The following is a 57671-nucleotide window of genomic DNA, read 5'->3' as shown; positions in this document are numbered from 1 at the left end:
CAGCGGGCCCTGGCGCATACCCCTGGCCGCAGCGGGCCTGCGCGCCATTGTCCGACACCGGACCGCTGGGGCGCGCTGGCCCGCAGCGATCCGCTATGCTTGGCGCCATGCTCGATCTCTCCCGAATCCGTGCCATCAGCCTTGATCTGGATGACACCCTCTGGCCGGTGCTGCCGACCCTGAAGGCGGCCGAAGCCGCGCAGCACGCATTTTTGCTGGCCCATGCGCCGGCGACCGCTGCCTTGCTGCAGGACGCGGCCGAGGCCCAGCGCATCCGCCAGTCGGTGCGCGATGACTTTGTGCACCTGTCGCATGACATGACGCATTTCCGCCAGCAGTTCATCCGCCGCGCGCTGCAGCAAAGCGGAGGCGATGAAGCGCTGGTCGAGGCCGTATTTGCCCAGTTCTTTGCCGCCCGCAACCGGGTGACCTGGTTTGCCGAGGTCGAAGACGCGCTGGCCTGGCTGTCCTCGCGCTACCCGCTGGTCGCCGTCTCCAACGGCAATGCCCAGCTGGACCTGGTGGGCCTGTCGCCCTGGTTTGTGGCCAGCACCAGCGCGCGTGAGGTGGGCGTGGCCAAGCCCGACCCGCGCATTTTTACAGCCGCTTCCGAGCGCGCCGGTATCGATCTGCCCGCCTTCTTGCATGTGGGCGATGACGCCGAGCTGGATGTGCAAGGCGCCTTGGCCTGCGGCATGCAGGCCGCCTGGGTGCAGCGCCAGGAGCTGGACCACCACCAGCGCACCGAGGCAGGCCTGGCCTTGCGCTGGCCGTTGAGCAGCCCCCCGCCCCAGGCGCTGGTGCGCAATCTGACCGAGTTGTGTGAGCTGCTGGGGCGGCCCACTGACTGACAGACCGGCATCGCCATGGGCGCTGATTGCTGCACCCACTGCAGCTATCAACTGTATGGCGCACTATTTATCTGTTTCCATGCAGGCTCTAAGCTGGCGCCATCGACAAAACCGCAAGGAGTGATGCATGGCGCAAGTGATTCGTTTGGCAGCGGCCGGTGGCCCGGAATGCATGCAAATGCAGCAGTGGGAAGTGGCCGCACCCGGCCCGGGTGAGGTCTTGCTGGCGCAGCAGGCAGTCGGTGTGAACCCGCTCGATGTGCTGCAGCGCAAAGGTATTGCGCCCATCCCGCTGCCCTCGGGCCTGGGACTGGAAGGCGCAGGCACCGTGCTGGCGCTCGGCGCTGGGGTGAGCCAGTTTGCCGTCGGCGACCGGGTGGCCTATGCCACCGGCCCTCTGGGCGCCTATGCCAATGAACGCCTCTACCCGGCCGAGCGCCTGGTCAAGCTGCCCGATGGTATCAGCGCCGAGCAGGCCGCCGCCGTGCTGTTCAAAGGCATTACCGCGCAGTACCTGCTGACGAGCACCTATGCCGTCGGCCCCGGCACCATCGTGCTGCTCTATGGCGCTTCCGGCGGAGTGGGCCAGCTGATGGCCTCCTGGGCCAAGCACCTGGGCGCTACCGTCATCGGTGTGGTCTCCAAACCGCAAAGCCAGGCACGGGCGCTGGCCGCCGGTTGCGACCAAGCGCTGGTGTTCGATCCCCAGACCCTGGCCGCGCAGCTGCGCGACGCCACCGGCGGCCGCATGGCCGATGTGGTCTATGACGGCCTGGGCAAGCTGTCGTTTGCCGCATCGCTGGACTGCCTGCGTCCCCGGGGCCTGATGGTGTCCTTTGGCGCGACCACCGGTGCACCGCCCGCCATCGACATGGCCACGCTCAACGCCAAGGGCTCGCTCTACATCACCCGCCCCTCGCTGGCCGCGCATACCGCGACCGCGGCCGAGTACCAGCAGCGCGCCAGCGCCGTGCTGCAGGCGGTAGAGCAGGGCATCATCCAACCCGCCATTGGGCGCCGCTATGCACTGGAGGAAGTGGCTGCCGCGCATGCCGATCTGGAGGCGGGGAAGACCCAGGGGGCGGTGGTGCTGCTGCCTTGATGCCAAGCGCTGCGGCGGCGGCATCGCCGCATCGTCCACCGTGTCTTGGCCTATAGTGCGGACACCAGCCACTCCGCCCCACCACCATGCCCCTGCTCGACAGCCAACACGCCGATGAACTCAGCGCCTTGCTGGCGGTGTTCGATGCCGGGTCCTTTGTCGCGGCGGCCGCGCAGCTGCAGCGCCACCCAACGGTGCTGTCGCGCCGACTGAGTGCGCTGGAGGCACGGTTGGGGATTCGCTTGCTGGAGCGGTCCACGCGCCAGCTGCGGTTTACCAGCGCAGGCCAGCATTTTGTGGCCCAGGTGCGCGAGGCCATGGCCTTGCTGGACCAGGCGCAGCGCCAGGCCAGCGAGGCAGCGGCCGTCGTGCGCGGGTCGCTGCGGCTGTCGTTGCCGGCCAGCATGGGGCGGCGCTGGCTCAGCCCCATGGTGGCGGGGTTTGCCAAGGCCCATCCGCAGGTGGTAATGGATGTGGAGTATGCCGAGCGCTTTGTCGACATCATCGGTGAGCATTTTGATGCCGCGATCCGCATCGGTTCGCTGGCCGACAGCAGCCTGGTGGCGACCCGGCTGTGCGACCACCGGCGCCTGGTCTGTGCCGCACCCAGCTACCTGGCCGAGCAGGGCTGGCCGCATACGCCGCAGGATCTGGCCCAGCACCGCTGCCTGGGATTTACCGGGCTGCGCAGCTATCCGCAGTGGCAGTTTTCGCGCGGGGCCGAATCCTGCCTGGTCAGCATCCGCGCCAGCATGGTCAGCAATGACAACGAGGCCCTGCTGGTGGCCGCACGCCATGGCCTGGGCATCATCGCGGGCGGCGACTGGCTGTTGGGCCCCGAGGTGGCAGCCGGCCATTTGCAGGAGGTGTTGCCGCAGTGGCAGCTGCAGGCCGATGCCGGCATCTACCTGGTGCGACCGTCCAGCCAGTGGAGCAGTGCCGCATCCAGCGCCTGGCGTGACTGGGTGATTGCGCATTTTGCGCAGGGTGCGCCTTGGCGCCAGGCGGCGGGCGCTGTTTGATGGGGCTTTAGGCCAGCGCGTGGGCGGCGGCGATGCCGCTGCGCACGGCGCCTTCCAACGTAGCGGGGTAGGGCCCGTCGATGTAGTCGCCGCAGGCCAGCAGGCCGGGCGCAATCACCATGCCGGGGCGCTGCATGCCGGGCGTGCAGGCAAAGGTGGCGCGCTTTTCCACCACGGTTTTGAGGGGCTGCAAGGCCAGGCCCAGTTGGGCTTGTGCCTGGGCGATGACCTGCTGCTCGACCTCGGCGCGGTCGCCTTCGCTGGTGCTGATGACAAAGGCCAAGAGGCCGGCAGGGCCGCCCAGCTGGGCACGGTCAAACACAAACTGTGCGGGCTGGCTGGGGCTGCTGTGCAGCGCCAGCCAGGGCGCATGCAGGCTATGGCCCTGGGCGTCGGGGGCCGGGTTCCAGCCGTAGACGGTGGCAATGGCGGTATGCGTCAGGCGCCCGGCGTCGTCGGCCCAGGCCAGGGCCTCGGCATAGTCGTTGGCTGGATGGGCAAAGGCGGCTTGCACCAGGCGCGCGGCCTCCCAGGCCGGGCAGGCCAGCAGGACCTGGTCATAGTGCTGGCCCTGGAGCTGCCAGCCAGCACCGGCTTGCGCGAGCTGAGCCACCCGGCTGCCCAGATGGCAGTCATGGCCCCGGGCCTGCAGCCAGCTGGCGGCGGCAACGGGAAACAGCTGGCCCAGGTCCACCAGCGGCAGCCAGAAGTGCGAGCCTTTGTCGACCGCGAACAGGCTGTCTTGCAGCACGCGCAGAAAGACCTGGCCGCTGGCCTGGTGCAGGGGGGTGTTCAGCGCGGAGATGCACAGCGGCTCAAAGAACTCGGCCAGCAGGCGGGGGGGCAGACCGGCACAGAGATCGGCCACGCTGGCCTGTGGCGCGCAGCGAAAGCCCTGGCGTTGCCAGGCAGCGGCCCGGCGCAGCAGATGCAGCCGCTCCAGCAAGGACCAACCCTTGGCGGTGGCAATGCCGATCAGCGCGTCCCAGGGCGGTGCGCTGTCGGGAAAACGGATGCCCCGGCCATCGGGGTAGCGCATGGCCAGCGGCCGTTGGATGAACGACGCATCGGTGCTGACGCCTACCCGCTCCATCAGTGCGCGGCAGGCGGTGTAGGCGCCAATCAGAATATGCTGGCCGTTGTCGACGGTGATCTCCTCGCCGCTGGGCAAGGCCAAGGCCAGGCCGCGAGCGCGGCCGCCCCAGTGCGCTGAGGATTCCCAGACGGTCACTTGGTGGGCGCTGACCGAGGCGAGCTCGACGGCGGCGGCCATGCCGGCCCAGCCGCCCCCGACCACGGCGATGCGTTGGCTGCGGGCCACTTACATGCGGCCCAGGGCTTGCATGCGCCAGGCCAGCCAGAACTTGCGCAGCGGCGTCAGACTCACGCGCTGGTGCAGCACCTGGAACTTGTCCTGCTCGATCTCGCGCAGCAGGGTGCGGTAGATGCTGGCCATCATCAAACCGGGCTTTTGCGCACGGTAGTCGGCCTGCGGCAGCAAGGCCAGTGCCTCGTCATAGAGCTGGTGGGCGCGCTGGGCCTGGAAACGCATCAGCGCCTCGAAGCGGTCCGAGTACTTGCGGTTGAGAATCTCGTGCGCCTTTACATCGAACTGCTGCAGCTCGTTGACGGGCAGGTAGATGCGGCCGCGCATCGCGTCCTCGCCCACATCGCGGATGATGTTGGTGAGCTGGAACGCCAGCCCCAGCTTGTGGGCGTACTGCGTGGTTTGCGGGCTGGTCTGGCCAAAGATGCGGGCTGCCACTTCGCCGACGACGCCTGCCACCAGGTGGCAGTAACGCTGCAGACCGGGAAAATCCAGATAACGGGTCTGCTCCAGGTCCATCTGGCAGCCCTCGATCACTGCCAGCAGGTGTTCGGCCTGGATCGAGAAGGCGCTGGCATGCGGCATCAGCGCCTGCATCACGGGGTGGCTGGGCTGGCCGGCAAAGCTCTTGCGGACCTCGCTCTGCCACCAGGCCAGCTTGGTCGCTGCCACGCCCGGGTCGCTCACCTCGTCGACAACATCGTCGACCTCTCTGCAAAAGGCGTAAAAGGCGGTGATCGCTGCACGCCTGTCCTTGGGCAGAAAGAGGAAGGCATAGTAAAAGCTGCTGCCGGAGGCTGCGGCCTTGTTTTGAACATACTGCTGGGGCGTGGTCATAAGCGCCGTATTGTCCCATGGGCCAGAGGCCCGGGAAGCGATTACCCCGGCGACAGCGCTCCAGCCGTTGCCGCGCCTTGCCGGGCGGGTACCTCGGGCGGGGCGCTGCAGCCTGAACTGCCTGCAGCAACGGGGTGAGCGCTTGCACAGCTTTGTTGACATTGCCCGCGGACTGCACTGGCGGATACCAAGGCATGCAGGTTTCTTCAACGAATTCATCGTGGTAGGGCGGTGCGGGAACCAGAAGACCTGGCGTTGCCGAGGGGTCGGAAGTCTTTTGTTGCAATAGTGCCTGGTTATTGACATGTGCCCGTCCATATAATCGCGGTCGCCATGGAGCACTAGGGGGTTCATCCCGCCAGGACGCGAGGACCAAAGCCAACTACAAGTCCGGACGTTCACCGATAAGGCGGTATGCGCGAAGGCAGGTTGCGCACAATGCGATTGACGCAGTGTGTGCCGCTTATTTCTCTGCCAACCATCATGCGGGTCGCGGGCTGATCGCCATTGAGGGGGTCAGCCCGTGTTCCTTCTGGGCCTGCTTCCCATCACGTTATTGGGCGCTTGCATAATGCTGCCATGCGCATACTCCTGGTAGAAGATGATCAGATGATTGGCGAAGTGGTGCTCGATGCACTGCGTGCCGAATCCTGGGCGGTGGATTGGGTCAAGGACGGGGCGATGGCGCAGACGGCGCTGGCGACGGCCGGCTATGACCTGGTGCTGCTGGACCTGGGCCTGCCCAAGGTGGACGGGCTGCAGGTGCTGCGCGAGATGCGTGCGCGCCAGGTCCGCATCCCCGTACTCGTGGCGACGGCGCGTGATGCCATTGCCGAGCGGGTGGCGGGGCTCGATGCCGGCGCTGATGACTACATCATCAAACCCTATGACCTCGACGAGCTGCTGGCGCGCATCCGTGCGCTGCTGCGCCGTGCCAGCGGCCGGGCCGAGCCCGAGTACTGCTGGGGCCAGGTGCGGCTGGTGCCCGCCTCGCGCGAGGCCTTTGTGGCCGGGCAGCCGGTGCAGCTGTCGGCCCGTGAATGGGCGGTGCTCGAGCCCCTGATTGCAAGACCTGGCCGCGTGCTTTCCCGCGCGCAGCTGGAGGAAAAGCTCTACTCCTGGCGCGATGACATCAGCAGCAATGCGGTCGAGGTCTATATCCACGGGGTGCGCAAAAAACTGGGCGCCGAGCTGATCCAGAATGTGCGCGGTCTGGGTTATCTGGTGCCGGTCGAGTCTCCTCCAAATGGGGAGGCCGCTTGAGCGCAGCGCTGTGGGCCGGCCGGCCTTTTTCGCTGCGTGCGCGGCTGATCTGGGCGCTGCTGGCCGTCGTGGTGGTGGCCGCCGGGCTGCAGGCCGTCAGCATTTACCGCACAGCGCGGGCGGAGACCGAGGCGCTGTTCGATGTGCAGATGCAGCGCATTGCGCTGGCGCTGTCGGCCGGGCTGGCCTCCGAGGTGGCCTCGGACGCGCTGGCCGATCCGCAGGCCAAGGCGCAGGACATGATCGTGCAGATCTGGCGCTCCGACGGCATCATGCTCTACCGCTCCAGCAACTCGCGCCTGCTGCCCCAGGTTGCCGTGCTGGGCTTCAGCGATGCGCGCGCCCATGGCGTGGCCTTTCGCATCTATGCGCTGCAGACGCCGACCCAGGTCATCCAGGTGGCGCAGGAGGCGGCATCGCGCGGCCAGATGGCTGGCCAGGTGGCCTTGCGCTCCATCGTGCCGGTGCTGCTGCTGGCCCCGCTGATCATGCTGGTGGTGTGGTGGGTGGTGGCCCATACCTTGGCGCCGCTGGCGCGCACGCGCGAGCAGCTGGCGGCGCGCCAGGCCGATGACTTGTCACCGCTGGCCGACGCCGATCTGCCGCTGGAAGTGCAGCCGCTGGTGCAGGAGATGAACCTGCTGCTGGCGCGCTTGCAGGCCGCGTTTGATGCGCTGCAGCGCTTTGTCGGCGATGCCGCCCACGAGCTGCGCACACCGCTGGCGGCCCTGCGCCTGCAGGTGCAGGGCCTTGCCCGCGCGCCCGATGAAGCTGCGCGGCGTGTGGCCAGCGAGCGGGTGATGGCGGGCATCGACCGGGCCACGCGCATGGTCGAACAATTGCTGCATCTGGCCCGCCAGGAGGCCGGGCAGATGCAGGCAGCGCCTGCGCAGCCGGTCGCCGTGGCCGCGCTGTGCGAGATGGCGGTGGATGAGCTGCAACCGCTGGCCCAGCAGGCGGGCTTGGCGTTGCAGCACCAGCTGGATGACACCCTCGAGCCCGTGCAGGGCCAGGCCGATGCGCTGGGCCTGCTGCTGCGCAATCTGCTGGAAAACGCACTGCGCTACACCCCCACCGGTGGCCAGGTGCTGTGCCGTTGGTACCGCGATGCGCAAGGGCAGCGCGTGCTCAGCGTCGAAGACAGCGGGCCCGGCATCGTCCCCGAGGAGCGCGAGCGGGTGCTGGACCGCTTCTACCGCGTGCCCGGCACCAGCGCGCATGGCAGCGGGCTGGGGCTGGCGATTGTCAGTGCAGTGGCACGCCAGCACGGCGCGCAGCTGCTGCTGGATGCGTCGGAGGAGCTAGGCGGTCTGCGCGTGCGGGTCATCTTCTGAGCGCAAATGGCGCAAACTGATTCGTTGTAAATATCAGCTTATTCAATCTGCGAACTTCTAGGGTTAGCAGGGGGAGGGGGCCGTCGGTACCTAAGGGATAAAGGAGCGCACAAGAACCTCAGGAGACCGGCATGAACCCGTGGAGCATCGCGCTCAGTGCAGCGCTGTTGGGGGTGTGGGGCGCTGCAGCGCAGGCCCAGCCCAAGGCTTTTCCGCAGCAGCCCATCAAGCTGGTGGTGGGTTACTCACCGGGTGGCTCGGTCGATATCGTGGCGCGGCAGTACGGGCAGAAGCTCTCCGAGCTGCTGGGCCAGAGCGTGATTGTCGAGAACAAGGCTGGCGCCAGCGGCACCCTGGCGGCCAATGCAGTGAAGAACGCCACGCCCAATGGCTACACGCTGTACTTTGTCGCCAGCCCCACGATCAGCATCACCCCGGCGGTGACGAACACCAGCTTTGACCCGGTGGCAGACTTCTCTCCCATCGGCTCGGTGGTCAAGTACACCAATGTGCTGCTGGTGGGCGCGCAGTCGCCGTTCAAGTCGCTGCAGGAGCTGCTGGCCTTTGGCAAGGACCATCCTGGCCAGCTGACCTATGCCTCGGCAGGCAATGGCTCGTCCAACCACCTCTCGGGCGTGCTGCTGGCCAAGTACGCGGGCATCACGATGACGCATGTGCCCTTCAAGGGCAATGCACCGGCCATGGCCGAGCTGATGGCCAACCGCGTGTCGATGTTGTTTGACCTGAACACGACGGCGGTCACCCAGGTGCAGGGCGGCAGCGTGCGCGCGCTGGCGCTGACATCGCCGCTGCGCAACCCGCAGCTGCCCCAGACGCCGACGATGGCCGAGTCCGGCTACCCGGACTTCAATTTCGAAGGCTGGATCGGCCTGCTGGCGCCAGCCAAAACGGCACCCGAGGTGGTCGATGCGCTGGCCCAGGCCAACCAGAAAATCCTGGCCGATGCCCGCTTTGTTGCCGACATGGAGCGCTCGGGCTATGCCATCGACCCGGTCAGTACCCGCGATCTGAAAAAACGCATTGCCAGCGACTACCACTTCTTCAAGCAATTGGCTCCGGACGTTCAGGCCAGCGAGTAAACCCACCATGTCACACACCTTCAATATCGGCGACCTGGTCGCCCAGTTCCTGCATGCCATCGATACCGAGCTGGTCTTCGGCATCATCTCGGTGCACAACATCCCGATCATGGATGGCATTGCCCGCCAGGGCGGCATCCGCGTGGTGATGACGCGCGGCGAGATGGGCGCAGCGCACATGGCCGATGGCTATGCCCGGCGCAGCGGCAAGCTGGGTGTGCTGGTCTCCAGCACCGGGCCGGGCGCGGCCAATACAGTGTCGGGCTTGCTGGAGGCATCGTTTGCCTCCACGCCGCTGCTGCATATCACCGGCCAGGTGCCGCGCAAGTTTCTGGGGCGCGATACCGGCGCCACCCACAATGTGCGCGACCAGCTCGGCATGCTGCAATCGGTCTGCAAGGCCAGCTACCGCATTGAGCGGGCCGAAGACGCACTGCGCATCTTGCAGCAGGCGGCCACCGAGGCGCTGGCGGCGCCGATGGGGCCGGTCAGCATCGAGATTCCGATCGATGTACAAAAGCAGCCCATCCCGCAAAGCGACGCGGGCGCAAGCCTGGTGCTGCCGCCCATGCCCGCGCGCTACCGGGCCAGCGATGCCGACATCGCGCAGCTGGCCGAACGCGTGCGTGCGGCGCGGCGGCCCATGCTTTGGGTGGGGCGCGGTGCCATCGATTGCGGCGCGCCCTTGCAGCAACTGCTGGGCATGGGCTTTGGCATGGCATCGAGCTGGGCCGGGCGCGGCATTGTGCCCGAGGACCATGCCTGCAACCTGGGCGGCCTCAACGGCACTGGCGCGCCCGAAGTCATCGACTTTTACAAGACGGTGGATCTGATGATCGTGGTCGGCTCGCGGCTGCGGGGCCAGGAGACCGTGGACCAAAGCCTGGCCTTGCCCGGCCAGCGGGTGCAGATCGACCTGGACCCCGCCGCCGAAGGCCGCAGCTATGACTGCGCGCAGTTTGTCTGTGGCGATGCCCGCGATGTGCTCGAACGCCTGGTGGCGGCGCTGGGCAGCTACCAGGCCGAGCCCGGCTACCGCGAGCAGTTTGCCAATATGAAGCAGCGCGCCCGCCAGGCGTTTGCCGGCACCCTGGGCCCCTATGCCGGTTTTGCCGAGCAGCTCAGAAGCCAGCTGCCGCGCAATGCGGTATGGGCGCGCGATATCACCGTCGCCAACTCCACCTGGGGCAACCGCCTGTTTGAGGTCTATGGCCCCCGCGACGCCATGCACCCGGTGGGCGCTGGCATTGGACAGGGCCTGCCGCTGGGCATAGGTGCAGCCTTTGCGGCCAGGGGCGCCAAGACCGTGGTGCTGAGCGGCGATGCCGGCTTCATGATGAATGTCTGCGAGCTCTGGACCGCCATGCAGGAGCAGCTGGACATGCTGCTCATCGTCATGAACGACGCGGGCTACGGCGTGATCAAGCACATGCAGGATGCCAACTTTGGCGGCCGGCGCGTCTATGGTGATCTGGCGCCGCCGGACTTTGCGCTGCTCGCCCAATCGGCCGGCATGGCCTACCGCAAGCTCGGCCGGGCCGATGGCCTGGCAGAGGCGGTGGCGCAGCTGGCGGGCGCGCCCGGGCTGGCGATTCTGGAAGTGGACATGCTGGCCATCGGTGAGGCGCCGCCTTATTTTCCGTACCAAAAATCCTGAGGCCCTTGCGTCTAAGTTTCTTCTAAGTCTGGGCAGGCACATTAGCCCCATCGACACCATGCAAGTGGTATTTGGGAGTACAAAAATGTCTGTTCCTTCTTTTCAACTCGGTTCGCGCAAACTGGTAGCTGCCTTGCTGACGGCAGGTGTGTTGGGCGGCGTGGGTGCTTCGGCACTGCAGCATGTGCAGTGGAGCGCCCATGCACAAGGCGCGCCTGCGGTGGTGGCGCAAGCGGCCCCGGCTGCGGCGCCGATGGTCAGCCTGCCCAATTTCAGCACCATCACCCAGCAGGCCGGGCCTGCGGTGGTCAACATCAGTGTGCGCGGCACGCGCAAGGTCTCGGACGATGAGGATGACGGCGACGATGCCGACGCCGCGCCCTCGGCCAACCGGGGCCAGCAGATCGACCCCAATGACCCGATGCTGCAGTTCTTCCGCCAGTTCGGCTTTGGCGTGCCGCAGCAAGGCATGCCGCGCGGGTTTGGCCGCCAGGTGCCGCAAGAGGTGCCGATGGCCGGGGAGGGCTCGGGCTTCATCATCAGCCCCGATGGCACGATCCTGACCAATGCCCACGTGGTCAAGGGCGCCAAGACGGTGACGGTCAAGCTGACCGACCGGCGCGAGTTCAAGGCCAAGGTACTGGGCTCGGACCCCAAGACCGATATCGCGGTGATCAAGATCGATGCCAAGGATTTGCCCGTTGCCAAGATTGGTGACTCCAAGGCCATCCAGCAAGGTGAATGGGTGCTGGCCATTGGCTCGCCCTTTGGCTTCGAGAACTCGGTGACTGCCGGTGTGGTCAGCGCCAAGGGCCGTGCGCTGCCCGATGACAGCTCGGTGCCGTTCATCCAGACCGATGTGGCGATCAACCCCGGCAATTCCGGTGGCCCGCTGATCAATGCCCGCGGCGAAGTGGTGGGCATCAACTCGCAGATCTACAGCAAGAGCGGCGGCTACCAAGGCCTGTCCTTTGCGATCCCGATCGACCTGGCGGTCAACATCAAGGACCAGATCGTCTCGCACGGCAAGGTCGACCATGCCCGCCTCGGCGTCGTGATCCAGGAGGTCAACCAGGCCTTTGCCGATTCCTTCAAGCTGCCCAAGCCCGAAGGCGCGTTGGTGGCCAGTGTGGAAAAAGGCGGCCCCGCCGACAAGGCCGGCCTGCAGCCTGGCGATGTGATCACCGGCTACAACGGCCAGGCGATTGTCTCGTCCAACGACCTGCCTGCGGCCATTGCCACGGCGCGGCCGGGCACCCAGGCCGAGCTGCAGGTGTGGCGCGGCGGCAAGGCCACCAGCTTGCAAGCCACGTTGGGCGGCAATGTCAGCAAGGGCGAGCAGGTGGCAGGCAATGAGAAGGTCGGCAAGGGCAAGCTGGGCCTGGCGCTGCGCGAGCTGACGCCGCAGGAAAAGCAGGCCAGCGGCAGCCAGCAGGGCTTGATCGTCGAGCAGGCGGCCGGACCTGCAGCGCTGGCCGGTGTGCAGCCTGGTGATGTGGTGCTGTCGGTCAATGGCGCGGCGGTGAAAGGCATTGAGGATCTGCGCAAGCAGGTGGCGCAGTCCGACAAGTCGGTGGCGCTGCTGATCGAGCGCAATGGCCAGAAGATTTTTGTTCCGGTGCAACTGGGCTGAGCGCCAGTTCAACGGTCCTGAGAAAGGCGAGACCATGACAAGCGTATTCCCCAGCTGGGCAAGGGATGGCTGAGCCCTGAGCCGCCTGGCCGCAAGGCCCGTAAACACTCTCCTCGGGGGTTCCCATAACCCCTTTAGGCCGGATCGCAGGATTCGGCCTTTTTTTTGCGGGTAGATAGCGGCTTACATGCGCCAGGCGCGCCACAGCATCAGCGGCACATCGCCCTTGCCAATGGTGCGGCGCTGCCACAGGCTCTGGCCTTGCAGCGCCTCGACCTTGTCCAGAATGCGCAAGCCCCCTTGCACCACCAGGCGCAGCTCCCAGCCGGCGCGGCCCGGCACGCGGTGCACCAGCGGCGCGCCTTCTTCCATCAGGCGGCGGGCCCAGGCGGCCTGGTCCATCACCAGCTGGCGCAGCGCCGGGCTGTCCTGGCGCTGCTGCATCGCGGCGGCGGTGATGCCGGCGGCCTGGCAGTCGGCATCATTGAGGTAGTAGCGGCCACGCGGAATATCGACCCCCAGGTCCTGCCAGAAGTTGATCAGCTGCAGCGCGCTGCAGATGGCATCGCTCTGGGCCAGCGACGCGGCGTCGTTTACGCCATACAGATGCAGCAGCAAGCGGCCCACCGGGTTGGCCGAGCGGCGGCAGTAGTCAAGCAGCTCGCTGCGGTCGGCATAGCGCGCGCTTCGGGCGGTCTTGTCGATGTCCTGCATGAAGGCGCTGATCAAATCATCCAGCAAGGCGACCGGCAACTGCCACTGCACGATGGCGGCCTGGAGCGGCGCAAACACGGCCTGCCAGCGCGCCTGTGGCGGCTTTCCATCAGCAATATGGGCCAGCGCATCGCGGTAGGCCTGCAGCTCGGCCAGGCGGGCGGGGGCATCGGCGTCGCCCTCGTCGGCAATGTCATCGGCTGTGCGCGCAAAGTGGTAGATCGCGGCGATCGGAGGGCGCAGTGCCGGCGGACACAGCCAGGAGGCCACCGGAAAATTCTCGTAGTGGGTGACGGGCGTGGCGGCAGCCGCGGAAGAGGAGGGCGTGGAATCTTTCACAGCGCCGATGCTAGCGCATCCCGCACGGTGTGGCTGCCAAGCATTGACAGGCGGGAGCGAACTGTCTAAATTAGTGACCGTTTGGTCATTAAGGGCCCTCTGCACAGCGCGCGTCCGGGTGTTGGGCAGCGGGTCCTTGGTGCATTTCCCTCTTTTTCTTCTGCCGGGCCAGGGTCTTCTTGGCCTCTCACCGCCCGCATGCACACCATGTTTCTACCTCTTCGAGCGCCCAGCGCGCGTGCCGCAGTGCTGCTGCTGTCAATGGCGGCATTGGCCAGCTTGACGGCCTGTTCACGCCAGGAGTCCCCGCCCGAGCCGATTCGTGCGGTCAAGCTGCAAACCGTGGGCGCCGCGCCGCTGCAGGCGCAGTCGGCGTTCGCCGGCGATATCCGTGCCCGTACCGAGGCGCAACTGGGTTTCCGGGTGGCGGGCAAGGTGCTCAGCCGCAACGTGGAGCTGGGCCAGGCCATCAAGCCTGGGCAGCTGCTGGCCCAGCTCGATGGTGCTGACTACGCGCTGGCGGCCCAGGGGGCGCAGGCGCAAGTGCAGGCCGCCACCACGCAGCGTGACCTGGAAGCGGCGAACTACCGCCGCTTCAAGGAGCTGCGCGACAAGAATTTCATCAGTGCGGCCGAGATGGAGCGCCATGCGGCGGCGCTGAAATCGGCCCAGGCACAGTTGGACCAGGCCAAGGCCAACGCGGCCAGCCAAAGCAACCAGACGGCCTATACCCGCCTGGTGTCCGAGGTGGCCGGTGTGGTGACTGCGGTGAATGTGGAGCCTGGCCAGGTGGTGTCTGCCGGCACGCCGGTGCTGCGTGTGGCCAAGGATGGTGCGCGTGATGCGGTGTTTGCGGTACCCGAAGACCGCATTGCGCAGCTCAAGCCCGGCCAGCCGGTGCAGGTCAAGGTCTGGCCTGAGGAGCAGTTGCTGGGCGCGCATATCCGCGAAGTGGCAGCCAGCGCCGATGCCGCCACCCGCACCTACCAGGTCAAGGCCTCGCTGGATGCGGCGCCCAATGAGGTGCTGCCCAAGCTGGGCGCCACGGTGACCGTGCTGCCGCCCGAGCGCGCCGCTGGCGCTGACAAGGCGGCCGAGGCGATCAAGCTGCCTTTGTCGGCGCTCTGGGACAAGGCCGGCAGCACCCAGGTCTGGGTGTTTGACCCTGCCAGTTCTACCGTCAACCCCCAGGCGGTGGCGGTGGCGCGCATGGATGGCAATGACGCTGTGATCCAAAGCGGTCTGCAGGCCGGGCAGCAGGTGGTGGTGGCCGGCGTGCATGTGCTCAATGCCGGCCAGAAGGTGACGGTGTTCCAGTCCAAGTACGCAGCCTCCGCGCCTGCGCAGACCCAGGCCGATGCACCGGTGGTGAATGCGCCTGCTGCGGCAGGTGCGGCCGCAGCTGCGCCCAAGCAATAAGAGGTGGCCATGCAAACACCTCAGAACACGCCGCAAGGCGCTGGTCCGTCCTCGCCGGCCCCCGGTCCCGATGGCGAGAAGCACAGCAGCAGCAAGGGCTTCAACCTCTCGCGCTGGGCGTTGCAGCATGTGCCGCTCACACGCTATCTGCTCATCATGCTGCTGGTGCTGGGCATTGGCGCGTATTTTCAGCTGGGCCAGGATGAGGACCCGCCGTTCACCTTCCGTGCGATGGTGGTCTCGGCCGCATGGCCAGGCGCCACGGCCCAGCAGATGGCCGAGCAGGTCACCGACAAGGTCGAGCGCACGTTGCAGGACGTGCCCAATGCCGACAAGATCGTCAGCTACTCCAAGCCCGGCGAGATGCTGGTCATCCTGAATCTGCGCGAAGACACGCGCCCGCAGGATGTGCCGCAGACCTGGCTGGCGGTGCGCAAGAAGGTGGGCGATATGCGCGCCAGCTTGCCCCAGGGCGTGCTGGGGCCCTTCTACAACGATGACTTCGGCGATGTCTATGGCGTCATCTATGCGCTGCAGGGCGAGGGCTACAGCTACGCCGAGCTCAAGGAATATGCCGACAGCGTGCGCCAGAGCCTGCTGCGGGTCAAGGATGTCGCCAAGGTCGAACTCTTTGGTGTGCAGGACGAGAAGCTCTATATCGAGATCTCGCGCAGCAAGCTGGCCCAGTTGGGGCTGGACATGAACCAGGTCATTGCCCAGCTTGGCCAGCAAAACGCCGTGCAAAGCGGGGGCGAGGTCCAGGCCGGTGCCGACCGGGTGCAGGTCGAGGTCACAGGCGAGTTCCGCCAGCTCGACGACGTCAAGGCCATGCCGATCCGTGGGCCCAATGGCAACCAGCTCAAGCTGGGCGATATCGCTGACATCTACCGCAGCTACCTGGACCCGGCCAAGACCAAGGTGCATTACCAGGGCCAGCCGACCGTGGCGCTGGGTATCTCGATGCGCAAGGGCGGCGATGTGATTGCACTGGGCAAGCACCTGCATGAGGCGGTGGACAAGATTGTGCCCACTCTGCCCGCCGGCTTGAGCCTGGAGAACGTGCAGGACCAGCCCAAGGCCGTGTCCACGTCGGTCAACGAGTTTGTGCGCGTGCTGATCGAGGCGGTGGTGATTGTGCTGGCCGTGAGCTTTTTGAGCCTGGGCATGCACATCCGCAAAGGCAAGGATCCGTTGTGGCGCCGCATCACCTTGGACCCGCGCCCGGGGCTGGTGGTGGGCATCACCATTCCGCTGGTGCTGTGCGCCACGTTCCTGGCGATGTGGTACTGGGGCATTGGCCTGCACAAGGTATCGCTGGGCTCGCTGATCATTGCGCTGGGCCTCTTGGTGGACGACGCCATCATCGCCGTCGAGATGATGGTGCGCAAGATGGAAGAGGGCTATGACAAGCTGAGCGCGGCCACCGCCGCCTATGACATCACTGCCAAGCCGATGCTGACGGGCACCCTGATCACGGCGGCAGGCTTCATGCCGATCGGCATTGCCAAGTCCACGACCGGTGAGTACACCTTTGCGATCTTTGCGGTGACCGTGATTGCGCTGGTCATCAGCTGGGTGGCCTCGGTTTATTTTGTGCCTTACCTAGGCACGGTGTTCCTGAAGAAGCCCAAGCATGCGCCGCACGAGAGCGAAGGCGGCGAGCATGCGATGTTCGACACCCCCTTCTACAACCGCTTCCGCCGCACCGTCTCCTGGTGCGTGGAGCACCGCTGGCTGACGATTGGCGCCACGGTGCTGGTGTTTGCGCTGGGCCTGTTTGGCATGGGCAAGGTGCAGCAGCAGTTCTTCCCCGATTCCAACCGCACCGAGATCCTGATGGATGTCTGGCTGCCCGAGGGATCGAGCATGGCTGCCAATGAGGAGGTGACGCGGCGTATCGAGCAGCGCATGCAGGCGCAGGACGGCATCGAGTCCGTCACGTCCTGGATCGGCTCGGGCGTGCCGCGCTTCTACCTGCCGCTGGACCAGATCTTCCCGCAGTCCAATGTGTCGCAGCTGATCCTGCTGCCCCACAGCCTGGCCGACCGCGACAGCCTGATGAAGCGCCTGCCGACCTTGCTGGCGCAGGAGTTTCCGGAAGTGCGGGCCCGCGTCAAGCTGCTGCCCAGCGGCCCGCCGGTGCCGTACCCGGTGCAGTTCCGCGTGATGGGCCAGGACCCCCAGCTGCTGCGTGCGCTGGCCAGCGAGGTGCGTGCCAAGCTGGAGGCCTCGTCCGATATGCGGGGCGTCAATGACAACTGGAACGAGTCCATCAAGGTGCTGCGCCTGGAAGTGGACCAGAGCAAGGCCCGCGCGCTGGGCGTGAGCAACCAGAGCATTGCCCAGGCCACGCGCACCCAGCTGTCGGGCAACACCATTGGCCAGTACCGCGAAGGCGACAAGCTGATCGACATGGTGCTGCGCCAGCCGGTGGATGAGCGCCAGGCCGTCACCGACGTGGGCAATGCCTATGTGGCATCGAGCAGCGGCCAGGCCATCCTGCTGTCGCAGATTGCCAAGCCCAGCTTTGTCTGGGAGCCGGGCATTCTGTGGCGCCAGGGGCGGGAGTATGCGATTACCGTGCAAGGCGATGTGGCCGCCGGCCTGCAAGGCCCGACGGTGACACAAAAGCTCTGGCCTGATCTGCAAAAGCTGCAGCAGGGCTGGGCCGACAAGGGCCTGAACCAGTACCGCATCGAGATTGCCGGTGCGGTGGAGGAAAGCGCCAAGGGCTCGGACTCCATCATGGCGGGCATGCCGATCATGGTGTTCATCGTGTTCACCTTGCTGATGCTGCAGCTGCACAGCTTCAGCCGCTCGGTGCTGGTCTATATCACCGGCTTCCTGGGCATTGCAGGCGTGACTGCGGCCCTGCTGCTGCTGAACCGGCCCTTTGGCTTTGTCGCCTTGCTGGGCGTCATCGCACTGATGGGCATGATCCAGCGCAACTCGGTGATCCTGATCGACCAGATCGAGGCCAACCATGCCGCCGGCCTGTCGACCTGGGATGCGATTGTCGAGGCCGCCACCCACCGGCTGCGCCCGATTGCGCTGACCGCCGCTGCTGCCGTGCTGGCGATGATTCCGCTGTCGCGCAGCATCTTCTGGGGGCCGATGGCCGTCGCCATCATGGGCGGCCTGGTCGTTGCCACGGTGCTGACCTTGCTGGCGCTGCCGGCGATGTATGCGGCCTGGTTCCGCGTGAAAAAGGAGCACAGCGACGTGCCACTGTCGGCTGCCGTTTGAGTGGCTTGCCAGGGACCCTCGGCATAACCCTCGCCAAGCGGGATGGGCGCAGATCGGGATGAGATGCAAGGCGTCTTTTGCAGTCAATAGCGAGCTATTGACAAGGAAGACAACACAGCAGATCGCCCGAGACCGCGTTCAGACCACGGCAGGGAGTTATGCAGAGGGTCCCTTAGCGAGTTTTTGCCGAGGTTTGCCCAAGGCAGCAATGGCTTGCATTAGAATCGTGGATTGACCTAAAAGCAGACAGTTGGCTGGCAAGCCGGCTGCAGCTGTAATCGCGCGGGTGGCGAAATTGGTAGACGCACCAGGTTTAGGTCCTGACGCCAGCAATGGTGTGCGGGTTCGAGTCCCGCCCCGCGCACCAAAATTTAATAGCAGAAGGTACAAGCACCATCTGCTATTGCAATGCATATGAGCCGAATTTCCAACAGGAGATTCGGCTTTTTTCTTGGCGTTTTGCGCCAGCGGCTGCCGCCATCAGGGTCTGACCCTGCGCCATGGCGGTATTGGCATCCAGGAAAAGAGCTGGCTTTATATATAATGTTCGGTTTCGGTCGATGGCGCCTTGCGCTGCACCGCTTTCGTGACAACGGTGGTTTTTGCCGGGTCACGCCAGGTGTTGCTTGCTACTGAATGCGCTGTCATCGTTTGATTTTTGGGTGTGCTGGGCTTAGGGCCAGTCGCCTATCTACTGGGACCCCAGGTTGTAAAACGGTGCCAATCCCCGTTGATGCCATCCCCGATGTGACACGGACAGTCCTCGCATCGGACGCAAGCTTTGCCGCTTGCAGGCTGGCTTGAATGGCGTTTGCACACCGTGGCCGGAAGGGTTCGTGCCTAACTAGGATTAACCATGGCAGTGAATGTTGAAACCCTTGAAAAGCTCGAGCGCAAAATTTCGCTGAGCTTGCCTCTCGCATCCGTGCAAACCGAAGTGGACAGCCGCCTGAAGCGCCTGGCCCGCACCGTGAAGATGGACGGCTTCCGTCCCGGCAAGGTGCCGATGAACGTGGTGGCACAGCGCTATGGCTATTCCGTTCAGTACGAAGTGCTCAACGAGAAGGTCGGCGAGGCGTTTGCCAAGGCCGCCAACGAAGCCGAACTGCGCGTGGCCGGTCAGCCCAAGATCACTGAAAAAGAAGGCGCACCTGAGGGTGAGCTGGCATTTGATGCCGTGTTCGAAGTGTTCCCCGAAGTCAAGATCGGTGACCTGGCTTCCGCGGAAGTCGAGAAGCTGGCTGCCGACGTGGACGACGCTGCCATCGAGAAGACCATCGACATCCTGCGCAAGCAGCGTCGCACCTTCGCCCAGCGCCCAGCCGACACGGCTGCCGTTGATGGCGACCGCGTGACCGTGGACTTCGAAGGCAAGATCGACGGCGAACCCTTCGCTGGCGGCAAGGCTGAAGCATTCCAGTTCCTGATCGGCGAAGGCCAGATGCTCAAGGAATTCGAAGACGCAGTGCGCGGCATGAAGACCGGCGAATCCAAGACTTTCCCGCTGGCATTCCCTGAGGACTACCACGGCAAGGAAGTGGCTGGCAAGACCGCCGACTTCCTGGTGACCGTCAAGAAGGTGGAAGCCGCCAACCTGCCCGAAGTGAACGAAGCACTGGCCAAGTCCCTGGGCATTGCTGACGGTTCCGTCGAAGGCCTGCGCGCCGACATCAAGAAGAACCTGGAGCGTGAAGTCAAGTTCCGCGTTCAGTCGCGCAACAAGCAAGCCGTGATGGAAGCCCTGGTGTCCAAGGCTGAGCTGGACCTGCCCAAGGCCAGCATCGATGCCGAAGTCGGCCGTCTGCTCGAAGGTGCCCGTGAAGAGCTGAAGCAACGCGGCATCAAGGACGCTGAAAAGGCGGAAATCCCTGCTGACGTGTTCCTGCCCCAAGCCGAACGCCGCGTGCGTCTGGGCCTGGTGGTGGCCGAACTGGTCAAGGCCAACAAGCTGGAAGCCACGCCTGAGCAAATCAAGGCCCACATCGACGAGCTGGCATCGAGCTACGAGAAGCCAGAAGACGTCGTGCGTTGGTACTTTGGTGACCGCCAACGTCTGGCCGAAGTCGAAGCCGTTGTGATCGAAAACAACGTGACCGAATTCGTGCTGGGCAAGGCCAAGGTCAGCAACAAGACCGTGTCCTTCGACGAACTGATGGGCCAGCAAGGCTGATAAGCGCGCGGGCGGCCATGGCCGCCAGCGCGGCGGCCAGCTGAAAACAGGGGCTTGTGCTTTTGGGCGCAGGCCCCATTTTATTGGGGTACAGTTAGCGCAGTCACAGTGCATTGACGCTAGCTTCCACCTATCCTGAACGGAGATGTAATGAGCGCACAAGATATTCAGAACTTGGGTTTGATCCCGATGGTGATCGAGCAATCGGGCCGTGGTGAGCGCTCGTTTGACATTTACTCGCGCCTGCTCAAGGACCGCGTGATTTTCCTGGTCGGTGAAGTCAACGACCAGACTGCCAACCTGGTGGTCGCCCAGATGCTGTTCCTGGAAAGTGAAAACCCCGACAAGGAGATTTCGCTCTACATCAACTCGCCTGGCGGCAGCGTGACGGCCGGCATGGCCATTTACGACACCATGCAGTTCATCAAGCCACAGGTCTCGACGATGTGCCTGGGCTTTGCCGCGAGCATGGGTGCTTTCCTGCTGGCCGCTGGCGAGAAGGGCAAGCGCTACTCGCTGCCCAACTCCAAGATCATGATCCACCAAGTGCTCGGCGGCGCCCGTGGCCAGGCGACGGACATCGAAATCCATGCCCGCGACATCATCCGCACCAAGGAGCAGATGAACCGCATCCTGGCAGACCGCACTGGCCAGCCTTATGACAAGGTCAAGGCCGACACCGAGCGCGACTACTTCATGACGGCGCCAGAAGCCCAGGAGTACGGTTTGGTCGATACTGTGGTAGAAAAGCGCCCATAAGTAGGCTTTTCCGGTGAAGCGGCCCCAACCCTACCGGTTGAGGCCGCTTTGTAGTTGGTTATCATTGTTTCCACATAGATTCGATTGAAGGCATTGCCCCCATGGCCGAGAAAAAAGGCTCATCCAGCGAAAAAACCCTGTACTGCTCCTTCTGCGGCAAGAGTCAGCACGAGGTGAAGAAACTCATTGCCGGACCGTCCGTGTTCATCTGCGATGAGTGCATCAACCTCTGCAACGACATCGTGCGCGACGAGGTGGCGGCAGAAGGCAAGGAGGGCGAGAAGGCCAAGGGCAATGATCTGCCGACACCGGCCGAGATCAAGGCGGCCCTGGACAACTATGTCATCGGCCAGGATCCGGCCAAGCGCACATTGGCGGTAGCGGTGTACAACCACTACAAGCGCCTGGCGCACAAGGACAAGGCGGGCAAGGACGATGTGGAGCTGGCCAAGAGCAATATCTTGCTGATCGGCCCCACCGGCTCGGGCAAGACCTTGCTGGCCCAGACGCTGGCCCGCCAGCTGAACGTGCCCTTTGTGATGGCGGACGCCACCACGTTGACGGAAGCGGGCTATGTTGGCGAGGACGTCGAGAACATCGTGCAAAAGCTGCTGCAAAGCTGCAACTACGATGTCGAGCGGGCCCAGCGCGGCATCGTCTACATCGACGAAATCGACAAGATCACGCGCAAGGCGGACAACCCCTCGATCACCCGCGATGTGTCGGGCGAAGGCGTGCAGCAGGCGCTGCTCAAGCTGATCGAAGGCACGATGGCCTCGATCCCGCCCCAAGGCGGGCGCAAGCACCCGAACCAGGATTTCCTGCAGGTGGACACGACCAACATCCTGTTCATTTGCGGCGGCGCGTTTGCCGGGCTCGAGAAAGTCATCGAGAACCGTTCCGAAGCATCGGGCATCGGTTTCAGTGCCACCGTCAAGAGCAAGCAGCAGCGCTCCATCTCCGAGGCGTTCCGCGACATCGAGCCGGAAGACCTGATCAAGTTCGGCATCATCCCCGAGCTGGTAGGCCGTCTGCCGGTGGTCACTGCGCTGGCCGAGCTGTCGGAAGACGCGCTGGTCCAGATCCTGACCCAGCCCAAGAACGCGCTGGTCAAGCAGTACAACAAGCTGCTGGGCATGGAAGGCGTGGAGCTGGAAGTGCGCCCCGATGCGTTGACCGCGATTGCGAAGAAGGCGCTGGCCCGCAAGACCGGTGCCCGGGGACTGCGCTCGATTCTGGAGCAGTCGCTGATGACAACCATGTTCGATCTGCCGACGACCGACAATGTGGCCAAGGTCGTGGTCGAAGAGGCGACGATCAACGAAGGCAAGCCGCCCCTCCTGGTCTACCGGGAAGCGGCAAAGAAGGCCTGATGGGCCTGATGGCAGAGCGCCCCGCGGGGGGACTCTGCCATCTGTGTTTTACGAGGGTCGCCTGGCGCTGCCGGGCTGTATCCAAAGGGCTTGAGGGTGTATTTGCCGGCCTGCACCCGCCCCGGCCCCTGGTTTTTGATGGCCAAGGGTTGAAAAATCACTTTTACGAATCATCTTCGTACAAGTTTCAAAAGGATTTTCATGTCCGACAACCACACCCCTTCCTCCCATTCCCTGGAATTGCCCATGCTCCCGCTGCGGGACGTGGTCGTTTTTCCGCACATGGTGATCCCGCTGTTCGTTGGCCGTCCCAAGAGCATCAAGGCCTTGGAGACCGCGATGGAGGGCGACCGCAAGATCATGCTGGTGGCCCAGAAGACGGCCGCCAAGGACGATCCCACCGTCAACGACATGTTCAACGTTGGTTGCGTCTCGACCATCCTGCAGATGCTCAAACTCCCCGATGGCACCGTCAAGGTGCTGGTCGAGGGCGTGCAGCGCGCGCTGGTGCAGGAGATTGCGGAAGGCGAGGACTACTTCACCGCCCAGATTGAACCGGTAGAGGCCGGCGACAGCGCCGACAAGGCCAGCGAGATCGAGGCCCTGCGCCGCGCCGTGATGCAGCAGTTTGACCAGTACGTCAAATTGAACAAGAAGATCCCGTCCGAGATCCTGACCTCCATCTCCGGCATCGATGATGCCGGCCGTCTGGCCGACACCATTGCCGCCCACCTGCCGCTGAAGCTGGAGAACAAGCAGGCCGTGCTGGAGCTGCAAAAGGTGCAGGACCGCCTGGAAAACCTGTACGACCAGCTCGAACGCGAAGTCGACATCCTCAATGTCGACAAGAAGATCCGTGGCCGCGTCAAAAAGCAGATGGAAAAGAGCCAGCGCGACTTCTACCTGAACGAGCAGGTCAAGGCGATCCAGAAGGAGCTGGGCGAGGGCGAGGACGGCGCTGATTTGGAAGACCTTGAGAAAAAGATCAAGCTCGCCAAGATGACGCAGGATGCGCGCAAGAAGGCCGAAGGCGAGCTCAAGAAGCTCAAGCTGATGTCGCCGATGTCCGCCGAAGCCTCGGTGGTCCGCAACTACATCGAAACCCTGGTGAACCTGCCCTGGGGCAAGAAAACCAAGGTCAAGAAGGACCTGGTGGTGGCCGAGGACGTGCTCAACGAAGACCACTATGGCCTCGACAAGGTCAAGGACCGCATCCTCGAATACCTCGCGGTGCAGCAGCGCGTCGACAAGGTCAAGGCACCGATCCTGTGCCTGGTCGGCCCACCTGGCGTCGGCAAGACCTCGCTGGGCCAGTCGATTGCCAAGGCCACCGGGCGCAAGTATGTGCGCATGGCGCTAGGCGGCATGCGCGACGAGGCCGAGATCCGGGGTCACCGCCGCACCTACATCGGCGCGATGCCAGGCAAGGTGCTGCAGAACCTGTCCAAGGTCGGCACGCGCAATCCGCTGTTCCTGCTCGATGAAATCGACAAGCTGGGCATGGATTTCCGGGGCGACCCGTCCAGTGCCTTGCTGGAGGTGCTCGACCCCGAGCAGAACAGCAAGTTCGGCGACCACTATGTGGAAGTCGACTTCGACCTCAGCGATGTGATGTTTGTCGCCACCTCGAACTCGATGAACATCCCGCCGGCGTTGCTGGACCGGATGGAAGTGATCCGCCTGGCCGGTTACACCGAAGACGAGAAGACCAATATCGCGATGCGCTACCTGCTGCCCAAGCAGATCGAGAACAACGGCGTCAAGGCCGGTGAACTCGAGTTGCGTGAGGACGCCGTGCGCGACATCGTGCGCTACTACACCCGTGAAGCCGGTGTGCGTTCGCTCGAGCGTGAACTGTCCAAGATCTGCCGCAAGGTGGTCAAGAACATCCAGCTGGGCAAGGCGCAGGCACCGGTGCAGGTGACGGCCGACAATCTGCCCGACTACCTGGGCGTGCGCAAGTTCACGTATGGCCATGCAGAGCAGAAGAACCAGGTGGGCCAGGTCGTGGGTCTGGCCTGGACCGAGGTGGGCGGCGATCTGCTGACCATCGAAGCAGCAGCCATGCCCGGCAAGGGCGTCATCAACCGCACTGGCTCGCTGGGCGATGTGATGAAGGAGTCGGTCGAGGCGGCCCGCACCGTGGTGCGCAGCCGTGCGCGCTCGCTCGGTATCCGCGATGACGTGTTCGAAAAGCGCGACATCCACATCCACGTGCCCGATGGCGCCACTCCCAAGGATGGCCCCAGCGCCGGTGCCGCGATGACGACCGCGCTGGTGTCGGTGCTGACCGGGATCCCGGTGCGCGCCGATGTGGCGATGACCGGCGAGATCACCTTGCGTGGTGAAGTGACGGCCATCGGTGGCTTGAAGGAAAAGCTGCTGGCTGCGCTGCGTGGCGGCATCAAGACCGTGATGATCCCGGAAGAGAACGTCAAGGACCTGGCCGAGATCCCCGACAACGTCAAGAGCGGTCTGGAGATCGTGCCGGTGCGCTGGATCGACAAGGTGCTGGAAGTGGCGCTCGAAACCACGCCTGCGCCGCTGAGCGACAGCGATGCGCCGGCTGCAGAACCCGTGCCGGTGGTGCCAGCCGCTGCGGTCGCTGCCACTGCCGCCAAGGCCGCGCCAGCGCGCCGCTCGCGTGCCGTCAAGCACTGACGGGCTGCGGTCCTGACCGGAAAACCGGCCCGTCATCAAAAACGGGCTGGTTTGCCAAAAAGACCAAAAAATATGCGTTACAATGCATACCATCGCGGAGCCCGGTATATAATAGCGGACTTCCGGTAAAGCGGATATGCGGGAATAGCTCAGTTGGTAGAGCGATACCTTGCCAAGGTATAGGTCGACGGTTCGAACCCGTTTTCCCGCTCCAAATTGGCTGTGTTGATGGTTTCAGCATGGCAACAATCCATGGCGCGATAGCAAAGCGGTTATGCCCCGGATTGCAAATCCGGTTAGACCAGTTCGACTCTGGTTCGCGCCTCCAAAAATTCATTGCAGACACAGTGTTCAAAAGGCCCCTCGGGGCCTTTTTCTTTTTCTGCATCACGGATCGTTGTTGGTCCTTGGTGCCATGTCTCCGCAGCGGCCTCGATTTGGCTGGCGCATCTTTTTCTCTTCCGATTCAGTGCCATGGCGGTGCTTCACGCTCTGTGCATCGACAGCATGGCTGCATGCCTGTTTTGGTCATTCATTGCTGATTTGGTGAATTTAATTGTTTCCATTTGTTTTGAATGAGCAGTCGTCATTGAAATTTGACATTGCTTATCCATTGAGAAATTGCAAGAAATTGCAAATGGGTTGTCATTGCCGGTAGATTGAATTGGGGGGTCGTGGATATGATGCGCGCTTCATTTATCGGGAGGGATTATGAAGATCAAGTTATTGACGGCGATTGTTGCCAGCGGCGTGGTGCTGGCGGGCTGTAAAACCATGGAGTCTGCCGATGTGGGCGGGTTGCTGGATTCGGGCTCCACGGCCATGAAGGCCATGACGCTCACGGATGACGACGTGGTCACGCTGTCCAATGATTCCTGCGCAGCCATGGATGCCCAGAACAAGGTGGCAGATGCAAAGAGCAAGTACACGCTGCGGCTGAACAAGGTGATTGCCGGCATGCCGCAGGCTGTCAATGGGAAGAAGGCTGTCTACAAGGTCTATATGACGCAGGACGTGAATGCCTGGGCCATGGCCAATGGCTGTATCCGTGTCTACAGCGGCCTGATGGATCTGATGAACGATGACGAGCTGCGTGGCGTGATTGGCCATGAAATCGGGCACGTGGCACTGGGTCACAGCAAGAAGCGCATGCAGACGGCCTATGCGGCTTCGGCTGCACGCTCTATTGCGGCCAATAGCGGCAATTCGGCGCTGGCCTCGCTGTCGCGTTCGCAGGCGGGTGATCTGGGTGAGAAGTTCATCAATGCCCAGTTCTCGCAGTCGCAGGAGTCGGCGGCTGATGACTACTCCTTCGATCTGCTCACGGAAAAGAAGATGAGCCGCCAGGGGCTGGTCACATCGTTCCAGAAGCTGGCCAAGCTCAGCGCCGGCAGCGGCGGCAGCTCCATCCTGAGCTCCCATCCGCCGTCCGAACAGCGGGCCAAGCGCATGCAGGATCGCATCGACGGCAAGTAGGCGTCGACGGTGAAGCAGCCTGCCGCCGCAAGGTGCAAGGCGGGCTGCGATCTGCCTTGGTGCAGATTTTTTCCGGGCTTCTTCCGAAGCACCAAAAATCTGCGCTAGAATTCAAGTCTGCTCTGTGAAGCGCACAGCTTTATAGATACGCGGGAATAGCTCAGTTGGTAGAGCGCAACCTTGCCAAGGTTGAGGTCGACGGTTCGAACCCGTTTTCCCGCTCCAATTCAGAAAAAAGGGAAGCGGTAACGCTTCCCTTTTTCGTTGGTGCTGCAGTTGCAGGCGTGAGCAGTTCGCGCTGACCTGTGACGCTGCGGTGCAGGGCCCCGATGGTGAAATTGGTAGACACTGCGGACTTAAAATCCGCCGCTTCCGAACAGGGGCGTGCCGGTTCGATCCCGGCTCGGGGCACCACAACCCAATACGTACTAGGCATTGTTGCTATCTATACGGTAGCGGATTGAAGCAGCTAAGGCGCCTGCTGTTCCGCAAATTCAGGCGTCGTGCCGCAACGTGCATCGACGGGCCTGCCCGCTTGCTGCGCTGCACGGTGTCCATGCGTTGCCAAGACCTTGCCCGTTGGCATAACGTGCGAGAATCCATTCATCAGGCCCCGGGCTGCTTGCCTGGATGGCGCGGCTCGGGCAGACAGTGATGGCGATGCCTGCATGCGTTCCGTTGACGTTGATCGTGGCACATGGTGCGGCGTGACAGGTGTGGCCAAACTCATCCCAGACGAGAACATGTCGAATTACAACGCTCCATTTGAAATCCACGTGCACGGCCAAGTGCTGCTGCGCCCCGACACGACCTACGAGCAGTTGCAGGAAGCGCTGGGTCCGCTGTGGAAGTATGCGGGGGCCCGTTCCCTGGCCGATGGCGCTGGCAGCGTCTATGAGGAAGAGCCAGGCATCCAGTTCGATACCAAGGAGCGCCTGCTCCAGGTGTGCTGGACCGTGCGTGGTGACGAGGATTTCCGCCAGTCGCTGGACGACATGTGCATGGGCATCAACGAGCTGGCCGAGCAGGGCGCGGCCATCGAGGTGACCTTCTACGACACCGAGTTCGACGAGGAAGAGGAGTCCGAAGAGGCCGAGTCGCGCGACGACTTCGTCATGCTCTTCGTTGGCCCGACGCCCGCGGCCATCATGCAGGTGCAGCGCGATCTGCTGGTGCAGGACGTGGTCAACCTGATGGAGCGCCATTTCGACGGCTCCGAGCTGGGTGGTGTGGTGCAGGAGATCGACAAGCTGTTCTCCCAGCGCTTCGACGCCCTGGTCAGTTCGCTGGAGATCGGCAAGCCGCCGCGTGGCATGGGTGGATCGGGTTCGGGCCACGGCGGCAACCGCCGCCCTCGCCACCTGCATTGAGCGCAAGGCGCTGCCCCGCGCAGCGTACAGCCATGGCGGCACAGGCCAGCACGCCCAAGTATTCCGGAGCAGTCACCGAGACCGTGCGCCGCCAGCGCGAGCAGCGGCGCGAGGTGGCCGGTGGCGCGCTGCCGCTTCCCTACCTGTCCGCCTACCCGGCCGCGCTGCAGTCACAGGTGCGTGGCTGGCTGGCCGATGACAAGGCCGAGGCCTGGCTGCTGCGCAAGCATCCCGAGGCGCATGCCGTGCGCACGGACAAGAGCCTCTATGACTACGTGGATGCCCTCAAGGGCCGGCACATGCGCAATGCCGGCACGCTGAACAAGGTGGCCTACGACGGCCGCATCCATGTGGTCCACAACGCCCTGGGCCTGCACACGCGCCGCACCGTGGTGCAGGGAAGCCGCCTCAATGCACGGCATGAGATCCGCATCGGCGCACTGTTCAAGCAGGCGCCCGAGGCTTTCTTGCGCATGATCGTCGTCCACGAGCTGGCCCATCTGCGCGAGCCCGACCACGACAAGGCCTTCTACCAGCTGTGCACGCACATGGAACCCGACTACCACCAGCTGGAGTTCGAGCTGCGGCTGTACCTGAGCTGGATGGACCACTCGGGCCGGCGCCTGTGGCAAGCGCAGCCCTGATTCAAGCGGCAGTGGGGACGGCGCTGGATTCGCCGACCTGAACGGACGAGCAGCATTGCGCGGGCAGCTCCAGCCAGCGCGATGCGGCGGACTGCAGGGCCTGCAGCGATCCCGTGGTCATCAGCTGGACCTGGCCCTCTGCCGCGGGCAAGGGGCCTGATTCGCTGGCCAGGGTGCCCAGGCGGTCCAGCACGCGCCGCGTCTGGCGGGCCACCGGAGCGCCGGTGTCGATGAACTGGATGTCCGGCCCCAGCAGCGTGCGCAACTGCTCGCGGGCGAATATGTAGTGGGTGCAGCCCAGCACCAGGGAATCCATCTCGCCCGTCTTCTGTCCGAAGCTGCCTAGGGCATTCACATACTTGGCGCACAGTTGCGCCACCTCGGTGGCCATGGGGTCGGCGGGAACGGGTTGCTCCGTGCTTTCCTCGATGGCCTTGGCCAGTCCGTCGCAGGGCTGGACATGGAATTGAACGCGCTGGCCATGGTCGGCCACCAGGCGTGCAAAGCGTGCGCTGCTCACCGTGCCGCGTGTGGCCATCACGCCCACGTGGCCGGTCTGGCTCGACAGCGAAGCGGGCTTGATGGCGGGCTCCACGCCGATCAGGGGCAGTTCGGGCATTTCGGCGCGCAGCATGTCCACGGCCGCTGCCGTGGCTGTGTTGCAGGCGATCACCAGCACCTTGATCTGGTGCTGCTCGCGCAGATGGCGCGCAATGGTGCGCGTGCGCTGCTGCACGAAGGCATCGCCACGCGCATCGCCATAGGGTGCATTGCCGCTGTCGGCCAGGTAGACGAAGCGCTCATGCGGCAGTTCATGGCGCAGCGCCTGCAGCACGCTGAGGCCGCCGATGCCGCTGTCGAAGACGCCGATGGGAGAGGCCGGGGAGGTCATGTGGAGATGCGGATAAAGGCTTTTGGAGGCGGCGCCCAGTATGCCCGCTCGGGCGCGTTCATGCTGTGGCCATGGCTTGCTGCTGCAGCCATTGGGCATGCGTCAGGCGGTACAGGCAATGCCTGCGCAGTGCATGGCCTGCCGGCACCTCCGGATGGTCGAAGTCATGGGCGTCGCGCTCCATGCCCAGGCGCTGCATCACGGCCTGCGAGCGCAGGTTGGACAGCGCGGTGAACGAGACGATGGACTCCAGATGCAACGTGCTGAAGCCGTGCTCCAGCGCCGCCCGTGCGCCTTCGCTGGCCAGGCCCTGGCCCCAGAAAGGCCGGGCGAGCCGCCAGCCGATTTCCACACAGGGCGAGAACGGCAAAGACGCTGCGGGAGTATGCAGCCCGATGAAGCCCACGAACTCGCCGCTGGCAAGGTGCTCTGCCGCCCAGAAGCCCCAGCCGCGTTCCTCGATCAGTGCCTGGATCCTGTCTGCCATGGCATCGCTTTGTTCACGGCTGAGCAGTGCCGGAAAGTGCTCCATGACCTGTGGGTCGGCATTCAGCGCGGCAAAGGGCTGCCGGTCGCTGGCCTGCCACTGGCGCAGTATCAGGCGCGGTGTCCGCAGGGTCGCTACAGGGGAATGTGTGGTGGTCATGGTTGGAGAGGGCGCTGCAGTACCAGCAGATAGGCGGCTGCATGGCCGTGGAAGGAGTGGGGGATGAAGCCTGCCTCGCGTGCCAGCTTTTCCACGCTGGTGCGGCGCTGGAAATGCGGGTCGAAGACCAGCTCGGCCACGGCCAGCAGGCCGCCGGGGCGCAGGCTCTGGAAGATATCGGCCAGCGCGGCCTGGCGGTCCGGGATCTCTCCCAGCACGGCGGCCATCACGGCGCGGTCGTGCTGCTCGGCTGCGAGCTGCCCCTGGCCCAGCGCAGCCGCCTGGGTGCGCACATTCTCCAGCCCCTGGGCGCGCGCCTTGGCAGCCACCTGTTCGAGCATGGCCGGCTGCAGGTCCACGGCCAGCACCTGTCCCTGCGCGCCGACGGCACGTGCCAATGGCAGGGTGACGCGGCCCGGGCCGCAGCCTGCGTCCAGCACCTTCATGCCCGGCTGGATCTGCAGTTGCCCGACGATGAAGGCGGCCTTGTTGCTGGCCGCGAAGGGGTTGTCAAGCTCGACCATCCAGCGCAGCCAGGACGGGCAGGGCAGGACATGGCGGCGGGAGGACAGGCGCCAGGCCAGGCTGGTCACGGCCAGCAGGGCGATGAGGGCAAGCACGAGGGGCATTGTTGGGTATCCGGGGCAGGTTTGAAGGGGCGCAGTTTTGCACACATTGATGGTGCCGGTGAAGAGTCTTGCCGGTAGACGCTATATACGAATGCGGACAGAGGGTGTTTCCCCATCCATGCATTGGGCGGCAGATATCTTGTCTCTATCCATGATTTTTTTCGGAGATGCGGCTGAAGAATGTGGCGCACACTAAATGATGCAAGAGTTGTGCTGTGCACAAGCACATCGAAAACCGGGTCAATTGTTCTGCCTATTGCGTGATGATGTACCTGCCATCACATGGTGGTTGTTGGAAATCTGCAAAAGGTGAACAAAATGGCAAAGAAAATTGCAATCCTCGGCGATAGCATCAGTGCTCAGCAAGGCATGTATGACGCGCCCTGGCCAGTATTGCTGCAAAGCTCCATGCAATCCGGTGGAGAATCCGTTGAAGTGACGGATCTGAGCAAGAATGGCTATACGTTCAGAAATGCCATGGACCAGCCCACTTATGGATCCATGACTCCCGCACAACGCTGTGTACAGGATAGTCCCGACATGGTGATCGTCGCGTTGGGTATTAACGACTTCTTCCAAAGCGGCGAGAGCGTTGATGTGGTCAAGGCGAATGCCAAGAGGCTATTTGATTTCCTGCGAGCCCAGCTTCCCTCGGTCGTGATTTTATATGCCAGTGAAACTCCCTATGACAGGGTGCACGGCGCGCCGGCATCCTTGTTGAACCGGCATTTTCTGCCTGTATTTTTCAATAACGACAATGCCGGTCTCTTGAACCAGTTGTATTGCGCGGAAAATCTTGCCAATCCTGTGGCCGTCAGCCATCGATCTGCCATGGCGTCCTGGCTGGCACTGGATGAATATATCAAGGGTCTGGCCGTGGTCAACGGGAGTTTCGAGTTGCCCGTGTGGCCGTGCTGCCGCCTTGGCCTGGTAGGAACGGACGGGCTCCATCCTACCAATGTGGGGCACAAGCTTCTGCATTCAGCGGCGCGCAGGGCCATGGAGGATCTGGGTCCCGCCAAAACCCTGTTTCCCAAGCTGAGCACACAGGGTGACAATAGCTGGAATTCCTGGAAAAAGCTCTTCGACGGCGTATTGCAGGACAACGGCACAGAATATGTGGCCAAGCAGCCCGTGGCTGCAGATTTGCATGCAATGCAGTACTTTGGTCCATGGATTGCCGAAGTGTCTGACATGTGGTTTTTGCCAACCCATGGAACACTCAATACCAGTACGACGAATTACATCCGCGGAAGCGCCCAGGTGTGGAGCGTGACGGGCGCGACACCAAAGGCACCGGTGTATTCCTCTATCAATGATGCACCCTGGGTTTTGCATTCCCGCTCCACGGATTCCCGTGGAAACTATCTGGATGCGGGATCTCTGGACGGCTTGCCGGATGGCAGCTACACCATCCGTTACCGTGTGGCCAATGAGGTGTTTCCGGCTGTGGTCGTCAAAATCAGTGGAGTGGCCGATGCAAAAGCCGATGGCTCCAATGCAACGGGCGCCTGGCCCATAAAGATCGCGGGTCCGGCTGCCATGGTGCGCCAAGGGTTTTATTCGGGCCGCAGCATGCCCAATGGACGGGTTATTCCCGCTTCTGCAAGGTTTCCATTGGATTTGGGTAGCGCTTGGGCCCAAGGTTGGCTGGAATCCGCAACTATTTCTACGGAAGGTCGGGTGTTCAATGGATGCCGCCTGAATCCTTCGGCGGGCTCCAGTTGCTGGATCAGGGTGAACGCACGGGCGACCGTCAGCGCCACCAGTGCAAACAAGCTGATATGGCTGGGCCTGTTTGTGGCCGACGCAGGCGGCACGCTCAAGAACACCATGGTCATCGGCGGCAGCTATTCCTCACCGCGGCCGGCCGAACTTGCCAGTGTTTGCGGTGAGGCCGTCGTGCCGTTGTTGCCCGGCGATCGCGTGGCTCCCTGGATCTATGTGGTGGATGGAGGGTCTTCGGTGTCGGATGGGGGAGATGGGAATTTCTGGGAGTTCAGTGCAAACCTTGTCTACTGAGCAGGGAATGCCTGGAGATTCCCGGCCCCGATGAACGCAAATGAAAAACCGCCCGAAGGCGGTTTTTCTGCGCTTGCCGGAAGCTTCAGGCCGAGGCGATCTCAATGGTCTTGAACTCGCCGGACGCGATGCGCTTTTGCCATTCGGCAGGGCCGGTGATGTGGGCGCTGGTGCCGCCGGCATCCACGGCCACGGTCACGGGCATGTCCACCACGTCGAATTCGTAGATGGCTTCCATGCCCAGGTCCTCGAAGCCCACGACCTTGGCGTTCTTGATGGCCTTGGACACCAGGTAGGCGGCGCCGCCCACGGCCATCAGGTAGGCCGACTTGTGGTTCTTGATGGACTCGATGGCCACCGGGCCGCGCTCGGCCTTGCCGATCATGGCGATCAGGCCGGTCTGCTCCAGCATCATGTCGGTGAACTTGTCCATGCGGGTGGCCGTGGTCGGGCCTGCGGGGCCCACGGCTTCGTCCTTGACCGGGTCCACGGGGCCGACGTAGTAGATCACGCGGTTGGTGAAGTCCACGGGCAGCTTTTCGCCCTTGGCCAGCATGTCCTGGATGCGCTTGTGGGCGGCATCGCGGCCCGTGAGCATCTTGCCGTTGAGCAGCAGGGTGTCGCCGGGCTTCCAGCTGGCCACTTCTTCCTTGGTCAGTGCGTTGAGGTCCACGCGGCGCGACTTGTTGTAGTCAGGCTCCCAGTCGATCTTGGGCCACAGGTCCAGCGAGGGCGCGTCCATGTAGACCGCGCCGGAGCCGTCCATCACGAAGTGCGCGTGGCGCGTGGCCGCGCAGTTGGGGATCATGGCCACGGGCTTGGAGGCCGCGTGCGTGGGGTACATCTTGATCTTGATGTCCAGCACGGTGGCCAGGCCGCCCAGGCCTTGCGCGCCGATGCCCAGGGCGTTGACCTTCTCGTACAGCTCCAGGCGCAGTTCCTCGACCTGGTCGAGCTTTTCTCCGCGCGCGGCCTTGGCCTGCAGCTCGTACATGTCCAGGTCTTCCATCAGGCTTTCCTTGGCCAGCAGCACGGCCTTCTCGGCGGTGCCGCCGATGCCGATGCCCAGCATGCCCGGCGGGCACCAGCCCGCGCCCATGGTCGGAACGGTCTTGAGAACCCAGTCCACCAGGTTGTCGCTGGGGTTCATCATGATCATCTTGGACTTGTTCTCCGAGCCGCCGCCCTTGGCCGCCACGGTCACGTCCAGCTTGTCGCCGGGCACGATCTGCACGTTGATGACGGCAGGCGTGTTGTCCTTGGTGTTCTTGCGCGCGAACAGCGGATCGGCCACAACCGAGGCACGCAGCGTGTTCTCGGGGTGGTTGTAGCCGCGGCGTACGCCTTCGTTGATGGCGTCTTCCAGGCCGCCCGTGAAGCCTTCCCAGCGCACGTCCATGCCCACCTTCAGGAACACGTTGACGATGCCGGTGTCCTGGCAGATCGGGCGGTGGCCGGTGGCCGACATCTTGGAGTTGGTCAGGATCTGGGCCATCGCGTCCTTGGCCGCCGGGCTCTGCTCGCGTTCGTAGGCGCGGGCCAGGTGGGCGATGTAGTCGGCGGGGTGGTAGTAGCTGATGTACTGCAGGGCGCCTGCGATCGAATCGATCAGGTCCTGCTGGCGGATCGTGGTGGTCATCGGTGGGGTGTCTTTTTGATCGGGGGAACAGGGGAGGGGAATCCCGGGGGCGATTATCGGCGCTGCAGGGGGAAAAGTGCACGCAATGGGCGCAGTCTTGTACAAGAGTCGAGGGGTTTGCCTGGACAAGCCCGCCTCGGCGACACCTCAGTGGGGGACGGATGCGAGAGGTTCCCATTTACGGAGTTACCATGAGCGGGTTTTTGCCATTGCGGCCCTGCCAGCCAGATATCCCCGAGCCACGTCCTGCGCGGCCCGCCGACCTGCCTCCAGCCAACTGCGCCGCGTTGTTTTCACCAAGGAGTCCATACCAATGACCGCGACCCGCCAGGAAAAAGACACTTTCGGACCCATAGCCGTCCCCGCAGACAAGCTCTGGGGTGCGCAGACGCAGCGTTCGCTGCAGAACTTCGACATCAGCGGAGAGCAGCAGCCGCGCGAGATCATCCACGCGCTGGCCCAGGTCAAGAAGGCCTCGGCCACCGTCAACCACAAGCTGGGCCTGCTCGACGAGAAGAAGACCCAGGCCATCCTGGCCGCCGCCGACGAGGTGATCGCCGGCAAGCACCCGGACGAGTTCCCGCTGGTGGTCTGGCAGACCGGCTCGGGCACGCAGACCAACATGAACGTCAACGAGGTGCTGGCCAACCGCGCCAGCGAAATCCTCGGTGGCGAGCGCGGCGAGTCGCGCCTGGTCCACCCCAATGACGACGTGAACAAGAGCCAGTCGAGCAACGACGTGTTCCCGACCGCCATGCACGTGGCTGCCGTCACGGCCATCGAGCAAAAGCTGCTGCCCGCCATTGCCCTGCTGCGCAACACGCTGCAGGCCAAGAGCGAGGCCTATGCCGACATCGTCAAGATCGGCCGCACCCATCTGCAGGACGCCACGCCGCTGACGCTGGGCCAGGAAATCTCGGGCTGGGTGGCCCAGCTGGCCCATGGCGAAAAGCATGTGCGCGCCGCGCTGCCGCACCTGTACGAGCTGGCGCTGGGCGGCACGGCCGTGGGCACGGGCCTGAATGCGCCCAAGGGCTATGCCGAGGGCGTGGCGGCCGAGCTGTCCAAGCTCACCGGCTACCCGTTCGTGACGGCGCCCAGCAAGTTCGAGGCCCTGGCCTCGTGCGACGGCCTGGTCCACGCCCACGGCGCGCTCAAGACGCTGGCCGCCAGCATGATGAAGATCGCCAACGACGTGCGCTGGCTGGCCTCGGGCCCGCGCAGCGGCCTGGGCGAGATCTCCATCCCCGAGAACGAGCCCGGCTCGTCCATCATGCCCGGCAAGGTCAACCCCACGCAGAGCGAAGCCGTGACCATGCTGGCGGCCCAGGTCTTCGGCAACGACGTGGCCATCAACTTCGGCGGCGCCTCAGGCAACTTCGAGCTGAACGTGTTCCGCCCCATGGTCTCGCACAACTTCCTGCAGAGCGTGCGCCTGCTGGCTGATGGCATGAAGAGCTTCAACGACCACTGCGCCGTGGGCATCGAGCCCAACCGCGAGCGCATCACCGAACTGGTGCAGCGCTCGCTGATGCTGGTGACGGCGCTGAACCCGCACATTGGCTACGACAAGGCGGCCTACATCGCCAAGAAGGCGCACAAGGAAGGCTCCAGCCTGCGTGAAGCGGCTGTGGCATCGGGCCACCTGACTGGTGAACAGTTCGACGCCTGGGTGATTCCTGCCAAGATGGTCGGCAATCTGTAAGACCTGCTGATGCAATCAAAAAGGGGAGCCGGCCGGCTCCCCTTTTTTTTGCTTCATGGCCTGGCTCAGTTGTCCGCCTGCGGGCGGCGCACGGTGCGGAACACGTACTTGAGCGCATCGCCGATGGTGCTTTCCCAGACCGGCCATTCATGCTTGCCGTTGACGATGCGCAGCTCGGCAGGCTGCTTGTTCCTGCGCAGCTGGGCGTAGAGCTGGGCGGCGTCGGACTCGATCATGAATTCATCGTCGTCGCCCGAGTTGATGTACATGGGCACGCTGATCTTGCGGGCGAGAAAGCTGTCCCACAGCACAGGGTAGTTGTAGCTCTTCCAGACCGTGGTGCTGTACTGGCCGCCGGTGTTGGGTTCGGCAAAGACCTTGACCGAGCGTGCCGAGGAATCGGCGGGCGGCTCGGGGTTGTAGATGGCGGGGCTCAGCAGGGCGGCGGCCTGGAATTTCTCGGGGTACTTGAGCACGTAGCGCAGCGCGCCGTAGCCGCCCATGGACAGGCCGCCGATCACGCGGCCATCGCGGCTGGTGAGGGTGCGGTACTTCTTCTCGACATGGGGGACTAGGTCCTGGAAGAAGGCCGTCTCCATGGGCTCCTTGAGGTCCACGTACCAGGTCGTTCCCGCGTCGGGCATGACGATGATGGCGGGCGGGATCTCTCCGTTCTGGATCAGCTGGTCCACCGTGCGCAGCAGATTGCCCTTGACGGGCCAGTCGTTGCGCTGGCCGTCGTTGCCGTGCAGCAGGTACATGACGGGGTAGCGCAGCCTGGACTGGGCGTCGTAGCCCGTGGGCAGGTAGACGTTGTAGGTCCAGCTGCGCTGCAGCGTGGCGCTCTTGAACTCGGCGGCCTCGATGGAGCCGGCCTGGGCGGCTGTGCCGGCCAGCAGCGCGGCGGCTGCCAGCGTGCCGGTGGCAGCCTGGCGCAGGACGATGGAAAAGGAAAGTTGGCGCATGGTTTTTTGTCTCCTGTGGGCCGTGGCGGCTGGCCACGGCTGCGCCAATGTAATCGAGGGCCTGTGCGCCTCGCGCCCGCGTGTGGCCGGACCGTCGCCTGGGGGACTGTGGCCCTCAGCCGGGGCGGCCCTTGCCGGGGCGGCCCTCAGCCGGGCGCCCGCTGCGCGTGGCGCAGCGCGCCGCGAAAGCCCAGTTGCCCCAGCACGCAAGCCACCACCAGGGCCAGCGCCGCCGACAGCGCCGGGTTGCTGCCCAGGCTGGCGCCCAGCGTGCACAGGCCGCCCACGGCCATCTGGGTGCTGCCGTAGACACCGGCGGCCGAGCCCGTGAGGCGCGGATGCACGCTCAGCGCGCTGGCCAGCGCCGCAGGGCTGGTCAGGCCCGAGCCCAGCGCGAACAGCACCATGAGCCCCACCACGATGGCCGGCGTGAGCTGGTTGAGCAGGGCCAGCAACAGCAGCATGGCCGCGCTGGCCAGGCTCAGCAGATTGCCGTTGAGCATCAGCCGCTCCAGGGGCCAGTGGCGTATCAGCTGGCGGGCCAGCGCATTGCCCACGGCCATGCCGCCCATGAGCAGGCCCAGGTAGATGGCCACCTCATGCTTGGTGGAATGCAGCTGCTCGATGAAGACGAAGGGCGCCGCCGCCAGGAAGGCATAGATGGACGTGGTGGCGCAGCCGCCGCCCACGGCAAAGCCCACGAAGGCAGGGGAGCGCAGCAGGCTGAGGTAGTCGTCGCGGATGGTGCCCAGGTGCAGGCGGCCCGTGGGCTGGCCGGTTTCGGGCAGCAGCTTCCAGATGGCGAAGGCCGTCACGCCGCCGACCACGGCCAGCGTGCCGAAGATGGCGCGCCAGCCCAGGGCGTCGTCGATGGCCGAGCCGATGGCCGGCGCGATGCCGGGGCCGATCATCATCATCAGGTTGAGCAGCGCCAGGCTGCCCACGGCGTTCTCGGGCGTGCTTGAATCGCGCGCAATGGCGCGGCCCAGGGCCAGGCCCGCGCAGCCGCCCAGCGCCTGGAGCAGCCGCGCGCCGATCAGCCAGGGGGCGGACGGGGCAAGAAAGGCCGCCAGGCTGGCCAGCGCATAGAGGATGAGCCCGGCCAGCAGCATGGGGCGGCGCCCCAGGCTGTCCGACAGCGGGCCATAGATCAGCTGGCCCACGCCCAGGCCCAGGATGTAGACCGTGATGGTCAGCTGCATCTGGCTGGCGCCGGCCTGGAGCTGCCGTGCCGCATCGGGCAGGGCGGGCAGGAACATGTGCATGGCCAGCGTGCCGACGATGGTCACGATCACCAGCAGCCACAGCGGCGCCTTGCGGCTGGCCGCTGCATGGTCCTGGGCGGGTGGCAGCGAAGAGTGCTCTGCCACCATCTCAGGCAGCCTGCTCGTCGGGCAGGTCCGTGTCGGAGGTGGGCTCGGCGGCCATGGCCTCCAGCAGGCGCTGCAGCGTGGCATAGGCCGCGCCCAGTTCCTCGGGCGGCACGGCGCCCAGCACCTGGGCGCGCGCCTGCTGCAGCAGGCCCTGCACGGCTTCTACCTGGGCATGGCCGGCTGGCGTGAGCTGGATTTTTCTGACGCGGCGGTCGCTGTCGTCCACGCGTTCTATCCAGCCCTGGGCGGCCAGGCCGTCCACCAGCCGCACGACGGAGGAGCTGTCCAGCGCCAGGGAGTGGGCCAGATCCTTCTGGCGCATGGCCTCGGGCGAGCGCGCCAGGTGCATCAGCGGCATCCACAGTGCCTGGGTCAGTCCCATGGGTGCCAGCAGCCGGTCCAGCGTGCGGCGCCACTGTTTGTTCACCTGCCCCAGCGTGAACATGAAATGCCTTTGCACGGCGGCGGGGTCGGCCTGCGTGGGCGGGAAGGGGGCGGAAGGGGACGACATCGGGTGATATTCAAATAGTTGGCATCCCAATTATCTGCATATCAACGATGTCGTTTGCGGGGCCGCCCTGATACATCCGCATGCATCAGGGTCTTGCCAGCAGTGCCGGGGCTGTGTGCCTGGGTTGTAAGCCGGGGCGTGTGCGGGCAGTTACATGCCCAGCGACTTGAGCAGTTCGTCGGTGTCGGTGCTGGCGGCCGGCGCGGGCGCTGCGGCCGGGGCGCTGGCGGCGGTCTGGGCCATGAGCGCATCGGGATCGGGGCGCTCTTGGGGCTCGAAGTCCACGACCTTGATGAACTCGGTGCGGTCCATGGCCAGTTCGAGATAGAAGATGTTGTTGTTGCCCGTGTAGAAGGTCACGCGGCGCGCCTCGGGGGAGTCGAGGTTGGCGTCCACGCTGAGGTTGACCTGCTTGTTCAGGCGGATCATCTTGGGCTGGCTCTGGGTGATGTAGGTCTGAAGCTCGCGCTGGACCTTGCTGGTGAAGTCGCCCACCACCTGGTTCATCAGCTCGCCCATGACGTTGCTGACATCGTCCGAGGTATAGGAGGTGGCCAGGTCGTCTTCGCCCATGCCCATGCTCAGCATGTAGCTGCGGTACAGCTCCATGGCGGCGGCGGCCGAGAAGTTGATGATCACCAGGCCCGAGAAGCCGCCGTCCACCAGGACAAAGCAGCCGATGTCGGGCTTGAGGCTGGTCTTGGTGATGCGTTGCACCATGCCCGAATACTGGATCTGGCACTGCGTGGCCACCTGGAGCACGCGCGAGACGGAGTTGCAGAGGCTGATCAGCACGTCTTCCGTGCCATGGACGATGGGATGTTGGGGCTGGTTCATGAGGTCAACGGGACAAAATTGTGAGCGATTATGGGTGCAAGTCCGTTGTTGCGACCATTTGTAACTCCGAAGGCGTATTCTGGATGTCGGACCGGGCAGCCCGCCGGGTCCGCACCTTTGATGCAACGGAGGTTGGACGATGAGAGCACAGCAGCATCTGACCCGGGTTCCGCTGGACGCACTGCGTCCCACGCAGATGACCATAGGCGCCGCCGAAGTGCAGACCAAGCGCGACCAGTGGAGCCGCCTCAGGCGCAAGGAGCGCGAAGGCCTTCTGGCCTCGCACTGGTTTCCGGCCGTGCTGGGGCCGCGTGGCCTGCACTACATCGTTGACCACCACCACCTGGGGCTGGCGCTGACGCAAGAGTCCGTGGAGCAGGTCTGGGTCATGCAGCTGGCCGATTTCAGCGAGGCCGATCCGCTGATGTTCTGGCGCCTGATGGAGTTCCACCAATGGGCCCATCCGTATGACGAGCGCGGCCGCCGATGCGACTGGGCCAAGCTGCCCGAGCAGCTGGACCGCCTGCGCGACGACCCCTACCGCAGCCTGGCCGGCGCCGTGCGCAAGGCCGGTGGCTATGCCAAGGACACGGCGCCTTTCGTCGAATTCCTCTGGGCCGATTTTTTCCGCACGCCCTTTGCACCCAAGGACCTGCGCAGTGGCAAGGGCGATGTCGCCTTGCCCGATCAGGCCTTGCATGAGGCCCTGGGCCTGGCGCACGGCGCCGAGGCGCGCTACCTGCCGGGCTGGTCCGGCGTCGTTGCTCCGCAATCCTGATGCGTGCGCCTGGCCTGCCTGCCTTGGCCGATTGGGGCGCCGGCCTGTCCATCGCCGGCCTGCTGCTGCCCGAGGCCGTGGCCTATTCCGGCATCGCCGGCCTGCCGCCGCAGGCCGGGGTGATTGCGCTGTTCGCCGGGCTGCTGGCCTATGGCCTGCTGGGGACCAGCCGCTTCGCCATCGTCTCGGCCACATCCTCCTCTGCCGCCGTGCTGCTGGCGGCCACGGCGTCCATGGCCGGCACCTCGCCGCAGCAGCGCATGCTGCTGGGCGTGGGCATCGTGTTGCTGACGGGCCTGTTCTTCGTGGCGGCGGCGCTGGCGCGGCTGGGCGCGGTCTCCAATTTCATTGCCAAGCCCGTGCTGCGCGGCTTTGCGCTGGGGCTGGCGCTGACCATCGTGGTCAAGCAGATCCCGCATGCCGTCGCCTTCCAGCCCGTGCATGGCGATCTGCCGCGCTTTGTCTGGGAGCTGCTGGCCGGCTGGCGGCACTGGAATGGAGCGGGCCTGGCCATGGCCGTTGCGGCGTTGCTGCTGATGCGTGCGCTGGCCCGCTGGCGTGGCCTGCCTGCGGCCTTGCTGGTGATTGCGGCCGGCATTGCGCTGGATGCGGGCGGCTGGTGCGCGCGCTGGGGCATTACGGCCGTGGGGCCGATACGGCTGGATTTCTCCAACCCCGGCATTCCCTCGCTGTCGCGCGCCGAATGGCTGCGCCTGGGCGAGCTGGCCTTTGCGATGGCGCTCATCCTCTATGCCGAGTCCTATGGCTCCATCCGTACTTTTGCGCTGCGCCACGGCGACCGCGTCGATGCCAACCGCGACCTGATGGCGCTGGGCGCGGCCAACCTGCTGTCGGGCGTGTTCCATGGCATGCCCGTGGGCGCGGGCTACTCGGCCACCTCGGCCAACGAGGTGGCGGGCGCGCAAAGCCGCGCTGCAGGCCTGGTGGCCTGCGCCGTGGTGGGCCTGGCCGTCTGGCTGCTGCTGCCCTGGATAGAGCGCACGCCGCAGCCGCTGCTGGCCGCCATCGTCATCCACGCCGTCGGCCATACGCTGAACCCTGCCGCGCTGCGCCCTTACTTCGCCTGGCGGCGAGACCGGCTGATCGTGGTGCTGGCCTTCTTTGCCGTGCTGGCGCTGGGCGTGCTCGACGGGTTGCTGCTGGCCATTGCGGCCAGCCTGCTCATGCTGCTGCAAACGCTGTCGCGCTCGCATGTGAGCTGGCTGGGCAGGCTGGGGGACACGCATGACTTTGTCGATGCCGCACGCCACCCCGACGCGGTGGTGCCGGCCGGCCTGCTGATCGCGCGGCCCGAGGCGCCGCTATTCTTCGGCAATGCCGACCCGGTGTTCGCGGCCATCCGGGAGCGGCTGCAATCCCTGCCTTCGCCCCGCGGCGTGGTGCTGAGCCTGGAAGATTCGGCCGATCTGGATGCCACCAGTGTCGAGGCGCTGTGCGACTTCGCGGCCCAGTTGCGGCAACTGGGCGTGCCGCTGGCCCTGGCCCGCGTCAAGGACCCCGTGCGCGACCTGCTGGCGCGCGTGGGCAATCCGGCGTTGCCGCACGCCAGCTATGCGGGCTGGAGCGTGGACGACGCCGTGCGCCAGTTGCAGATCCCTGCGTGATCCCCGCCCCGGCGCAGCGCCTCAGCCCGCCGCCTGGGTGGACTCGCGCACGATGCAGCGCCCCTGCATGATCACCTTGCGCAGCGGCAGGTCGGGCGTGTGCAGCCGCTCCATGAGCAGGCCGAATGCGGCGCGGCCCATGGCCTCCACCGGCTGCTCGATCACGGTGATGGCAGGGGCCACCAGTTCTGTCCAGCGCTCGTTGTCGAAACCGGCGAGCGCCACATCGCCCGGGATGCGCAGGCCTGCGGCGCGTATCGCGCGCAGGCAGCCTTCCAGCAGCAGGCTGTTGCTGGCCACGAAGGCATCGGGCCGCTGCGGCTGGCGCAGCCATTGCGCGACCTCGGCCTCGGCGGCATCGCTGGTCGGGGGCAACTGGCGCAAGTCGGGCTCCAGGCCCGCATCGCGCATGGCGGCCAGATAGCCGTCGCAGCGCTCGCGTGCCGTGCTGCTGGTACTGCCGAAGACGCCTGCAATGCGGCGGCGGCCCTGGTCCACCAGATGCCTGACCAGGGTGGCGCAGGCCTGGGCGTTGTCCAGCACCACGCTGTCATGGAAGGCCGGGGCGCCCGCCCGGTCCACCAGGACGACGGGGAACTCCAGCTGCATGCGCTCGAGCTTGTGCAGGCTGGCCTGGGTGGGCGCAAAGATCAGCCCCGCGATGCGCTCTTCCTGCATGAGCTGCAGGTACATGGCTTCGCGCTGCGGGTCTTCGTCGGTATTGCACAACAGCACGCGCCGGCCCTGGCGATAGGCCTCGGCCTCGACCGCGCGAATCAGGGCCGTGAAAAACGGGTTGCGTATGTCGGCCACCAGCACGCCCATGGGGCCGGCGTCGCGCGCGCGCAGCCGGCGCGCCATCAGATTGGGCCGGTAGCCCGTGGCCTGCACGGCGGCCGCGACCCGCGCACGGACCTCCTCGCTGACCGAGCCGCCCGCCAGCGCGCGCGACACTGTCGATTTGGAAACCCCGGCCGCACGGGCCACATCGTTGATGCTGATGCTCAATGCAATCGTTCCCGTTGGTTGTGGTGTGCTGCAGAGGATAACTCCAAAGAAATGCCGAGTTATGGCCGGATTATGGCCGGGTTATGTTGCAGTGCAGATTGACTGATGGTTGGGAACGTTCCCACAATCCGCGCCATGATCAATGCCCATTCATCCCTCCCGGCGGTTGCACCCACCGCTCCTGCGGGCCTGCAGATCGCCGTGCGCCTGGACGCCAGGGTGCGCGACAAGGCCGACGCCATTGCCCAGGCGGCCCGGCTGCTCCAGGACCTTGGCTGCGTGGCCCCTGGCTATGCCACCGGCATGCAGGCGCGCGAGGCCCAGGCCGAAACCTTTCTGGGCCACGGCGTGGCCATTCCCCACGGCCGCGCCGAAGACCGGGCCCTGGTGCTGCGCGACGCGGTGGCCGTGCTCCAGGTGCGCGAAGGCCTGGATTGGAATGCCGGCCAGAACGTGCATCTGGTCGTGGCGGTGGCGGCACGCTCCGATGCCCATATCACCTTGCTGCGCCGCCTGGCCGGCCTGCTGCAGACACCCCGGCTGCAGGCGCTGTTCACCACGGGCGATGCGCAGCAGGTCATCGATGTGCTCCAGGGGCAAGCGGACCCGGCGCCGCCTGCCGCCCGCCCGGCGGCAGTGGATCTGGCCGAGGCGTGCGAATGGACCATTGCCTATCCCAACGGCCTGCATGCGCGGCCTGCCACGCGCTGGGCGGAGGCGGCGCGCGGCTTTGCCTCGCGCATCCAGGTGCGCCATGGCGGCGAGGTGGCCGATGCGCGGCAGATGGCCAGCCTGCTGCAGCTGGGGCTGCGCGAAGGCGACAAGGTCACCGTCTCGGCAGAGGGCCCCGACGCCAGGGCCGCGGTCCAGCGCCTGTGTGCCGTGGCCCAGGCCCTGGTGGCCCAGGAACGTGCCGATGCCGACGCCGCTGCGCGCAAGGCGGCCGAATCGCCCGCCACGGGCTGGCTGCCGCCGCTGGCGCGGCCTGCCTTTGTGGGCCTGGGCGCCAGCCCGGGGCTGGCCGTGGCCCGCATCCACCAGTGGCGTGTGGAGGCCGCCGAGATCCCCGACCTGCCCGAGCCACTCAGCGTGGGCGGCGCGCGGCTGCATGCGGCGCTGGCCGAGACACAGGGCCAGCTGCGCGCCCTGCATGACGACACTCGCCGCCGCCTGGGCGAAGGCGATGCGGCCATCTTCAGCGCGCAGGCCGAGTGGCTGGGCGACACCGGACTCATCACGCGCGCCTGCCAGTTCATGGTCCAGGGCCACGGCGTGGCCTGGGCCTGGGACCAGGCCGTGCAGGAGGGCGCTGCCCGTCTCCAGGCGCTGGACAACCCTGCGCTGGCCGCGCGTGCCGCCGATCTGCGCGACGTGGGCCGGCGCGTGCTGTTGCAACTGCAGCCCTCGCTGGCAGCGGCGGGACCGGATGGCCTGCCGGAAGGCGGCTGCATCCTGATCGCGGCCGATCTTTCGCCCTCGGAAACCGCCCAGCTGGACACGGCGCGCGTGGCCGCGCTGGTCACGGCGCAGGGCAGCCCCACCTCGCACACGGCCATACTCGCGCGCACGCTGGGGCTGCCGGCCGCCGTGGCGGCAGGCGGCGGCGTGCTGGGCATGGCCGATGGGGCCCTGGCCATCGTCGATGGCGCCAATGGCCGCATCTACCTTGATCCCTCGGAGCAGGACCTGGCTTCGGCGCGTGCCCACATGGCCGAGCAGCGGGCGCTGCAGGAACGCGTGTCCGCGCAGCGCAGCCTGCCTGCCATCACCACCGATGGCGTGCGCATCGAAGTCTGCACCAACGTCAACCTGCCCGAGCAGGTGCCGCTGGCCCTGTCCCAGGGTGCCGAGGGCGTGGGCCTGATGCGCACGGAATTCCTTTTCCTGGAGCGCGGCAGCACGCCCGGCGAGGACGAGCAGTACGAAACCTACCGCGCCATGGCGCAGGCGCTGGAGGGCCGGCCGCTGATCGTTCGCGCGCTGGACATCGGCGGCGACAAGCAGGTCGCCCACCTGGAGCTGCCGCGCGAGGACAACCCCTTCCTGGGCGTGCGCGGCGCGCGGCTGCTGCTGCGCCGCCCCGACCTGCTGGAGCCCCAGATGCGCGCCCTGTACCGGGCGGCCCGCGATGGCGCAAGGCTGTCCGTGATGTTTCCCATGGTCACCAGCGTGCAGGAGCTGCTGGCGCTGCGGGCGGCCTGCGAACGGCTGCGTGCCGAACTGGACGCCCCTGTCCTGCCGCTGGGCATCATGATCGAGGTGCCCGCCGCCGCCGTGCAGGCCGACGCACTGGCCCGCCATGCGGACTTCTTCTCCATAGGCACCAACGACCTGACCCAGTACGTGCTGGCCATGGACCGCCAGAACCCGCAACTGGCGGCCGAGGCCGACAGCCTGCATCCGGCCGTGCTGCGGATGGTGCGCGCCACCGTGCAGGGCGCTGCCACCCGTGCGCGCCCCGTGGGCGTCTGCGGCGGACTGGCTGGCGACCCGTTCGGTGCGCTGCTGCTGGCCGGGCTGGGGGTGGGCGAGCTGTCCATGACCCCCAACGACATCGCCGGTGTCAAGGCCGGCCTGCGCGCGGCCAGCCTGCGGCAGTTGCAGGCGCTCGCAGACAGGGCGCTCGGCTGCGAGGATGCCGCGCAGGTGCGGGCACTGGCCAAGGAGGTGACGGCATGAACGCCCCGCAAGCCATCACCGTGACCCTGAACCCGGCCATAGACCAGCTTGTGACCCTGGATGCGCTGCTGCCCGGCCAGGTGCAGCGCGCATTGGGCAGCGTGCAGGCGCCGGGCGGCAAGGGCATCAATGTCGCCGCCGCCTTGGCGGGCCTGGGCGTTTCCACGGCCGCGCTGGGCGTGCTGGGCAGTGACAACGCCGGCATGTTCGAGGCCTTGTTCGCCCAGCGCGGCATTGCCGACGCCTGCCTGCGCGTGCCGGGCCAGACGCGCACCAACATCAAGCTGGTGGCCGATGGCGGACGCCAGACCACGGACATCAACCTGCCGGGCCTGGTGTTGGCCGAAGCGCATCTGGACGCCGTCATGGCCGCGCTGGCCCGCTATCTGCGGCCCGGCCTGGCCGTGGTGCTGTCGGGCAGCCTGCCGGCCGGCCTGCCTGCGGACAGCTGGGCCCGGCTCCAGGCCCAGGCCGTGGCCGCCGGTGCCGATGTGCTGCTGGACACCAGCGAGGCCCCCCTGGCCGCCGCCCTGGCCACGGCCCCCCATGCGGCCATGCCTTGGGCCATCAAGCCCAACCGGGAGGAGTTGCAGGCCGCCACCGGCCTGCGCCTGGACGGCCGCGACGCGCTGCTGGCCGCCGCGCGCAGTCTGCTGGACAGGGGGCTGGGGCTGGCCGTGGTGTCCATGGGCGAGGAGGGCGCGCTGTTTGCCAGCGCGCAAGGCGCGGTGATTGCGCGGCCGCCGCAGCGCGCGCGCGGCAGCTCCGTGGGCGCGGGCGATGCCATGGTCGCGGGCATGGTGGCCGCGCGGCTGCGCGGACTGGATCTGGCGGACGCCGCACGCCTGTCCACGGCCAGCGCGCTGGCCTGGCTGCAGGCCGCGCCCGCGCGCGAAGTCGATGCCAACCGCGTCCAGGCACTGGCTGCCAGCGTGCTGCTGGAGCCATGCCAGTGGCCGTGATCCCCCATTCTTCAGGAGCTTTCATGAACCCTCTTTTTGTGGTGATCGCAGCTGCCGGGCACGACGCCGAAGCGCTGCTGGCCGCCGAAGCCCTGCGCCATGCGGCCGGACAGCGTCCCTTGGCCGTGGAAGTGCGCGCCAGCGGCGGTGTGATCGGGCTGCATGCGGCCGATGCCGCCGCGCAGGCCGGGCAATTGCTGATCGTGGGGGATGCCGGCACCGATGACGATGCAGATACCGCCGCCGATGCCTCCCGCTTCGTGCAGGCCGCCGTCGAGCGCTGCAGCCTGCGCGAGGCGCTCGACGATCCGGCCGGCGTGCTTGCACGCTGCGCTGCCGCCAGTCCCGCAGCACAGCGCACGGGCAAGCGGATCGTGGCCGTCACCTCCTGCCCCACGGGCATCGCCCATACCTTCATGGCGGCCGAGGGACTGCAGCGCAGCGCGGCGGCGCTGGGCCACGCCATGCGCGTGGAGACGCAAGGCTCGGTGGGCGCGCTCGATGCGCTGACGCCGCAGGAGATTGCCGAGGCCGACCTGGTCATCATCGCCGCAGACCGCGAGGTCGATCTTTCGCGCTTCGCGGGCAAGCCGCTGCTGCGCAGCGGCACCAAGCAGGCCATACGCGACGGCTCGGGGCTGATCGCCAAGGCGCTGGCCGAAGCCACCGTGCATGGTGCCGGCGTGGGCGCTGCTGCAGGCGGCGCCGCGCCCACGCCGGCCCGGACCCAGGGCGGCGGTGCCTATCGCCACCTGATGACCGGCGTGTCCTTCATGCTGCCCTTCGTCACGGCGGGCGGCATTCTGATCGCCATGGCCTTTGCGCTGGGCGGCATCTATGTCCATGACGATGCGCACCAGGGCACGCTGGGATGGACGCTGTTCCAGATCGGCGCCAAGGGCGGCTTTGCGCTGATGGTGCCGGCGCTGGCCGGCTATATCGCCTATTCCATTGCCGACCGGCCCGGCATTGCGCCGGGCATGATCGGCGGGATGATCGCGTCCAGCATGGGGGCAGGCTTCATCGGCGGCATCGCGGCCGGCTTCATCGCAGGCTACGGCGTGGCCTTCATGGCGGCGCACATCCGGCTGCCGCAGGCGCTCAAGGGCTTGCTGCCCATGCTGATCCTGCCTGTGCTGGGCAGCCTGTTCACGGGGCTGCTGATGTTCTATCTGGTCGGTGCGCCCGTTGCCGAGCTGCTGCAGTGGCTGAGCGCCTGGCTGCGCGGCATGCAGGGTGCCAGCGCCTTGCTGCTGGGCCTGTTGCTGGGCGCGATGATGGCCTTTGACATGGGCGGGCCGGTGAACAAGGCCGCCTATGCGTTTTCCACGGGAATGATCGCGAGCCAGGTCTACACGCCCATGGCTGCAGCCATGATCGCCGGCATGACGCCGCCGCTGGGGCTGGCCCTGGCCACGCGCCTGTTTGCCGACCGCTTCACGCGCGAGGAGCGCGGCAGCGCCGCCTCGGCCGGCGTGCTGGGCCTGGCCTTTGTCACCGAGGGGGCCATTCCCTACGCGGCGCGCGATCCGCTGCGCACGATTCCGGCCCTGGTGCTGGGCTCGGCCGTGGCCGGCGCCGTGTCCATGCTGGCGGGGGTGGAGCTGAAGGTGCCGCATGGCGGCATCTTCGTCGCGCCCATTCCCAACGCCGTGACCCATGTGGCCATGTATGCGGTGGCGCTGGTGGCGGGCGTGGTGGTCACGGCCATCGCCCTGCGCATGTTCAAAAGGCCCGCCGAAGCGGGCCTTTGAAGCAGGAAGCCGGGGGAACGCCTGGAGCGGCTCCCCCCGCAGCGTTCAGCGGGCTGCGGCGCGGGCCTGTTCCAGCCAGCCGTCGAAGGTCTTCTGGTGGGCCTTGATCCAGCCGTCCACATGGCGGTTGATGTCCGAGGGCTTGTTCTGGCCCTGGCTCATCATGTGGTTCTGCGCGCTGATGTCGCCCACGGGCAGCTGCATCAGCTCGAACAGCTTGCCGGCGTCGGGGTGCTTGTCGGTGAAGGCCTTGTTGGCCACGATCTGCTGCTTGTTCACCACGAAGCCGTAGTTCTTGCCGTTGGGCAGCTTGGTATCGAACTTGGCCTGCTCGCCGGGCAGCGAGGAGAAGGGCACCTCCAGCCACACCACGTCCTTGCCGGGCTTGAGCACGTTGCTCACCCAGTAGGGCGTCCAGGTGTAGTAGAGGATGGGCTTGCCGGCCTTGTAGCGCGAGATGGTGTCGGCGATCAGCGCCGAGTACGTGCCCTGCTTGTGGGTCACGGTGTCACGCAGCTTGTAGGCCGTCAGGTGGTGCTCGATCACGGCCTCGCAGCCCCAGCCCGGCGTGCAGCCGGTGAGGTCGGCCTTGCCGTCGCCGTCCGAGTCGAACAGCTTGGCGATCTTGGGGTCCTTCAACTGGCCGATATTGGTGATCTTGTATTCGTCGGCCGTCTTCTTGTCGATCAGATAGCCCTGGGCTGCATTGTCCGAGTAAACGCCCTTGCGGAACAGCTTGGCGTCGCCGCCCGCGTTCTTGTAGTAGTCGGCGTGCAGCGGGTTCCAGTGCGTGGCCAGGAAAGTGGCATCGCCATTGGCAATCGCCACGTGGGCCGTGGGGTACTCGACTTCCTGGAAGGGCTGCACGTCGTAGCCCAGCTTCTCCAGGGCCTTCATGACGATCAGGGTCTGGAAGCTTTCTTCGGCGATGGAGCTCTTGAGCGGCGACACCTTCACGCCCTTGCCGGGCTGGTCGCTGGCGGCCGATGCGCCTGCGCAGGCCAGTGCGATGCCGGCAGCCATCGTGGCGGTGCGCAGCCAGTGGCTGGCAGCGGCAGTTGGCAGTCGATTGTGGTTCAGGGCTTGGTTCATCCTCGGGTTCCTCCGTTGTGTGATGAATGGGGAGTGGGCGGCCAGCGTGGCTGGCCGCTTTTCGGGAAGGCGGCGCGGCAGTGGGCCCATCCGCGCCGCAGTGAAGGCATTCAGCTGGTGCTGCCGCGATGGACCGGCTTGTTGCCGGCGCCCAGCAGGCGGGCGATGCAGCCGGCGGGGCCGCTGTGCCACCAGCGCGCACCGCCACGGGTCGTCTGCCCCATGGCCTGGGTGATGCGGTCCAGCACGATGGCCAGCAGCACGATGCCCAGTCCACCCACGGTGGCCAGGCCCATGTCCAGGCGGCCGATGCCGCGCAGCACCATCTGGCCCAGACCGCCCACGGCGATCATGGAAGCGATCACCACCATGGACAGCGACAGCATCAGCGCCTGGTTCACGCCCGCCATGATGGAGGGCATGGCCAGCGGCAGCTGCACCTTCCACAGCAACTGCCAGGGCGATGCGCCATAGGCGCGGCTGGCCTCGATCAGGTCGGGGCGTACCTGGCGGATACCCAGGTTGGTCAGGCGGATCAGCGGCGGCAGCGCGAAGATGATGGTCACGATCACGCCAGGCACGTTGCCGATGCCGAACAGCATCACCACGGGCACCAGGTAGACGAAGGCCGGCGTGGTCTGCATGGCGTCGAGCAGCGGGCGTGTCCAGCGCTGCGCACGGTCGCTGGAGGCCAGCAAAATCCCCGCAGGCAGGCCGATGACCATGCAGAACACCAGCGAGGTCAGCACCAGGGACAGCGTCACCATGGCCTCGGGCCAGATGCCCAGCATGGCGACCACCACCAGCGAGACGGCTGCGCCAATGGCCATGGCGCGGCCCGCGAACTGCCAGGCCACCAGGGTCAGGACCAGGACCAGCAGCGGCCAGGGCAGGGCCAGCATGGCATCGGTGATGCCCGACAGCGTGCCGTCGATGGGCGTGCGCACGGCCTGGAAGAAGGGGCGGAAATGGTGGACCACCCATTCCAGGCCGCCATTGATCCAGCCCTGCACGGGCAGGCCGTCGGTGGTCAATTGGTGCCAGAGGCTGGCATGGGCGTCGTCGGGAACGCCCGAGCCGGCCGAGGCGCCCAGCCAGTCACCGCCTGCGGCATCACCGCCGCTGGCGGCGCCCCAGGGATCGGCCGAGGCATCGGGCGCCGGCGTGGCGGCGGTGGCCCAGGGATCGGCGCTTGCAGAGGCCGCGGAATCGGTGGAAGCAGGGGCTGCGCTCGCATCGGCCCAGGGATCGGTAGCGGCAGCGGCGGTGTTCGGGTTCAGGCTGTTGGTTGCATCGCTCATGCGGCATCTCCTTGTCGTTGTTCGATCGGCTCCACGGTCGGCGCGACGGTGGGAGCGTTGGAGGCCGGAAAATGCGGGTTGAGCGTGACCGGCGGCACGATCTCCTGCGGCGGTGGCACGGGCGGCGTGTCGCGGTCCAGGAAGCGCAGCATGGTGGTGCGGCTGACCACGCCCATGAACTGGCCGTCGTCGCTGGTCACCGGCAGCGCGCAGGGCGCGGCGGCCACGGGGCCGAACAGCTCGGCCACCGGCGTGCCTGCGGACAGCGGCTCGACGTTGGGCAGGAAGGCGTGGCTCAGGCCCAGCATGCCCGGGCGGCCATGCAGTGCGTCGCGCAGCGATTGCGAGGACACCACGCCCAGGAAGCGGCGGCGCGCGTTGACCACATAGGCGTAGTCGCGGTCGGAGTCTTCCAGCAGGCGCTGGGCTGCGCGGCAGCCGCGGTCGCTGTGCTCGGACACCACGGTCAGCGCCTGGCGCGCGATGTCGCCGGCCTTGAAGACCGAGGCTGCATCCACGCCGCGCACGAAGCTGCGCACATAGTCGTCGGCGGGGCTGCGCAGGATCTCGTCGGGCGTGCCGACCTGGATCACCTGGCCGTCCTTCATGATGGCAATGCGGTCGCCGATGCGCATGGCCTCGTCCAGGTCATGCGAGATGAAGACGATGGTGCGGCGCTGGATCTGCTGCAGGCGCAGCAGCTCGGACTGCATCTCGGTGCGGATGATGGGGTCCAGGGCCGAGAAGGCCTCGTCCATCAGCAGGATGGACGGATCGGACGCCAGCGCCCGGGCCAGGCCCACGCGCTGCTGCATGCCGCCCGACAGCTCGTCGGGGTAGCTGGCGCCCCAGGCGCCCAGGCCCACCTGCTCCAGCGCGGCCTGGGCCTGTGTCTGGCGCTCGGCCTTGTCGGCGCCGGCCAGCTCCAGGCCGAAGGCCGTGTTGTCCAGCACCGTCATGTGCGGCATCAGCGCAAAGGACTGGAACACCATGGAGATGTCCTTGCGGCGCAGCGCGCGCAGGTCGCGCTCGCTCAGGGCATTGATGTCCTGGCCATCGACCACGATGCGCCCGGCCGTGGGCTCGATGAGGCGGTTGAGCATGCGCACCAGGGTGGACTTGCCCGAGCCCGACAGGCCCATGACGACGAAGATCTCGCCGGCCTCGATGGTGAAATTGGCGTCGAACACGCCGATGGACTGGCCCGTGCGCTCCAGGATCTCCTGTTTGCTCAGGCCCTGTTGGACGAGGTCGAGTGCGGTCTTGGGGTCGTCCCCGAACACCTTGAACACATGATCGATGATGATCTGCTTGGCCACTGTGGCGTTCTCCTTTTGGGTGAGATGGAACACAGTCCAGCGTCCTCGACAGGCGAAGACGCTGGCGCGCAAGCCAAAAATGAAGCCCTGATGCCGTTCGCTGCAGGGGACTGCCGTCCCCCGTTGCTGGGATTCAAACAGGTGCGAAAGCACCCGAGGCGGCTCGGATGGCACGCGAAGCGGTGCGCAAGAGCCAGAAGTCGAGAGCAGCCGGCGGCGAGGCGCGCGGTGTCTCAGTCGGGCATCGTGGCTGAAGATCAGCCAGCGCGATGCCCCACAACATCAGGACCGAGTTTCGGCCCGGTTGACGGGGCTGTACCGGAAGCACAACGATCCGCCGGGGTGTATCGGCAGGCCGTGAAGACGGTGCCGATGACCTGCTTGGCAGGTTGTAAAGAAGCCGAAATTATATAAAACAGGTTTTACTGCGTCAAAACGCATGAGCCGAAGAAGGCCTGTTTTGGGCTGTTTCAAGCCCTTGGGGGCTGCAATCCGGCCAGTATTTGCTCACTTAATGAGAGCATTGAAGCCATGATTCGCAAGGCATATGCTGTCATCGATGAATAAAATCGGTCAAGCGTCAGCTTGAGGAAAGCTTCAGGCCCGATCTGCGGCAAAAAGCGTGCCTGGTGCGCTGGCCGGTCGGGCGCTGGCAGGTGACCGACCCGTTGCCTGCGCCCGCCCATGAAAAAAGCCCCGCAGCGGCTGGCGCTGCGGGGCTTCGGTGGGGGATGCCGCCGGCTCAGTGGTTGCTGGCCGTGCTGTTGATCAGCTTGTCGGTGTAGGCGATGGCCAGGGCGCTGGCCAGGAAGGTGACGTGGATGATGGTCTGCCACATCAGCACCTTGACGTCGTAGCTGCCCGCGTTGATGAAGGTCTTGAGCAGGTGGATGGAGCTGATGCCGATGATGGACAGGGCCAGCTTGACCTTGAGGATGGAGGCGTTCACGTGGCCCAGCCACTCGGGCTGGTCGGGGTGGCTGTCCAGGCCCAGGCGGCTGACGAAGGTCTCGTAGCCGCCCACGATGACCATGATCAGCAGGTTGGAGATCATCACCACGTCGATCAGCGCCAGGACCACCAGCATGATGATGGTTTCGTTGAGCGCGCCGATGGGCGCATCGTGCTTGTAGCCGATGCTGGTGATCAGCGCCTGCAGCGCTTCCTGGTTGCCGAAGGCGGCCTCGATCAGGTGCCACAACTCGAGCAGGAAGTGCCAGACGTAGACGCCCTGGGCGGCGATCAGGCCCAGGTACAGCGGCAGCTGCAGCCAGCGGCTGGCGAAGATCAGGGAGGGCAGGGGACGCAGGGGGGAGCCGGGGGCTCGATTGGAGTTTTGCTGGCGGGCCATGGTGGTCGGTCGCGCTTGTCTGGTGTGGGAGCGTGGATGGGAGGGGACAATGGCCGTGGAAAACGGGCGCGCGATTTTAGCGGCGAAACAGGCCATTGCCAGTGACAGCCAGGAACTGCGGGGAATCCCCAGGTAGACGCGCCCAAGGGGGTTTCAGTCAGTGGCATGTAAGACCGGCCCCCGACAGTCACACCACAATTTTTATTTGGCCAGCCCAGGAGACAAGCAAGCATGAGCACCGCAACAGCATCCCCCATTGAATCGGTACTGGTGGAGAACCGGGTCTTCCCGCCGCCGGCAGACTTTGCCGCCAAGGCCCGCATCTCCGGCATGGAGCAGTACAAGGCGCTGTGCGCCGAGGCAGAGAACGACTACCAGGGCTTCTGGGCCCGCCTGGCGCGCGAGAACGTGGTCTGGTCCAAGCCCTTCACCCAGGTGCTGGACGACAGCAATCCCCCGTTCTTCCGCTGGTTCGCCGACGGCGAACTCAACGCCAGCGCCAACTGCCTGGACAAGCACATGGGCACGGACGTCGAGCACAAGACGGCCATCATCTTCGAGGCCGATGGCGGCGAGGTCACCAAGGTCAGCTACCGCGAACTGCTGGAGCGCGTCTCGCAGTTCGCCAACGCGCTCAAGGCGCAGGGCGTGCAAAAGGGCGACCGTGTCCTGATCTACATGCCCATGACCATCGAGGGCGTGATCGCCATGCAGGCCTGCGCGCGCATCGGCGCCACGCACAGCGTGGTGTTCGGCGGCTTCTCGGCCAAGGCGGTGCAGGAGCGCATCGTGGACGTGGGCGCCGTGGCCGTGATCACCGCCAACTACCAGATGCGCGGCGGCAAGGAGCTGCCGCTCAAGGCCATCGTGGACGATGCGCTGGCGCTGGGCGGCTGCGAGGCCGTGCGCCATGTCTTCGTCTACGAGCGCACGGCCACGGCCTGTGCCATGACGGCGGGCCGCGACAAGACCTTCGGCGAGATCCTGGCCGGCCAGAGCACCGAGTGCGCGCCCGTGGCCGTGGATTCCGAGCACCCGCTGTTCATCCTCTACACCAGCGGCTCCACGGGCAAGCCCAAGGGCGTGCAGCACTGCACGGGCGGCTATGTGCTGTGGGCCAAGCAGACCATGGAGTGGACGTTCGACCTCAAGCCCAGCGACGTTTTCTGGTGCACGGCCGACATCGGCTGGATCACCGGCCACACCTACGTGGCCTATGGGCCGCTGGCCGCTGGCGCCACGCAGATCGTGTTCGAGGGCGTGCCCACCTTCCCCAACGCGGGCCGCTTCTGGCAGATGATCGAGCGCCACGGCTGCACCATCTTCTACACGGCGCCCACGGCCATCCGCTCGCTGATCAAGGCCGCCGACGGCGATGCCGCCGTGCATCCGAAGAACTCGGACCTGTCCAGCCTGCGCCTGCTGGGCAGCGTGGGCGAGCCCATCAATCCCGAGGCCTGGATGTGGTACCACCGCAATGTGGGCGGCGAGCGCTGCCCCATCGTGGATACCTTCTGGCAGACCGAGAACGGCGGCCACGTGATCGCCCCCATGCCTGGCGCCACGCCGCTGGTGCCGGGTTCGTGCACGCTGCCGCTGCCGGGCATCATGGCCGCCATCGTCGACGAGACCGGCCATGAACTGCCCAACGGCGCAGGCGGCCTGCTGGTGGTCACCAAGCCCTGGCCCAGCATGATCCGCACCATCTGGGGCGACCCCGAGCGCTTCAAGAAGAGCTACTTCCCGGCCGAGCTGGGCGGGCAGACCTACCTGGCCGGCGACGGCGCGGTGCGCAGCGAGGACCGTGGCTACTTCCGCATCACGGGCCGCATCGACGATGTGCTCAATGTCTCGGGCCACCGCATGGGCACGATGGAGATCGAGTCGGCCCTGGTGTCCAAGACCGACCTGGTGGCCGAGGCCGCCGTGGTGGGCCGTCCCGATGACCTGACAGGCGAGGCCATCTGCGCCTTCGTGGTGCTCAAGCGCTCGCGTCCCACGGGCGAGGAGGCCAAGCAGATCGCCAAGGAGCTGCGCGACTGGGTGGCCAAGGAAATCGGCCCCATCGCCAAGCCCAAGGACATCCGCTTTGGCGACAACCTGCCCAAGACGCGCAGCGGCAAGATCATGCGCCGCCTGCTGCGCTCGATTGCCAAGGGCGAGGCCATCACCCAGGACACGAGCACGCTGGAGAACCCGGCCATCCTCGACCAGTTGGCCGAGACGAACTGAGGGCGGACACGCCCGCCATGAAGAACCGGAGCACGGGCTCCGGTTTTTTCTTGGCTGGACTGCGGGCGGCGCGCTGTCTTGCAGTCCTATTTTGTGTGGGCCGACAGCTCAGGCATGATGGTTGCAGTACAACCGAAGCTGTTGTTTTCACCACTGCCGAGGGAGGCGTTGCACCATGAATCTGAGAACCCTGTCGCTGCTGATCACCGTGGCCCTGATTGCGCTGCTGGCGGCATTCAACTGGAACACGCTGGCCGCGCCCTCCGTCGTGTCGCTGGGCGTGACCGAAGTCCAGGCGCCGCTGGGCGTGCTGATGCTGGCGCTGACCTGCCTGCTGGGCGTGTTCTTCGTCGCCTATGTGCTGTGGCTGCAGGGCTCGGTACTGATGGAGGCGCGCCGCCACGCCAAGGAAATGCAGGCCCAGCGTGACCTGGCCGACAAGGCCGAGGCCTCGCGTTTCACCGAGCTGCGCACCGTGCTGGAAGACCTGCATGCGCGTGACAAGGAAGTGCTGATGGCGCGGCTGGACGGGCTGGAGGCGCATCTGGTGCAGCGTGCCCAGGAGTCGGACAACAGCACGGCCGCCTATGTGGGGCAGCTGGAGCAGCAGGTTCGCCTGTACCAGCAGCCCGGCGCAGGCGCACCGGACTACAGGTAGGCGGCCCGCGCCCGGATTCACGGGAGGACCATGAAAAAAACCGCGCGACTTGCGTTGCGCGGTTTTTTCGTTGCGGGCCCCGAGGCGGGAGGCCGGCGGAACTTACTTCAGCGACAGCACCCAGGCGGCCAGCTTCTTGGCGTCGGCATCGTTGACCTGGGGGTTGGCGGGCATGGGAACCGGGCCCCAGACGCCGCTGCCGCCCTTCATGATCTTGGCAGCCAGCTTGTCCACCGCGTCCTTCTGGCCTGCGTACTTGGAGGCCACATCCTTATAGGACGGGCCCACCAGCTTCTTGTCCACGGCGTGGCAGGCCATGCAGTTCTTGGAGGCGGCAAGAGCCTGGTCGGCCATGGCGGGAGCCACGGTGACGACGGTCAAGGCCAATGCGATCAATGTCTGCTTCATCATGAGTTCCTGGGGGTTGTCGGGAATAATTATGCGAAACATTGTAGTGGGCGCGCATGCCTGATGCGTTACCTCGTGTGAAGCACCGTCTGGTGAAGGAGAAGTTATGTATCTGTTGGGAATCGCGGTCCTGCTCACCCTGCTGAAGTTGGCCGATATCGAGCCTGTGGCCTCCTGGTCCTGGTACGTCATCCTGGGCGCCTATGGCGTGACGGCAGCCTGGTGGGCCTGGGCCGACACCTCTGGCTACACCAAGCGGCGCGCGGCCGACAAGATCGAGCAGCGGCGCTTGAAGCGCATCGAGAAGAACAAGGAAGCCATGGGCACGGGCACGCGCTCGCGTTCGCGCCGCTGAGGGGTCTTGAACGGCGGCGCAGGCTTCGCGGCAGGCGATGCCTGGGGTCTGCAAAGGGGCGGCCCATGCCGGCCGAGGCATTCCTGTGCCCCAGCGGTGCGGCGGGCGCTGCGCCATAATCTTCGCCCAGACCCTGGCCTTCCCCACAGGACCAGGGATGGACCGAGACGACAGACAACTGGATTCCCCATGCCCGCATACCGTTCCAAGACTTCCACCGGCGGCCGCAACATGGCCGGTGCGCGCGCCCTGTGGCGTGCCACCGGCATGAAGGATGGCGACTTCGACAAGCCCATCATCGCCATCGCCAACTCCTTCACGCAGTTCGTTCCGGGCCACGTCCACCTCAAGGACCTGGGCCAACTGGTGGCGCGCGAGATCGAGGCCGCAGGCGGCGTGGCCAAGGAATTCAACACCATTGCCGTGGACGACGGCATCGCCATGGGCCACGACGGCATGCTGTATTCGCTGCCCAGCCGCGACATCATCGCGGATTCGGTGGAGTACATGGTCAACGCCCACTGCGCCGACGCGCTGGTGTGCATCTCCAACTGCGACAAGATCACCCACGGCATGCTGATGGCCGCCATGCGGCTGAACATTCCGGTGATCTTCGTCTCCGGCGGCCCCATG

45 protein-coding genes and 5 tRNA genes are annotated in these 57671 nt (G+C 65.7%); 33 read left to right on the top strand and 17 right to left on the bottom strand.

All coding sequences use genetic code 11. The annotated features are described in order from the left end of the window. Positions 1-107: 107 nt before the first annotated feature. The 3 genes from ACHWUQ_RS04200 (at position 108) to ACHWUQ_RS04190 (ending at position 2975) form a co-directional block, all read left to right on the top strand. Positions 108-851, top strand: coding sequence for an HAD-IA family hydrolase (locus ACHWUQ_RS04200; protein ID WP_312527773.1), 744 nt, complete (start codon positions 108-110; stop codon positions 849-851). Positions 852-978: 127 nt separating this feature from the next. Next, positions 979-1953, top strand: coding sequence for a quinone oxidoreductase family protein (locus ACHWUQ_RS04195; protein WP_394680427.1), 975 nt, complete (start codon positions 979-981; stop codon positions 1951-1953). 86 nt (positions 1954-2039) lie between these two features. Beyond that, on the top strand, positions 2040-2975 hold the full coding sequence (locus ACHWUQ_RS04190; RefSeq protein WP_394680426.1) for a LysR family transcriptional regulator: 936 nt from the start codon (positions 2040-2042) through the stop codon (positions 2973-2975). Between the two features lie 7 nt (positions 2976-2982). Here ACHWUQ_RS04190 and hpnE read toward each other — a convergent pair whose 3' ends face one another. Next, positions 2983-4296 (bottom strand): hydroxysqualene dehydroxylase HpnE, encoded by a 1314-nt coding sequence (gene hpnE / locus ACHWUQ_RS04185; RefSeq protein WP_394680425.1) that lies wholly within the window; start codon positions 4294-4296, stop codon positions 2983-2985. After that, the gene (hpnD, locus tag ACHWUQ_RS04180; protein ID WP_394680424.1) at positions 4297-5139 is read right to left on the bottom strand and encodes a presqualene diphosphate synthase HpnD; all 843 of its coding nucleotides are present in this window, start codon (positions 5137-5139) and stop codon (positions 4297-4299) included. Positions 5140-5718: 579 nt separating this feature from the next. On the opposite strand from hpnD, the gene ACHWUQ_RS04175 reads away from it, so the two are divergent. The 5 genes from ACHWUQ_RS04175 (at position 5719) to ACHWUQ_RS04155 (ending at position 12126) form a co-directional block, all read left to right on the top strand. Beyond that, complete coding sequence (locus ACHWUQ_RS04175) at positions 5719-6402, top strand: response regulator (RefSeq protein ID WP_369460833.1); 684 nt, start codon at positions 5719-5721, stop codon at positions 6400-6402. Next, positions 6399-7736 carry an ATP-binding protein gene (locus ACHWUQ_RS04170; RefSeq protein WP_394680423.1) on the top strand — a complete coding sequence of 446 codons (1338 nt, stop codon included), beginning with the start codon at positions 6399-6401 and terminating at the stop codon, positions 7734-7736. The genes ACHWUQ_RS04175 and ACHWUQ_RS04170 overlap by 4 nt, the downstream gene beginning before the upstream one ends. 131 nt (positions 7737-7867) lie before the next feature. Then, positions 7868-8836, top strand: coding sequence for a Bug family tripartite tricarboxylate transporter substrate binding protein (locus ACHWUQ_RS04165; protein ID WP_394680422.1), 969 nt, complete (start codon positions 7868-7870; stop codon positions 8834-8836). A gap of 7 nt (positions 8837-8843) precedes the next feature. Continuing rightward, on the top strand, positions 8844-10493 hold the full coding sequence (locus ACHWUQ_RS04160; RefSeq protein WP_394680421.1) for a thiamine pyrophosphate-binding protein: 1650 nt from the start codon (positions 8844-8846) through the stop codon (positions 10491-10493). An 85-nt stretch (positions 10494-10578) separates the two neighbouring features. Then, complete coding sequence (locus ACHWUQ_RS04155) at positions 10579-12126, top strand: DegQ family serine endoprotease (protein ID WP_239809113.1); 1548 nt, start codon at positions 10579-10581, stop codon at positions 12124-12126. Positions 12127-12309: 183 nt separating this feature from the next. Here the strand turns inward: ACHWUQ_RS04155 and hpnC are convergent, their stop codons facing one another. After that, the gene (gene hpnC, locus ACHWUQ_RS04150) at positions 12310-13188 is read right to left on the bottom strand and encodes a squalene synthase HpnC (RefSeq protein ID WP_394680480.1); all 879 of its coding nucleotides are present in this window, start codon (positions 13186-13188) and stop codon (positions 12310-12312) included. A 198-nt stretch (positions 13189-13386) separates the two neighbouring features. Between hpnC and ACHWUQ_RS04145 the strand changes: the two genes are divergently transcribed. The 14 genes from ACHWUQ_RS04145 to ACHWUQ_RS04080 all read left to right on the top strand — a co-directional run bounded on the left by ACHWUQ_RS04145 (position 13387) and on the right by ACHWUQ_RS04080 (position 28297). Beyond that, entirely contained in the window at positions 13387-14598 is a 1212-nt protein-coding gene (locus tag ACHWUQ_RS04145; protein WP_312413289.1) for an efflux RND transporter periplasmic adaptor subunit, read from the top strand. A 9-nt stretch (positions 14599-14607) separates the two neighbouring features. Continuing rightward, a complete protein-coding gene (locus ACHWUQ_RS04140; protein WP_394680420.1) occupies positions 14608-17844 on the top strand; it encodes an efflux RND transporter permease subunit in 3237 nt (1078 codons plus the stop codon). A gap of 280 nt (positions 17845-18124) precedes the next feature. Continuing rightward, positions 18125-18211, top strand: a tRNA-Leu gene (locus ACHWUQ_RS04135). Positions 18212-18700: 489 nt separating this feature from the next. Further along, on the top strand, positions 18701-20014 hold the full coding sequence (tig, locus tag ACHWUQ_RS04130) for a trigger factor (RefSeq protein ID WP_230774937.1): 1314 nt from the start codon (positions 18701-18703) through the stop codon (positions 20012-20014). Positions 20015-20164: 150 nt separating this feature from the next. Further along, complete coding sequence (gene clpP / locus ACHWUQ_RS04125; RefSeq protein ID WP_239809109.1) at positions 20165-20773, top strand: ATP-dependent Clp endopeptidase proteolytic subunit ClpP; 609 nt, start codon at positions 20165-20167, stop codon at positions 20771-20773. Positions 20774-20874: 101 nt separating this feature from the next. Beyond that, positions 20875-22146: an ATP-dependent Clp protease ATP-binding subunit ClpX gene (clpX, locus tag ACHWUQ_RS04120; protein ID WP_312413297.1), complete on the top strand. Its 1272-nt coding sequence runs from the start codon at positions 20875-20877 to the stop codon at positions 22144-22146. A gap of 201 nt (positions 22147-22347) precedes the next feature. After that, a complete protein-coding gene (lon, locus tag ACHWUQ_RS04115) occupies positions 22348-24807 on the top strand; it encodes an endopeptidase La (RefSeq protein ID WP_394680419.1) in 2460 nt (819 codons plus the stop codon). Between the two features lie 138 nt (positions 24808-24945). Beyond that, positions 24946-25021, top strand: a tRNA-Gly gene (locus tag ACHWUQ_RS04110). A 40-nt stretch (positions 25022-25061) separates the two neighbouring features. Continuing rightward, a tRNA-Cys gene (locus ACHWUQ_RS04105) sits at positions 25062-25135 on the top strand. 383 nt (positions 25136-25518) lie between these two features. Further along, positions 25519-26283, top strand: a complete 765-nt coding sequence (locus ACHWUQ_RS04100) for a M48 family metalloprotease (RefSeq protein ID WP_043824220.1) — start codon at positions 25519-25521, stop codon at positions 26281-26283. Between the two features lie 149 nt (positions 26284-26432). After that, positions 26433-26508: transfer RNA gene (locus ACHWUQ_RS04095), tRNA-Gly, on the top strand. Positions 26509-26606: 98 nt separating this feature from the next. Beyond that, positions 26607-26697: transfer RNA gene (locus ACHWUQ_RS04090), tRNA-Leu, on the top strand. A 329-nt stretch (positions 26698-27026) separates the two neighbouring features. Then, on the top strand, positions 27027-27653 hold the full coding sequence (locus ACHWUQ_RS04085) for a DUF6806 family protein (RefSeq protein ID WP_013803265.1): 627 nt from the start codon (positions 27027-27029) through the stop codon (positions 27651-27653). A 32-nt stretch (positions 27654-27685) separates the two neighbouring features. Continuing rightward, positions 27686-28297 carry a M48 family metallopeptidase gene (locus ACHWUQ_RS04080; RefSeq protein WP_012204534.1) on the top strand — a complete coding sequence of 204 codons (612 nt, stop codon included), beginning with the start codon at positions 27686-27688 and terminating at the stop codon, positions 28295-28297. Between the two features lies 1 nt (position 28298). On the opposite strand, the gene murI is transcribed toward ACHWUQ_RS04080, so the two are convergent. Genes murI through ACHWUQ_RS04065 form a run of 3 tightly spaced genes read right to left on the bottom strand, consistent with a single transcriptional unit; the run spans position 28299 to position 30464 of the window. Further along, positions 28299-29189, bottom strand: a complete 891-nt coding sequence (gene murI, locus ACHWUQ_RS04075; RefSeq protein WP_099734160.1) for a glutamate racemase — start codon at positions 29187-29189, stop codon at positions 28299-28301. A 58-nt stretch (positions 29190-29247) separates the two neighbouring features. Next, positions 29248-29835, bottom strand: coding sequence for a GNAT family N-acetyltransferase (locus tag ACHWUQ_RS04070; RefSeq protein ID WP_394680418.1), 588 nt, complete (start codon positions 29833-29835; stop codon positions 29248-29250). Next, positions 29832-30464, bottom strand: a complete 633-nt coding sequence (locus ACHWUQ_RS04065) for a class I SAM-dependent methyltransferase (protein ID WP_394680417.1) — start codon at positions 30462-30464, stop codon at positions 29832-29834. Before ACHWUQ_RS04065 ends, ACHWUQ_RS04070 begins: the two co-directional genes overlap by 4 nt. A 318-nt stretch (positions 30465-30782) precedes the next feature. On the opposite strand from ACHWUQ_RS04065, the gene ACHWUQ_RS04060 reads away from it, so the two are divergent. After that, positions 30783-32486 carry an SGNH/GDSL hydrolase family protein gene (locus ACHWUQ_RS04060; RefSeq protein WP_394680416.1) on the top strand — a complete coding sequence of 568 codons (1704 nt, stop codon included), beginning with the start codon at positions 30783-30785 and terminating at the stop codon, positions 32484-32486. Between the two features lie 85 nt (positions 32487-32571). Here ACHWUQ_RS04060 and ACHWUQ_RS04055 read toward each other — a convergent pair whose 3' ends face one another. Further along, a complete protein-coding gene (locus tag ACHWUQ_RS04055; protein ID WP_034391754.1) occupies positions 32572-34125 on the bottom strand; it encodes a fumarate hydratase in 1554 nt (517 codons plus the stop codon). A 313-nt stretch (positions 34126-34438) separates the two neighbouring features. Between ACHWUQ_RS04055 and fumC the strand changes: the two genes are divergently transcribed. Further along, complete coding sequence (gene fumC / locus ACHWUQ_RS04050) at positions 34439-35830, top strand: class II fumarate hydratase (protein WP_394680415.1); 1392 nt, start codon at positions 34439-34441, stop codon at positions 35828-35830. 65 nt (positions 35831-35895) lie between these two features. Here fumC and ACHWUQ_RS04045 read toward each other — a convergent pair whose 3' ends face one another. The 4 genes from ACHWUQ_RS04045 to ACHWUQ_RS04030 all read right to left on the bottom strand — a co-directional run bounded on the left by ACHWUQ_RS04045 (position 35896) and on the right by ACHWUQ_RS04030 (position 39516). After that, the gene (locus ACHWUQ_RS04045) at positions 35896-36795 is read right to left on the bottom strand and encodes an alpha/beta hydrolase family protein (RefSeq protein WP_012204540.1); all 900 of its coding nucleotides are present in this window, start codon (positions 36793-36795) and stop codon (positions 35896-35898) included. 146 nt (positions 36796-36941) lie between these two features. After that, positions 36942-38168, bottom strand: a complete 1227-nt coding sequence (locus tag ACHWUQ_RS04040) for a multidrug effflux MFS transporter (RefSeq protein ID WP_394680414.1) — start codon at positions 38166-38168, stop codon at positions 36942-36944. 1 nt (position 38169) lies between these two features. Beyond that, complete coding sequence (locus tag ACHWUQ_RS04035; protein ID WP_099734157.1) at positions 38170-38679, bottom strand: MarR family winged helix-turn-helix transcriptional regulator; 510 nt, start codon at positions 38677-38679, stop codon at positions 38170-38172. 150 nt (positions 38680-38829) lie between these two features. After that, positions 38830-39516, bottom strand: a complete 687-nt coding sequence (locus ACHWUQ_RS04030) for a DUF3334 family protein (RefSeq protein ID WP_012204543.1) — start codon at positions 39514-39516, stop codon at positions 38830-38832. A gap of 139 nt (positions 39517-39655) precedes the next feature. On the opposite strand from ACHWUQ_RS04030, the gene ACHWUQ_RS04025 reads away from it, so the two are divergent. Together ACHWUQ_RS04025 and ACHWUQ_RS04020 are read left to right on the top strand one after the other, a co-directional pair. Then, positions 39656-40294, top strand: coding sequence for a ParB-like protein (locus ACHWUQ_RS04025; protein WP_394680413.1), 639 nt, complete (start codon positions 39656-39658; stop codon positions 40292-40294). Beyond that, on the top strand, positions 40294-41919 hold the full coding sequence (locus ACHWUQ_RS04020; RefSeq protein ID WP_394680412.1) for a SulP family inorganic anion transporter: 1626 nt from the start codon (positions 40294-40296) through the stop codon (positions 41917-41919). Before ACHWUQ_RS04025 ends, ACHWUQ_RS04020 begins: the two co-directional genes overlap by 1 nt. A 21-nt stretch (positions 41920-41940) precedes the next feature. Here the strand turns inward: ACHWUQ_RS04020 and ACHWUQ_RS04015 are convergent, their stop codons facing one another. Next, a complete protein-coding gene (locus ACHWUQ_RS04015) occupies positions 41941-42927 on the bottom strand; it encodes a LacI family DNA-binding transcriptional regulator (protein ID WP_013803253.1) in 987 nt (328 codons plus the stop codon). A 135-nt stretch (positions 42928-43062) separates the two neighbouring features. Between ACHWUQ_RS04015 and ptsP the strand changes: the two genes are divergently transcribed. Genes ptsP through ACHWUQ_RS04000 form a run of 3 tightly spaced genes read left to right on the top strand, consistent with a single transcriptional unit; the run spans position 43063 to position 48322 of the window. Continuing rightward, positions 43063-45606, top strand: coding sequence for a phosphoenolpyruvate--protein phosphotransferase (ptsP, locus tag ACHWUQ_RS04010; protein ID WP_394680411.1), 2544 nt, complete (start codon positions 43063-43065; stop codon positions 45604-45606). Further along, positions 45603-46568: a 1-phosphofructokinase family hexose kinase gene (locus ACHWUQ_RS04005; protein ID WP_394680410.1), complete on the top strand. Its 966-nt coding sequence runs from the start codon at positions 45603-45605 to the stop codon at positions 46566-46568. Before ptsP ends, ACHWUQ_RS04005 begins: the two co-directional genes overlap by 4 nt. Before the next feature lie 23 nt (positions 46569-46591). Further along, a complete protein-coding gene (locus ACHWUQ_RS04000) occupies positions 46592-48322 on the top strand; it encodes a PTS fructose transporter subunit IIC (protein ID WP_394680409.1) in 1731 nt (576 codons plus the stop codon). A gap of 45 nt (positions 48323-48367) precedes the next feature. Here ACHWUQ_RS04000 and proX read toward each other — a convergent pair whose 3' ends face one another. The 4 genes from proX to ACHWUQ_RS03980 form a co-directional block, all read right to left on the bottom strand. Next, on the bottom strand, positions 48368-49414 hold the full coding sequence (proX, locus tag ACHWUQ_RS03995) for a glycine betaine/L-proline ABC transporter substrate-binding protein ProX (RefSeq protein WP_012204550.1): 1047 nt from the start codon (positions 49412-49414) through the stop codon (positions 48368-48370). Positions 49415-49524: 110 nt separating this feature from the next. Continuing rightward, positions 49525-50715 carry a glycine betaine/L-proline ABC transporter permease ProW gene (proW, locus tag ACHWUQ_RS03990; RefSeq protein ID WP_394680408.1) on the bottom strand — a complete coding sequence of 397 codons (1191 nt, stop codon included), beginning with the start codon at positions 50713-50715 and terminating at the stop codon, positions 49525-49527. Next, positions 50712-52034 carry a glycine betaine/L-proline ABC transporter ATP-binding protein ProV gene (gene proV / locus ACHWUQ_RS03985; RefSeq protein ID WP_141834109.1) on the bottom strand — a complete coding sequence of 441 codons (1323 nt, stop codon included), beginning with the start codon at positions 52032-52034 and terminating at the stop codon, positions 50712-50714. The genes proW and proV overlap by 4 nt, the downstream gene beginning before the upstream one ends. 742 nt (positions 52035-52776) lie before the next feature. Next, on the bottom strand, positions 52777-53385 hold the full coding sequence (locus ACHWUQ_RS03980) for a TIGR00645 family protein (protein ID WP_012204594.1): 609 nt from the start codon (positions 53383-53385) through the stop codon (positions 52777-52779). 231 nt (positions 53386-53616) lie between these two features. Here ACHWUQ_RS03980 and acs point away from each other — a divergent pair, with 231 nt between their 5' ends. Next, a complete protein-coding gene (gene acs / locus ACHWUQ_RS03975; protein WP_013803247.1) occupies positions 53617-55617 on the top strand; it encodes an acetate--CoA ligase in 2001 nt (666 codons plus the stop codon). 175 nt (positions 55618-55792) lie between these two features. Next, positions 55793-56275, top strand: a complete 483-nt coding sequence (locus ACHWUQ_RS03970; protein ID WP_013803246.1) for a hypothetical protein — start codon at positions 55793-55795, stop codon at positions 56273-56275. Between the two features lie 102 nt (positions 56276-56377). Here ACHWUQ_RS03970 and ACHWUQ_RS03965 read toward each other — a convergent pair whose 3' ends face one another. Beyond that, positions 56378-56683: a c-type cytochrome gene (locus ACHWUQ_RS03965; protein WP_034398318.1), complete on the bottom strand. Its 306-nt coding sequence runs from the start codon at positions 56681-56683 to the stop codon at positions 56378-56380. Positions 56684-56789: 106 nt separating this feature from the next. Between ACHWUQ_RS03965 and ACHWUQ_RS03960 the strand changes: the two genes are divergently transcribed. Together ACHWUQ_RS03960 and ACHWUQ_RS03955 are read left to right on the top strand one after the other, a co-directional pair. Beyond that, positions 56790-57038 carry a TIGR04438 family Trp-rich protein gene (locus ACHWUQ_RS03960; RefSeq protein WP_013803244.1) on the top strand — a complete coding sequence of 83 codons (249 nt, stop codon included), beginning with the start codon at positions 56790-56792 and terminating at the stop codon, positions 57036-57038. Positions 57039-57227: 189 nt separating this feature from the next. Next, positions 57228-57671 (top strand): dihydroxy-acid dehydratase (locus tag ACHWUQ_RS03955; RefSeq protein WP_394680407.1); only part of this gene is annotated, 444 nt, incomplete at its 3' end.

Source organism: uncultured Comamonas sp. (assembly GCF_964277875.1).
Classification (GTDB): Bacteria; Pseudomonadota; Gammaproteobacteria; order Burkholderiales; family Burkholderiaceae_C; genus Comamonas; species Comamonas sediminis.
The sequence above is the reverse complement of the archived record's forward strand: the minus strand, read 5'-3'. Positions and strand labels throughout refer to the sequence as shown.

Coding starts and splice junctions, on each gene's coding strand:
- ACHWUQ_RS04200 (WP_312527773.1), top strand. CDS start 108: ATGCTCGATCTCTCCCGAATCCGTGCCATCAGCCTTGATCTGGATGAC.
- ACHWUQ_RS04195 (WP_394680427.1), top strand. CDS start 979: ATGGCGCAAGTGATTCGTTTGGCAGCGGCCGGTGGCCCGGAATGCATG.
- ACHWUQ_RS04190 (WP_394680426.1), top strand. CDS start 2,040: ATGCCCCTGCTCGACAGCCAACACGCCGATGAACTCAGCGCCTTGCTG.
- hpnD (WP_394680424.1), bottom strand. CDS start 5,139: ATGACCACGCCCCAGCAGTATGTTCAAAACAAGGCCGCAGCCTCCGGC.
- ACHWUQ_RS04175 (WP_369460833.1), top strand. CDS start 5,719: ATGCGCATACTCCTGGTAGAAGATGATCAGATGATTGGCGAAGTGGTG.
- ACHWUQ_RS04165 (WP_394680422.1), top strand. CDS start 7,868: ATGAACCCGTGGAGCATCGCGCTCAGTGCAGCGCTGTTGGGGGTGTGG.
- ACHWUQ_RS04160 (WP_394680421.1), top strand. CDS start 8,844: ATGTCACACACCTTCAATATCGGCGACCTGGTCGCCCAGTTCCTGCAT.
- ACHWUQ_RS04155 (WP_239809113.1), top strand. CDS start 10,579: ATGTCTGTTCCTTCTTTTCAACTCGGTTCGCGCAAACTGGTAGCTGCC.
- ACHWUQ_RS04145 (WP_312413289.1), top strand. CDS start 13,387: ATGTTTCTACCTCTTCGAGCGCCCAGCGCGCGTGCCGCAGTGCTGCTG.
- ACHWUQ_RS04140 (WP_394680420.1), top strand. CDS start 14,608: ATGCAAACACCTCAGAACACGCCGCAAGGCGCTGGTCCGTCCTCGCCG.
- tig (WP_230774937.1), top strand. CDS start 18,701: ATGGCAGTGAATGTTGAAACCCTTGAAAAGCTCGAGCGCAAAATTTCG.
- clpP (WP_239809109.1), top strand. CDS start 20,165: ATGAGCGCACAAGATATTCAGAACTTGGGTTTGATCCCGATGGTGATC.
- clpX (WP_312413297.1), top strand. CDS start 20,875: ATGGCCGAGAAAAAAGGCTCATCCAGCGAAAAAACCCTGTACTGCTCC.
- lon (WP_394680419.1), top strand. CDS start 22,348: ATGTCCGACAACCACACCCCTTCCTCCCATTCCCTGGAATTGCCCATG.
- ACHWUQ_RS04100 (WP_043824220.1), top strand. CDS start 25,519: ATGAAGATCAAGTTATTGACGGCGATTGTTGCCAGCGGCGTGGTGCTG.
- ACHWUQ_RS04085 (WP_013803265.1), top strand. CDS start 27,027: ATGTCGAATTACAACGCTCCATTTGAAATCCACGTGCACGGCCAAGTG.
- ACHWUQ_RS04080 (WP_012204534.1), top strand. CDS start 27,686: ATGGCGGCACAGGCCAGCACGCCCAAGTATTCCGGAGCAGTCACCGAG.
- murI (WP_099734160.1), bottom strand. CDS start 29,189: ATGACCTCCCCGGCCTCTCCCATCGGCGTCTTCGACAGCGGCATCGGC.
- ACHWUQ_RS04070 (WP_394680418.1), bottom strand. CDS start 29,835: ATGACCACCACACATTCCCCTGTAGCGACCCTGCGGACACCGCGCCTG.
- ACHWUQ_RS04065 (WP_394680417.1), bottom strand. CDS start 30,464: ATGCCCCTCGTGCTTGCCCTCATCGCCCTGCTGGCCGTGACCAGCCTG.
- ACHWUQ_RS04060 (WP_394680416.1), top strand. CDS start 30,783: ATGGCAAAGAAAATTGCAATCCTCGGCGATAGCATCAGTGCTCAGCAA.
- ACHWUQ_RS04055 (WP_034391754.1), bottom strand. CDS start 34,125: ATGACCACCACGATCCGCCAGCAGGACCTGATCGATTCGATCGCAGGC.
- fumC (WP_394680415.1), top strand. CDS start 34,439: ATGACCGCGACCCGCCAGGAAAAAGACACTTTCGGACCCATAGCCGTC.
- ACHWUQ_RS04045 (WP_012204540.1), bottom strand. CDS start 36,795: ATGCGCCAACTTTCCTTTTCCATCGTCCTGCGCCAGGCTGCCACCGGC.
- ACHWUQ_RS04040 (WP_394680414.1), bottom strand. CDS start 38,168: ATGGTGGCAGAGCACTCTTCGCTGCCACCCGCCCAGGACCATGCAGCG.
- ACHWUQ_RS04035 (WP_099734157.1), bottom strand. CDS start 38,679: ATGTCGTCCCCTTCCGCCCCCTTCCCGCCCACGCAGGCCGACCCCGCC.
- ACHWUQ_RS04030 (WP_012204543.1), bottom strand. CDS start 39,516: ATGAACCAGCCCCAACATCCCATCGTCCATGGCACGGAAGACGTGCTG.
- ACHWUQ_RS04025 (WP_394680413.1), top strand. CDS start 39,656: ATGAGAGCACAGCAGCATCTGACCCGGGTTCCGCTGGACGCACTGCGT.
- ACHWUQ_RS04020 (WP_394680412.1), top strand. CDS start 40,294: ATGCGTGCGCCTGGCCTGCCTGCCTTGGCCGATTGGGGCGCCGGCCTG.
- ptsP (WP_394680411.1), top strand. CDS start 43,063: ATGATCAATGCCCATTCATCCCTCCCGGCGGTTGCACCCACCGCTCCT.
- ACHWUQ_RS04005 (WP_394680410.1), top strand. CDS start 45,603: ATGAACGCCCCGCAAGCCATCACCGTGACCCTGAACCCGGCCATAGAC.
- ACHWUQ_RS04000 (WP_394680409.1), top strand. CDS start 46,592: ATGAACCCTCTTTTTGTGGTGATCGCAGCTGCCGGGCACGACGCCGAA.
- proX (WP_012204550.1), bottom strand. CDS start 49,414: ATGAACCAAGCCCTGAACCACAATCGACTGCCAACTGCCGCTGCCAGC.
- proW (WP_394680408.1), bottom strand. CDS start 50,715: ATGAGCGATGCAACCAACAGCCTGAACCCGAACACCGCCGCTGCCGCT.
- ACHWUQ_RS03980 (WP_012204594.1), bottom strand. CDS start 53,385: ATGGCCCGCCAGCAAAACTCCAATCGAGCCCCCGGCTCCCCCCTGCGT.
- acs (WP_013803247.1), top strand. CDS start 53,617: ATGAGCACCGCAACAGCATCCCCCATTGAATCGGTACTGGTGGAGAAC.
- ACHWUQ_RS03970 (WP_013803246.1), top strand. CDS start 55,793: ATGAATCTGAGAACCCTGTCGCTGCTGATCACCGTGGCCCTGATTGCG.
- ACHWUQ_RS03965 (WP_034398318.1), bottom strand. CDS start 56,683: ATGAAGCAGACATTGATCGCATTGGCCTTGACCGTCGTCACCGTGGCT.
- ACHWUQ_RS03960 (WP_013803244.1), top strand. CDS start 56,790: ATGTATCTGTTGGGAATCGCGGTCCTGCTCACCCTGCTGAAGTTGGCC.